This window comes from Bradyrhizobium sp. AUGA SZCCT0158 (assembly GCF_018130065.1).
GTDB lineage: Bacteria > Pseudomonadota > Alphaproteobacteria > Rhizobiales > Xanthobacteraceae > Bradyrhizobium.
In genome coordinates this window covers 55,639-112,742 of record NZ_JAFCME010000008.1, presented here as the reverse complement: position 1 = coordinate 112,742, position 57,104 = coordinate 55,639, and the positions used below count along the sequence as shown (strand labels likewise).

The 57,104-nt window shown below is 62.4% G+C and carries 52 protein-coding genes (2 of these 52 only partly in view); 38 read left to right on the top strand and 14 right to left on the bottom strand.

Annotation, left to right across the window (positions count from 1 at the left end; all coding sequences use genetic code 11):
* The 4 genes from JQ574_RS13620 to JQ574_RS13605 form a co-directional block, all read left to right on the top strand.
* On the top strand, window positions 1-273 hold the 3' portion of the coding sequence (locus JQ574_RS13620; protein WP_312014629.1) for an FAD-dependent oxidoreductase. The gene continues 975 nt to the left of window position 1, outside the view; the window shows 273 of its 1,248 coding nt (coding positions 976-1,248); its start codon lies off the left edge, out of view; the stop codon is at window positions 271-273.
* Between the two features lie 214 nt (window positions 274-487).
* Window positions 488-760: a SemiSWEET family sugar transporter gene (locus JQ574_RS13615; RefSeq protein ID WP_212209179.1), complete on the top strand. Its 273-nt coding sequence runs from the start codon at window positions 488-490 to the stop codon at window positions 758-760.
* Window positions 761-995: 235 nt separating this feature from the next.
* Window positions 996-3,131, top strand: coding sequence for a catalase (locus JQ574_RS13610; protein ID WP_212383597.1), 2,136 nt, complete (start codon window positions 996-998; stop codon window positions 3,129-3,131).
* A 166-nt stretch (window positions 3,132-3,297) separates the two neighbouring features.
* Window positions 3,298-3,756, top strand: coding sequence for an FKBP-type peptidyl-prolyl cis-trans isomerase (locus JQ574_RS13605; RefSeq protein ID WP_212209181.1), 459 nt, complete (start codon window positions 3,298-3,300; stop codon window positions 3,754-3,756).
* Window positions 3,757-3,977: 221 nt separating this feature from the next.
* Here the strand turns inward: JQ574_RS13605 and JQ574_RS13600 are convergent, their stop codons facing one another.
* Window positions 3,978-4,193, bottom strand: coding sequence for a CsbD family protein (locus JQ574_RS13600; protein WP_212209182.1), 216 nt, complete (start codon window positions 4,191-4,193; stop codon window positions 3,978-3,980).
* A 132-nt stretch (window positions 4,194-4,325) separates the two neighbouring features.
* Between JQ574_RS13600 and JQ574_RS13595 the strand changes: the two genes are divergently transcribed.
* Entirely contained in the window at window positions 4,326-4,871 is a 546-nt protein-coding gene (locus tag JQ574_RS13595) for a cupin domain-containing protein (RefSeq protein WP_212209183.1), read from the top strand.
* Between the two features lie 208 nt (window positions 4,872-5,079).
* On the top strand, window positions 5,080-5,511 hold the full coding sequence (locus JQ574_RS13590) for a VOC family protein (RefSeq protein WP_212209184.1): 432 nt from the start codon (window positions 5,080-5,082) through the stop codon (window positions 5,509-5,511).
* Between the two features lie 113 nt (window positions 5,512-5,624).
* Here JQ574_RS13590 and JQ574_RS13585 read toward each other — a convergent pair whose 3' ends face one another.
* Together JQ574_RS13585 and JQ574_RS13580 are read right to left on the bottom strand one after the other, a co-directional pair.
* Window positions 5,625-6,737: a hypothetical protein gene (locus tag JQ574_RS13585; protein ID WP_249119319.1), complete on the bottom strand. Its 1,113-nt coding sequence runs from the start codon at window positions 6,735-6,737 to the stop codon at window positions 5,625-5,627.
* Window positions 6,737-7,447: a FecR domain-containing protein gene (locus JQ574_RS13580; protein WP_212209185.1), complete on the bottom strand. Its 711-nt coding sequence runs from the start codon at window positions 7,445-7,447 to the stop codon at window positions 6,737-6,739. Before JQ574_RS13580 ends, JQ574_RS13585 begins: the two co-directional genes overlap by 1 nt.
* A 284-nt stretch (window positions 7,448-7,731) precedes the next feature.
* Between JQ574_RS13580 and JQ574_RS13575 the strand changes: the two genes are divergently transcribed.
* Window positions 7,732-8,940: a phospholipid carrier-dependent glycosyltransferase gene (locus tag JQ574_RS13575; protein WP_409363403.1), complete on the top strand. Its 1,209-nt coding sequence runs from the start codon at window positions 7,732-7,734 to the stop codon at window positions 8,938-8,940.
* A gap of 251 nt (window positions 8,941-9,191) precedes the next feature.
* On the opposite strand, the gene JQ574_RS13570 is transcribed toward JQ574_RS13575, so the two are convergent.
* On the bottom strand, window positions 9,192-9,821 hold the full coding sequence (locus JQ574_RS13570; RefSeq protein ID WP_212209187.1) for an OmpA family protein: 630 nt from the start codon (window positions 9,819-9,821) through the stop codon (window positions 9,192-9,194).
* A 506-nt stretch (window positions 9,822-10,327) separates the two neighbouring features.
* Between JQ574_RS13570 and JQ574_RS13565 the strand changes: the two genes are divergently transcribed.
* The 7 genes from JQ574_RS13565 to JQ574_RS13535 all read left to right on the top strand — a co-directional run bounded on the left by JQ574_RS13565 (window position 10,328) and on the right by JQ574_RS13535 (window position 19,710).
* Window positions 10,328-10,558 carry a hypothetical protein gene (locus JQ574_RS13565; protein ID WP_212209189.1) on the top strand — a complete coding sequence of 77 codons (231 nt, stop codon included), beginning with the start codon at window positions 10,328-10,330 and terminating at the stop codon, window positions 10,556-10,558.
* 57 nt (window positions 10,559-10,615) lie between these two features.
* Entirely contained in the window at window positions 10,616-11,785 is a 1,170-nt protein-coding gene (locus tag JQ574_RS13560) for a winged helix-turn-helix domain-containing protein (protein WP_212383596.1), read from the top strand.
* Window positions 11,786-12,158: 373 nt separating this feature from the next.
* Window positions 12,159-13,265, top strand: coding sequence for an efflux RND transporter periplasmic adaptor subunit (locus JQ574_RS13555; RefSeq protein ID WP_212209191.1), 1,107 nt, complete (start codon window positions 12,159-12,161; stop codon window positions 13,263-13,265).
* A gap of 38 nt (window positions 13,266-13,303) precedes the next feature.
* The gene (locus JQ574_RS13550; RefSeq protein ID WP_212209192.1) at window positions 13,304-16,456 is read left to right on the top strand and encodes an efflux RND transporter permease subunit; all 3,153 of its coding nucleotides are present in this window, start codon (window positions 13,304-13,306) and stop codon (window positions 16,454-16,456) included.
* 18 nt (window positions 16,457-16,474) lie between these two features.
* The gene (locus tag JQ574_RS13545) at window positions 16,475-17,083 is read left to right on the top strand and encodes a TetR/AcrR family transcriptional regulator (protein ID WP_212209288.1); all 609 of its coding nucleotides are present in this window, start codon (window positions 16,475-16,477) and stop codon (window positions 17,081-17,083) included.
* 115 nt (window positions 17,084-17,198) lie between these two features.
* On the top strand, window positions 17,199-17,831 hold the full coding sequence (locus JQ574_RS13540; RefSeq protein WP_212209193.1) for a flavin reductase family protein: 633 nt from the start codon (window positions 17,199-17,201) through the stop codon (window positions 17,829-17,831).
* An 892-nt stretch (window positions 17,832-18,723) separates the two neighbouring features.
* Entirely contained in the window at window positions 18,724-19,710 is a 987-nt protein-coding gene (locus JQ574_RS13535; RefSeq protein WP_212209194.1) for an ABC transporter substrate-binding protein, read from the top strand.
* Between the two features lie 59 nt (window positions 19,711-19,769).
* On the opposite strand, the gene JQ574_RS13530 is transcribed toward JQ574_RS13535, so the two are convergent.
* On the bottom strand, window positions 19,770-19,925 hold the full coding sequence (locus JQ574_RS13530) for a hypothetical protein (RefSeq protein WP_212209195.1): 156 nt from the start codon (window positions 19,923-19,925) through the stop codon (window positions 19,770-19,772).
* Between the two features lie 1,087 nt (window positions 19,926-21,012).
* Here JQ574_RS13530 and JQ574_RS13525 point away from each other — a divergent pair.
* Genes JQ574_RS13525 through JQ574_RS13510 form a run of 4 tightly spaced genes read left to right on the top strand, consistent with a single transcriptional unit; the run spans window position 21,013 to window position 27,081 of the window.
* Window positions 21,013-23,280, top strand: coding sequence for an acyl-CoA dehydrogenase (locus tag JQ574_RS13525; protein WP_212209196.1), 2,268 nt, complete (start codon window positions 21,013-21,015; stop codon window positions 23,278-23,280).
* Complete coding sequence (locus tag JQ574_RS13520; RefSeq protein WP_212209197.1) at window positions 23,280-24,563, top strand: acetyl-CoA C-acetyltransferase; 1,284 nt, start codon at window positions 23,280-23,282, stop codon at window positions 24,561-24,563. The genes JQ574_RS13525 and JQ574_RS13520 overlap by 1 nt, the downstream gene beginning before the upstream one ends.
* A gap of 2 nt (window positions 24,564-24,565) precedes the next feature.
* A complete protein-coding gene (locus JQ574_RS13515) occupies window positions 24,566-26,659 on the top strand; it encodes a 3-hydroxyacyl-CoA dehydrogenase NAD-binding domain-containing protein (RefSeq protein WP_212209198.1) in 2,094 nt (697 codons plus the stop codon).
* A complete protein-coding gene (locus JQ574_RS13510; RefSeq protein WP_212209199.1) occupies window positions 26,656-27,081 on the top strand; it encodes an acyl-CoA thioesterase in 426 nt (141 codons plus the stop codon). Before JQ574_RS13515 ends, JQ574_RS13510 begins: the two co-directional genes overlap by 4 nt.
* 3 nt (window positions 27,082-27,084) lie before the next feature.
* Here the strand turns inward: JQ574_RS13510 and JQ574_RS13505 are convergent, their stop codons facing one another.
* Entirely contained in the window at window positions 27,085-27,519 is a 435-nt protein-coding gene (locus JQ574_RS13505) for a BA14K family protein (protein ID WP_212209200.1), read from the bottom strand.
* Window positions 27,520-27,748: 229 nt separating this feature from the next.
* On the opposite strand from JQ574_RS13505, the gene JQ574_RS13500 reads away from it, so the two are divergent.
* Window positions 27,749-27,955, top strand: coding sequence for a hypothetical protein (locus tag JQ574_RS13500; RefSeq protein ID WP_212383619.1), 207 nt, complete (start codon window positions 27,749-27,751; stop codon window positions 27,953-27,955).
* 234 nt (window positions 27,956-28,189) lie between these two features.
* Window positions 28,190-30,919 (top strand): bifunctional diguanylate cyclase/phosphodiesterase, encoded by a 2,730-nt coding sequence (locus JQ574_RS13495; RefSeq protein WP_212209202.1) that lies wholly within the window; start codon window positions 28,190-28,192, stop codon window positions 30,917-30,919.
* Between the two features lie 48 nt (window positions 30,920-30,967).
* On the opposite strand, the gene JQ574_RS13490 is transcribed toward JQ574_RS13495, so the two are convergent.
* Window positions 30,968-32,110: a hypothetical protein gene (locus JQ574_RS13490; RefSeq protein WP_212209203.1), complete on the bottom strand. Its 1,143-nt coding sequence runs from the start codon at window positions 32,108-32,110 to the stop codon at window positions 30,968-30,970.
* Between the two features lie 239 nt (window positions 32,111-32,349).
* On the opposite strand from JQ574_RS13490, the gene JQ574_RS13485 reads away from it, so the two are divergent.
* Complete coding sequence (locus tag JQ574_RS13485) at window positions 32,350-33,180, top strand: DeoR/GlpR family DNA-binding transcription regulator (RefSeq protein WP_212209204.1); 831 nt, start codon at window positions 32,350-32,352, stop codon at window positions 33,178-33,180.
* Between the two features lie 173 nt (window positions 33,181-33,353).
* A complete protein-coding gene (locus tag JQ574_RS13480) occupies window positions 33,354-33,737 on the top strand; it encodes a RidA family protein (RefSeq protein ID WP_212209205.1) in 384 nt (127 codons plus the stop codon).
* A 7-nt stretch (window positions 33,738-33,744) separates the two neighbouring features.
* Here JQ574_RS13480 and JQ574_RS13475 read toward each other — a convergent pair whose 3' ends face one another.
* Window positions 33,745-34,344: an ABATE domain-containing protein gene (locus JQ574_RS13475; RefSeq protein WP_212209206.1), complete on the bottom strand. Its 600-nt coding sequence runs from the start codon at window positions 34,342-34,344 to the stop codon at window positions 33,745-33,747.
* Window positions 34,345-34,426: 82 nt separating this feature from the next.
* Between JQ574_RS13475 and JQ574_RS13470 the strand changes: the two genes are divergently transcribed.
* On the top strand, window positions 34,427-35,341 hold the full coding sequence (locus JQ574_RS13470) for a DMT family transporter (protein WP_212209207.1): 915 nt from the start codon (window positions 34,427-34,429) through the stop codon (window positions 35,339-35,341).
* 94 nt (window positions 35,342-35,435) lie between these two features.
* On the opposite strand, the gene JQ574_RS13465 is transcribed toward JQ574_RS13470, so the two are convergent.
* Window positions 35,436-36,143, bottom strand: coding sequence for a glutathione S-transferase family protein (locus JQ574_RS13465; RefSeq protein ID WP_212209208.1), 708 nt, complete (start codon window positions 36,141-36,143; stop codon window positions 35,436-35,438).
* 102 nt (window positions 36,144-36,245) lie between these two features.
* On the opposite strand from JQ574_RS13465, the gene JQ574_RS13460 reads away from it, so the two are divergent.
* The 8 genes from JQ574_RS13460 to JQ574_RS13425 all read left to right on the top strand — a co-directional run bounded on the left by JQ574_RS13460 (window position 36,246) and on the right by JQ574_RS13425 (window position 44,478).
* A complete protein-coding gene (locus tag JQ574_RS13460; RefSeq protein ID WP_212209209.1) occupies window positions 36,246-36,563 on the top strand; it encodes a helix-turn-helix domain-containing protein in 318 nt (105 codons plus the stop codon).
* Window positions 36,564-36,781: 218 nt separating this feature from the next.
* On the top strand, window positions 36,782-38,323 hold the full coding sequence (gene glpD / locus JQ574_RS13455; RefSeq protein WP_212209210.1) for a glycerol-3-phosphate dehydrogenase: 1,542 nt from the start codon (window positions 36,782-36,784) through the stop codon (window positions 38,321-38,323).
* A complete protein-coding gene (locus JQ574_RS13450; RefSeq protein WP_212209211.1) occupies window positions 38,320-39,405 on the top strand; it encodes an ABC transporter ATP-binding protein in 1,086 nt (361 codons plus the stop codon). Before glpD ends, JQ574_RS13450 begins: the two co-directional genes overlap by 4 nt.
* A 12-nt stretch (window positions 39,406-39,417) precedes the next feature.
* Window positions 39,418-40,503, top strand: a complete 1,086-nt coding sequence (locus JQ574_RS13445; protein ID WP_212209212.1) for an ABC transporter ATP-binding protein — start codon at window positions 39,418-39,420, stop codon at window positions 40,501-40,503.
* Window positions 40,503-41,405 carry a carbohydrate ABC transporter permease gene (locus JQ574_RS13440; RefSeq protein ID WP_212209213.1) on the top strand — a complete coding sequence of 301 codons (903 nt, stop codon included), beginning with the start codon at window positions 40,503-40,505 and terminating at the stop codon, window positions 41,403-41,405. The genes JQ574_RS13445 and JQ574_RS13440 overlap by 1 nt, the downstream gene beginning before the upstream one ends.
* Window positions 41,405-42,211 (top strand): carbohydrate ABC transporter permease, encoded by an 807-nt coding sequence (locus JQ574_RS13435; protein WP_212209289.1) that lies wholly within the window; start codon window positions 41,405-41,407, stop codon window positions 42,209-42,211. Before JQ574_RS13440 ends, JQ574_RS13435 begins: the two co-directional genes overlap by 1 nt.
* A 69-nt stretch (window positions 42,212-42,280) precedes the next feature.
* A complete protein-coding gene (locus JQ574_RS13430; RefSeq protein WP_212209214.1) occupies window positions 42,281-42,607 on the top strand; it encodes a DUF2160 domain-containing protein in 327 nt (108 codons plus the stop codon).
* 74 nt (window positions 42,608-42,681) lie between these two features.
* On the top strand, window positions 42,682-44,478 hold the full coding sequence (locus JQ574_RS13425; protein ID WP_211997756.1) for an ABC transporter substrate-binding protein: 1,797 nt from the start codon (window positions 42,682-42,684) through the stop codon (window positions 44,476-44,478).
* 163 nt (window positions 44,479-44,641) lie between these two features.
* Here the strand turns inward: JQ574_RS13425 and JQ574_RS13420 are convergent, their stop codons facing one another.
* The 4 genes from JQ574_RS13420 to JQ574_RS13405 all read right to left on the bottom strand — a co-directional run bounded on the left by JQ574_RS13420 (window position 44,642) and on the right by JQ574_RS13405 (window position 48,946).
* On the bottom strand, window positions 44,642-45,742 hold the full coding sequence (locus tag JQ574_RS13420) for an alkene reductase (RefSeq protein ID WP_212209215.1): 1,101 nt from the start codon (window positions 45,740-45,742) through the stop codon (window positions 44,642-44,644).
* A gap of 98 nt (window positions 45,743-45,840) precedes the next feature.
* The gene (locus JQ574_RS13415; protein ID WP_212209216.1) at window positions 45,841-46,701 is read right to left on the bottom strand and encodes an SDR family NAD(P)-dependent oxidoreductase; all 861 of its coding nucleotides are present in this window, start codon (window positions 46,699-46,701) and stop codon (window positions 45,841-45,843) included.
* A gap of 97 nt (window positions 46,702-46,798) precedes the next feature.
* Entirely contained in the window at window positions 46,799-47,302 is a 504-nt protein-coding gene (locus JQ574_RS13410; protein WP_212209217.1) for a DUF1993 family protein, read from the bottom strand.
* A 264-nt stretch (window positions 47,303-47,566) separates the two neighbouring features.
* The gene (locus JQ574_RS13405; RefSeq protein WP_212209218.1) at window positions 47,567-48,946 is read right to left on the bottom strand and encodes a lytic murein transglycosylase; all 1,380 of its coding nucleotides are present in this window, start codon (window positions 48,944-48,946) and stop codon (window positions 47,567-47,569) included.
* A gap of 283 nt (window positions 48,947-49,229) precedes the next feature.
* Between JQ574_RS13405 and JQ574_RS13400 the strand changes: the two genes are divergently transcribed.
* The 4 genes from JQ574_RS13400 (at window position 49,230) to JQ574_RS13385 (ending at window position 54,058) form a co-directional block, all read left to right on the top strand.
* The gene (locus JQ574_RS13400; protein WP_212209219.1) at window positions 49,230-50,099 is read left to right on the top strand and encodes a xanthine dehydrogenase family protein subunit M; all 870 of its coding nucleotides are present in this window, start codon (window positions 49,230-49,232) and stop codon (window positions 50,097-50,099) included.
* Window positions 50,100-50,104: 5 nt separating this feature from the next.
* On the top strand, window positions 50,105-50,581 hold the full coding sequence (locus JQ574_RS13395; RefSeq protein ID WP_192738509.1) for a (2Fe-2S)-binding protein: 477 nt from the start codon (window positions 50,105-50,107) through the stop codon (window positions 50,579-50,581).
* A 17-nt stretch (window positions 50,582-50,598) separates the two neighbouring features.
* A complete protein-coding gene (locus JQ574_RS13390) occupies window positions 50,599-52,863 on the top strand; it encodes a xanthine dehydrogenase family protein molybdopterin-binding subunit (protein WP_212209220.1) in 2,265 nt (754 codons plus the stop codon).
* 409 nt (window positions 52,864-53,272) lie between these two features.
* Window positions 53,273-54,058 (top strand): 2-keto-4-pentenoate hydratase, encoded by a 786-nt coding sequence (locus JQ574_RS13385; RefSeq protein ID WP_212209221.1) that lies wholly within the window; start codon window positions 53,273-53,275, stop codon window positions 54,056-54,058.
* A 63-nt stretch (window positions 54,059-54,121) separates the two neighbouring features.
* Here the strand turns inward: JQ574_RS13385 and JQ574_RS13380 are convergent, their stop codons facing one another.
* Window positions 54,122-55,228, bottom strand: a complete 1,107-nt coding sequence (locus JQ574_RS13380; protein WP_212209222.1) for an acyltransferase — start codon at window positions 55,226-55,228, stop codon at window positions 54,122-54,124.
* Window positions 55,229-55,751: 523 nt separating this feature from the next.
* Between JQ574_RS13380 and JQ574_RS13375 the strand changes: the two genes are divergently transcribed.
* From JQ574_RS13375 to murC, 3 genes are all read left to right on the top strand, one after another.
* Window positions 55,752-56,177, top strand: a complete 426-nt coding sequence (locus JQ574_RS13375) for a hypothetical protein (RefSeq protein ID WP_212209223.1) — start codon at window positions 55,752-55,754, stop codon at window positions 56,175-56,177.
* Between the two features lie 119 nt (window positions 56,178-56,296).
* Entirely contained in the window at window positions 56,297-56,440 is a 144-nt protein-coding gene (locus JQ574_RS13370) for a hypothetical protein (protein WP_212209224.1), read from the top strand.
* A gap of 101 nt (window positions 56,441-56,541) precedes the next feature.
* A protein-coding gene (murC, locus tag JQ574_RS13365) for a UDP-N-acetylmuramate--L-alanine ligase (RefSeq protein WP_283813717.1) crosses the window boundary here: on the top strand, window positions 56,542-57,104 show its 5' end (the start). The gene runs 853 nt beyond the window's last position; the window shows 563 of its 1,416 coding nt (coding positions 1-563); its start codon is at window positions 56,542-56,544; its stop codon lies beyond the right edge, outside the window.

The following is a 57,104-nucleotide window of genomic DNA, read 5'->3' as shown; positions in this document are numbered from 1 at the left end:
ATTCTCGCACAAAAGCTTGCGGCGCTATGGCCGATCGCGAACACCGAAATCGAATTCCGCTGGTCCGGCACGTTCGACACCACGCGCGACGGCCTGCCGCTGATCGGCCCGGTGCCGGGGCAAAAGGGCGTCTTTGCCGCGTACGGCTATGGCGGCAACGGAATCACGTTCAGCTATCTCGCCGCGCATTTGATCGGCGATTTGATCGCGGGCGCGACCTCGCCGTTGCTGCGCGATTTCGCGCTGGACCGGGATGGCGGACTGATCGGCTGAAGGATTGCATTGTCGGAACCCCTCTCTTCGCCACGCGTTGTCCAGTCATCAATGCATGGAGGCCGACATGGGTTTCGGTAAAGGCGCGCTTCTCTGGTTGATCGGAATTCCGCTTCCGATCATTCTACTTCTCGCACTATTCATGAATCGTTAGAGATCTGGGGCCCCGCAGTGAGGCTCCGGATCCACCCCATTCACTTAAGGCGCGATCGAAATGATCCAGGACTTCGCTCCGTGGATCGGAGCCTGCGCCGCCGCTCTTACTTCCCTGTCGTATATTCCGCAGGTGCAGAAGGCGTGGCCGCGCGGATCGACCGCCGATCTTTCGCTAACCATGCTGGTCGTTCTGACGTCGGGTCTGGTGTGCTGGATCGCTTACGGATTGCTGAAAGGCGACTGGGTCATTGTCGCTGCTAACGGCGTCGGCGCTGCCCTTTCGGCGAGCGTGCTCGCCTTCAAGCTCCGCGACATGAGGTCTGAAACCTAGCTCGTCCCATTTGTGAATCGCCGACAGGAACATTTGACCGTCCTGAAATGTTTAACGCGCCTCGGTTTCAAAATGTTCAATCGGGAGATGCAAATGGGGTTGTCTTCAAAAGACATCAAGACCCTGGACGATCTGTTGCTGCACGGCTTGCAGTCGCGCTCTGCATGGGTGTCGGCGTGCAACGCGCCGAGCTGATCCTCAAAACCTGGTGCCGTTGTCTTAACAAGGAAAATTCATGGCCAAATCTTCCAGTTCCGCCGCCAACGGCAAAGCCATATCCGCCCGATCGGTAACGATTCACGATCAGAAACCCAGTCGCGGCGAGGGCGGCGAACTGCATCAGGTCGCGACAGGTGATGTGCCGGTGCTGACCACCGCCCAGGGCGGCCCGGTGTCGGACGATCAGAACTCGCTCAAGATCGGCCCCCGCGGACCAACGCTGCTCGAAGACTTCCATTTCCGCGAGAAGATCTTCCACTTCGACCACGAGCGCATTCCGGAGCGGGTGGTTCATGCCCGCGGCTACGGCGCACACGGCTTCTTCGAGAACTACAAGCCGCTTTCGAAATACACCCGTGCCGACCTGTTTCAGCGCGGCGGCGAGCGAACGCCGGCCTTTGTGCGGTTCTCGACAGTGGCGGGCGCAAAGGGCTCGTTCGATCTGGCGCGCGATGTGCGCGGGTTTGCCGTCAAGCTCTATACGCAGGAAGGCAATTGGGACATCGTCGGCAACAACATTCCGGTGTTCTTCATCCAGGACGCGATCAAGTTTCCGGACCTCGTTCATGCGGTGAAGGAAGAGCCGGACTGCGCGTTTCCACAGGCCCAATCCGCCCACGACAATTTCTGGGATTTCATCAGTCTCACCCCCGAAAGCATGCACATGATCATGTGGGTGATGTCGGACCGGGCCATTCCGCGCTCGTTCCGCTTCATGGAAGGGTTCGGCGTTCATACATTCCGCCTCGTCAATGCGAAGCAGGAGTCGACGTTCGTCAAATTCCACTGGAAGCCCAAGCTCGGCCTACAGTCGGTGTTGTGGAACGAGGCCGTGAAGATCAACGGCGCCGATCCGGATTTCCATCGCCGCGACCTTTGGTCCGCGATACAGGCCGGAAATTTTCCGGAATGGGAACTGCAGTTTCAGCTGTTCGATCAGGCCTTCGCGGACCGTTTCGAGTTCGATGTGCTGGATCCTACCAAGATCATTCCGGAAGAAATGCTGCCGCCGGTCCCGGTCGGCCGTCTGGTGCTGGACCGGATGCCGGATAATTTCTTTGCCGAGACCGAACAGGTTGCGTTCATGACCCAGAACGTGCCGCCCGGCGTCGACTTCTCCAACGATCCGCTGCTGCAGGGGCGCAATTTTTCGTACCTCGATACCCAGTTGAAGCGGCTGGGCAGCCCGAACTTTACCCATATTCCGATCAACGCGCCGAAATGTCCGTTCGCTCATTTCCAGCAGGATGGTCATATGGCGATGCGCAACCCGGTCGGGCGCGTCAACTATCAGCCGAACTCGTTCGGCGAAGGCCCGCGCGAATCCCCGCAGCGCGGCTTCGTGCCGTTTGCGGACGTGGAGCAGGGCGCCAAACGCCGCCTGCGCGCGGAGAGCTTCGCCGATCATTACAGCCAGGCGCGGCAGTTCCTGATCAGCCAAACCCGCGGCGAGCAGCATCATATCGCGGCGGCGCTGACCTTCGAACTCAGCAAGGTGAAAACATCAGCTATTCGCGAACGGATGGTGTCGCATTTGCTCAACATCGACGAGACGCTGGCGGGCAGGGTCGGCACAGGGCTCGGGCTGAAAGCGATGCCCAAACCGGCCGCTGCGGCAATGCCGACGCGGCAGGACCTCGATCCGTCGTCGAAACTGAGCATCGTCGAGAACGGGCCGCAACGGTTCGAAGGCCGCAAGCTCGGTATTCTCGTCACCGACGGCACCGATGCTGCGTTGCTGAAAGCGTTGCAGAAGGCGCTCACCAAGGAAGGCGCCACGTTCGAAATCATCGCCCCGAGGGTGGGAGCAGCCAAGGCCGGCGACGGGAGCTGGATCGAGGCTGATCAGATGATCGATGGCGGTCCCTCGGTATTGTACGATGCGGTTGCACTGCTGCCGGCGGCTTCCGCAATGGACGATCTGCTGCAGGAATCCACCGCGCGGGATTTCGTCGCCGATGCGTTCGCTCATTGCAAGTTCATCGGTCACGTGGAAGCGGCAACACCGCTGTTTGCGAAAGCCGGGATCGGAAAGGCCGACATCGACGAAGGCTTTATTGCTCTGGCTTCGCCAAAGGACGTGGCAGGCTTTGTCGGCAAGCTGGGTCAATTGCGGGTTTGGGGCCGGGAGCCCGGCGTCAAGATGAAATAGCAGGGCGATAGCGAAGCTGTCCGATCGGGTTGCAGAAGTTGCGGAAAAGCGCTGATGGACCACACCGGAATGGCGTCGATTCCGTGGGTATTTCCCGCGCCGACGGGGTGACAACATCAGGTCCGTTGCGCTAGACACGTTCCGACTTATCGAGAAAGGTAACTAGATGCGATCTTCCCGGCGCACGATCATCCAGACTGCGTTCACAGCCGTCGCGGCTGCCGTTACTTTACCTCTCGTTCCCACAATCGCATCGGCCCAGACCGCAGGAAAACCCATGACCACAGCTTCAGGTTTGCAGATCATCGACAGCACGGTCGGCACCGGCGCGTCGCCGAAACCCGGCCAGACCTGCGTCATGCACTACACCGGCTGGCTCTATGAAAATGGCCAGAAGGGCAAGAAGTTCGACTCTTCGGTCGACCGCAACGAGCCGTTCGATTTTCCGATCGGCCAGGGCCGCGTCATCAAGGGTTGGGACGAGGGTGTCGCCTCGATGAAGGTCGGCGGCAAGCGCACGCTGATCATTCCGCCCGCGCTGGGCTATGGCGCGCGCGGCGCCGGCGGCGTCATCCCGCCCAACGCCACGCTGATGTTCGATGTCGAATTGCTGGCGGTGAAGTAACCGCTGCTCGCTTCAAACGTTGTCCATCCGGCCGTGATGGGCAAGCGGTGCTAAGCCTGAACCTCTCCGTCATGCCCGGCCTTGTGCCGGGCATCCACGTCTTTCTTTCTCACGCGGACAGAAAGTAAGTCGTGGATGGCCGGGACAAGCCCGGCCATGACGATAACAACAAAAGACCGGCCCCAAAGAGCCGGTCTTTCAGTTTCACGCAATCAGCGCGATCAGAGATTCTTGTTTGCCGCGTTGGCGGCCTTGTCGAGGGCTTCCTTGGCAGCTTCCTTGGTGTCGCCCATCGCCTTCTGGCCCTTGCCTTTGACTTCCTGGATCACGCCTTCGCCCTGCAGTTGCTCAGAACCGGTGGCTTCGCCGATGCCCTGCTTGGCCTTGCCGATGGCTTCGTTGGCGGTGCCTTTAAGCTTGTCTGCCGTGCTACCCATGGAACATTCCTTCTGATGTTTGTGCTTCGATAAGGCAACGCACCAATGCGCCAGCGGTTCCTCTAAACGCTGGTTTCTGTTCACGTTTTTATGTACGCTTGGCCACCGAACGATTTTACGGAAAGCAGCGCGATGTCAGGTTCTCACGACCATCCACACGATCACTCGCACGATCATTCTCACGGCGATCACTCGCACAGCCACGACGCCGATCGCTGGAAGCATGATGGCGTCCGAGTCATTCCCGGCAATCAGCTCGATCCCAACGTGCCGTCGACCGCGGGCATGGACCGCAAGGCCGCGATCAATTTCGCCCGCGTCGGCGCGCAGAAATTATGGGCGGGCACCGTGACGATCCGCCCCGACGCCAAGACCGGCGCGCATCATCACGGCCATCTCGAAAGCATCATCTATGTCGTGAAGGGCAAGGCGCGGATGCGCTGGGGCGAGCAGCTGCAATTCACTGCCGAAGCCGGGCCCGGCGATTTCATCTTTGTGCCGCCCTATGTGCCGCACCAGGAGATCAACGCCAGCCGCGACGAGGTGCTGGAATGCGTGCTGGTGCGCAGCGACGGCGAAGCGGTCGCGATCAACCTCGACATCGAGCCGATCGAAAAGCCGGAGACCGTACTGTGGGTCGACCCGGTGCACCGGGACCCTGCGGAGAAGAAATCGTAACTTCTCCCCTCGCGATAACGGTCGAATTTGTCATGCCCGGCCTCGCGCCGGGCATTTCGTATTGGGGTATGCCGAAGCTGGTTTGCCGAAGTCCTGCCAAGCCCCCTCATGACACCGAAAATCGGGCCGAAAAAAAATCCAGGACCGATGTCGGATCGGCCCCCGGGCATTCGTCCTCTCTCCGAACCCCTCGAAAAGGAGCCCATTCATGGCCAAAATGATCTTCGTCAACCTGCCGGTCAGCGACCTTGCCCGCGCCACTGCGTTCTACCAGGCGATCGGCGCCGTGAAGAACGAGCAGTTCTGCGACGACACGGCGTCCTGCATGGTGTTTTCCGACACCATCCACGCGATGCTGCTGACCCATGAGAAGTTCATGCAGTTCTCGCCGAAGAAGATCGCGGACGCCAAGACTTCCTGCGAGGTGCTGATCTGCGTCTCCGCCGACAGCCGGGCGGAAGTCGACGATGTCGTCGGCAAGGCCGAGAGGGCGGGCGGCGGCGTCGATCCCTGCCCGAAGCAGGATTACGGCTTCATGTACGGCCGCAGCTTTGAGGATCCCGACGGCCATATCTGGGAAGTGATGTGGATGGATGTCGCGGCCGCGAATGCAGCGCAACCGGCTGCGGCCAACGCCTAGGGCGGGGGATGCGAAGGGTGGGCAAAGGCGCAACTGCGCCGTGCCCACCATCTATCCCAGTCACAAATGTAAATCGTGGGCAGGCTTGCGCTTTGCCCACCCTACGTTGTCAGCTAATACGTGATCCGCAGCCCGACGCCGCCATGCAGTGTGTTGCCGACAGGTTGCGGGCCGGCGGTGCCGTTGGCGAAGAGGTCGGCGATCCAGCCTTTGCTGATGCGGAAGCCGAGGCGGCCGCCATATTCGAACCAGCCCTGGTTTCCGATCGTCGGCACCACGGTGCCGTTGCCGGTCACGGTGGCGACGATGCCGGATTGCGTGCCGAACGATTGCACGAAGCCGCCATTGATATTGGCCTCGACATTGTTGCCGAACAGATGCGTCCACTGGCCGCCGATCTTGACCAGGTTGGTCTTGTCGGTGCCGCCTGATATCGAGGCGTCGAACGGATTGAACGCGGCGGCGGGATCGGTATAGCCCTTCACGCGCTGCCACAACTGCCAGACCTCGACGGAGGCGGCGACCTCGTCGCGCGGCGACAGCCGGCTGATCCAGCCCGCGCGGCCATAGACGCCGTAATTGTCGCCGGTGGTGTGGCTGTCCAGCGATACCGCCCCTACGCTCGTCGCATAGGTGCGGCGATAGCGGATCTTCTCATAGGGCGTCAGGATGGCGCCGATGTCGAAGAACGGCCGCGACGATCCCCAGTCGGCGAAATCATAGCGCAGCGCGAACGCGCCGATCGGGGCCGCCGTGACGCTGTAGCCGCCTTCGCTGTAATGGGTGTAGGCGATGCCGGCCAGCAGCGACAGATTGGCGGTCAGGTTCTTGCGGCCGTGAATGCCGGCCGAGAACGACCCCGCCGAACCGAAGGCGCTGACGCAATCGCCGCAATTGACCTGCTCGTTGATGCCGAGCAGCACGGTGCCGAGCACGCGGTTGGTGATCATCTGGTTGAAGCGCTGCTTGGCCAGGTCGTTGATCGATCCCGCGCTGGAATCCGCGCCGGTTGGGCTCGGCGTTGGTGTCGGCGTTGGCGACGCAATGGGAGTCGGCGACGGCGAGGGCGTTGGTGTCGGTGAATATGTGGGGGTTGGTGTTGGTGACGGCGAATACGTTGGTGACGGTGACTGCGCCGACGCGGGCGCGATCAGCATTGGCGTCAGCAAAACCCCCGCGGTCAACGCGGCCGATACAATGAAGCCCTTGATGCGGTTTGCCATCATCAGCGTCCGCACAACATACCGCCGTCATCGACCGGCGGCGTCACCGTCGGCGAGGCGTTGGCATATTGCGTCGCGCTGCAAAGCCCCGCCGCCGCGCTGCAGGTCTTGGCGAAGGTCCATGGCGGGTTGTTGGTCTTCTTGATGGATGTCTTGCCGCCGCTCAGGGTAATGACGGCGGTATCGCCGGGACTGGTGAGCTGGACGCATTCGAAGCTGACGGTGCAGACCGAGGCCTGGCCTTCCCGCAAGTTGACGACGGTCTGGCCGCGCTGCGACAGGATGTCGAGCGTGGTGCCGCGGACGCCGATGGTCGCGAGCGGCGTCGTGATCTTGTAGGCGGCTTTTTCCGAATTACCGGTGACGAAGCGGAACGCGCCGGAGGTCAGGCGGATCGCGACGTCGCGATAATGGGTTTCATCGTCGAACACGGTGCGGTCGAGCTTGAGCGACGCGCTCGGCCCGAGCGAAAGGTTGGTGCTGTCGGACATCACCAGCCGCGCGGCGCTGTCGAGGCCGGTGCGCACGATTTCGTCGCGCAGTAATCCGTCGCCGACATTGAGCTGGCTGGTTGCCGATCCCTTAACACGGAGAACTTGATTCTTGACGACGGCGGCTTCACCGACGCGCGTTTGTGCTGAAAGCGGACTTGCCGCCAGCACCGCGATTGCACCAAGCACAAAAAGAAAAACAGAGTAGTTACGCGATTTCATTTCAAAGCCGATCGATTATCCCGATATCGTACCGGATCGCGCACGCAAATGATGTGGTAGAATTATCACAGGCGGCGCGCTACTAGCCCGGTGGTTAGTGCTGCCGGATTCCAATCGCGTTCAATGCGATGGACATAAAAATCTGTACCGCCCACACTGAATTTTGCCGCAATTTCATTTGGTTCGTGAAGACAGTGCCAGAATCACCAACTTCTATTCCCAATCAGACGATTGCGCGCACCGCTATCATCGCGGGTACCCTGTTTTTTTTCGCGCATTTCGCGATGCTGATCGGCATCACCACGCCCGAAAAGTTCTACTTCGACGAAGTGCATTACGTGCCGGCGGCGCGGCAGATGCTTCTTCCCGTGATGCCGCAGCCGATGCTCAACCCGATGCATCCGCCGCTGGCCAAGCAATTCATCGCGCTGTCGATCCACACCTTCGGCGACGTGCCGCTGGGCTGGCGCTATCCGGCGGTGCTGTCCGGCGCACTCGCCATCGTCGCGGTCTATCTGTGCGGCCTCGCATTGTTTGCGGCGCAAGGGCCGGCCATCGCCGCGAGCCTGCTCGCCTTTTTCAATCAGATGCTGTTCGTGCAATCGCGGATCGCGATGCTGGATATTTTCGCACTGACTTTCAGCCTGTTCGCCATCGCCGCGTTCATGTACGGCTTCCGGCAGCAGCGGCCGCATTTGTGGTTCGCATTGACCGGGCTATGCTCCGGTTTTGCGATCGGCTGTAAATGGAGCGGGCTGTTCGTGCTCGCGGTCTGCGTGGTCATCGTGGCGGTGATCCGCCTGTTGCAAAGCTGGCGTACGCAATTTGCCGACGGCAATGAAGATGACTGGTACCGGCCCGACCTGTGGCCCGATTTCAAGGCCTGGCATCTCGCGGCGTGCTTCCTGCTGATGCCGGCGCTGGCCTATCTCTCGACCTTCGTCCCGCTCTACGGCCTGTCGGTCCCTGATATCATCGAGGCGCAACGGCGGATCTTCAGCGACAACACGACGACCGCGATCGCGGGCCACACCTACATGAGTTCGTGGCCGTCCTGGCCGTTCCTGGTGCGCCCGGTCTGGTATCTGTTCGACAAGGTCGGCGACGACAGGATCTCGGCCGTGGTCTTTCTCGGCAATCCCCTGATCCTGTGGCCGGCGCTGATCGCGCTATTGGTTTGCCTGCGTGACTGGATCGTGACGCGGCGAGCGGATGCGTTTCTGGTGCTGGCTTTCTATGTCGGCCCGTATCTCGCCTGGGCGTTGCTGCCGCGAACGCTCGGCTTCATCTACTATTATCTGCCGGCCGCGACCACCGCGAGCTTCGTGCTGGTCTACGCGCTCCGCCGCGGCGGCACGCCACGCTGGCTGCTATGGGGCTTTGTCGCGGTCGGAGCGGCGGGCTTCGCCGCGATGCTGCCGATCTCGGCCGCGTTCGTGGAAACATCGATGGCGACGTTCAACCGCCTGATGATTTTCCAGAACTGGATATAGAGCGGGATAGGCTTGGGTTGAAGCGAGCCCGCTCGCACTTTCTCGCGTCATCCCCGGGATGAACGCAATTGCGTTCACCCGTAGGCGCGCTCTTGCGCGCCTCGAAGGATGAGAAGCGCCCGCGGCCCATCCTTCGAGGCTCGCCCAGCGGTGCAAGTGCACCGCAAGGCTCGCACCTCAGGATGACGTGTGCGGATGAGGCAAACGAAATCCGCCTGCCGTTTCCGGCAGGCGGATCAAATCGCATCACGTCACTTCGACGCGGTCTTGGTATCCATGTTGACGACCTGGACGCGGCGGTTGACCGGGTCCATCGGCGCGTTCGGATCCTTCGGCTTGGTCTCGCCGTAGCCGACGGTCACGAGGTCGGAGGCGTTGAGGCCGTATTGCTCGGTGAGAAACTTCTTGATCGTATCGGCGCGGCGCTCGGAGAGGTCCTGGTTGTATCCGTCGCTGCCGACCGCGTCGGTATGACCGGCAACCACGAAGGTCGAACCCTTCAGGCTGGCGTCCGAAAGCGCCTTGCCGAGTTCCTGCACCGCCGACATCGAACTCTTGCTGATGTCGGCCGAATTGTAGTCGAAGCGGATTTCGAGATCGATCTTCGGCTTGGTCGCGGCGAGTTCGGCAATTTCCTGGCGCTCGCCGAGCGAGAGCGACCGGGTTTTGCGATTGCGCAGCGTGTCGACGAAGCTGGCTTCCTTGGCCTGGGCGGCGGTGTTGACCTGCGGGCCGAGCGAGAGGCTGCGGGTCGCCGACGTCGGCTTCAGCGCGTTCAGGATCTTGTCTGCCGAGACGGTCTCGCCGGCAAACGCCACGCCCGCCGTCATCGACAGCGCGACGCCGAATGTCAGGATGGAAAATCCATTAGAGCGGGTCATTGTCGTCTTCCTTACTGTTACGCCTGCCATATTGGCTGGTTGGCGGTTTGATGCTGCGAAGATAAGACAGGTTCAAATAGGCTAATGTGATCTAGGTCACGTTGAAAGCGGCCAGTTTCCGTTGATATGGGGTCGCTTCGCTACTCTGTGTGATCTGGATCACTGGTGTTCCCTGCGACGCCTGTAAAGAGCGCTTGCGAGACGCCCGCAATGATCCAAAGCGCGATTACGTTCGTGTTGCAGGTATCAGCGAACCCGCGCCGCTTCCCGGCTTCTTCTTTGCTGTTTGCTGGTCGCAATGCCGTCGCGTCAGCGCCGATCTGCGAACAACAAATCGGCAAGATGGGGACCTAGCAAAATTCTCCACGAGAAAATCCCAAAAGAAATCGAAGAAAAAGTTTGGGCAAGCAAGAGCAGGCGGGCGGGTGTTTCAATCGGTTAAGCGGCAGCGTGAGTATCAAAATTATCGTAACGTTCCACCGGAGCTCACGGGTTCGGCAAGTACGATGCCGACCTTGATCGGCGCGGCGCTGATCGCGGCGGCGATCCTGCTGTCGACGTTCATCAACGCGCTTGGCACCCGCTATACCGCCTTCGAAGGTCCGACCGAAGAGAGCGCGTGGCTGGTCGATCGTCTGACCGGCAGCGTCTACAAATGCCGCGCCCCGGACCATGGCAAGGCGTCCTGCGAGGCGGATATCGCAACCGGTAGCGTCCCGGACCGGCGGAAACGCTGATTTCGCTCCCAGATCCGGGACTTCTCCAATGAGCGAATCCGACTACATTGCCGGGCGATGCCCCGCGCGACAAAACCCCACCCCCTGACCAAGACCGAGGCCCGGCGAATCTGGCTGCGTGCCCAGCGGCTCGATACGCCTGACCCGTTCGGCGAGGGGCCAGCGGCCACTGCCGCCGCGGTGGAACATCTCGGCTATGTGCAGATCGACACCATCAACGTGATCGAGCGCTGCCACCACCACATTCTCTTCAGCCGCATTCCCAATTATCGCCGCGCGGACCTGCGGCAGGCCCAGAGCGTCGACAAGAGCGTGTTCGAATACTGGACCCATGCGCTGTCCTATGTGCCGTCGAAAGATTTTCGCTTCTTCGTGCCGGGCATGAAGCTGCACAAGCGCGAGGGCCATAAATGGTTCGCGTCCGTCAGTCCCGCCGACACCCGCAAGGTGATGCGGCTGCTCAAACGCGATGGCGCACTGACCATCCGCGACATCGAGGACGACGTGCTGACCGAGAAGGAGCATCTGTGGGCGAGCCGCAAGCCGTCCAAACGCGCGCTGCAGCTGGCGTTCTATACCGGCGCGGTCACGATCTCTGAACGCACCGGCATGCTGAAGACATATGAGCTGATGACGCGGCATTTCGGCTGGGACAGACCGCCGAAGCCGGCATCGAACCTGGAGACGACCTCCTATCTGCTCGACCGCGCCTTGCGCGCGCAGGGACTCGTCAGCCTCGATTCGATCTGCCATCTCGATGCGCCGAACAAGGCCGCGGTCCGCCGCCTGATCGAGGCGCGGGTCCGCCGCAAGGAGATGGTGGCGATAGAACTCGAAGGCGCGGGCAAGCAGGAACATTGGGCGCGGGCAGAGACGCTGGAGCAGCCCGCGGGCGAGGGCGATGGCGGCCTGGTGCATATCCTCTCGCCGTTCGATCCCCTGATCATCCAGCGCAAGCGCACCGAACTGTTCTTCGATTACGGCCATCGTTTCGAGGCCTATGTACCGAAGGAAAAGCGCCTGTTCGGTTATTTCGCGCTGCCGGTCCTGGTCGGCGAAGACATCGTAGCCGCGATCGATCTGAAGACCGACCGCAAGGAAAAGAAATTGCTGATGCAGAAATGGAACTGGGTCGGCAAGGGTGCCGCGAAGGCTCCGCGCAAGGAGCTCAAGCGCCACATCGAGGAAGAGCTGCATCGCTTCGAGCGGTTTCAACTGGCGGAGTAGGGCGCCCGCGCGAAGTAAGCCCGTAGCCCGGATGAGCGCAGCGCAATCCGGGAAACTCTCTGGGTTTGCGAGCGGCCCCGGATTTCGCTGCGCTTCATCCGGGCTACATCTATTTCGTCGCCCCGGCCTTGAGCACAGATGCGCAATTGCGCATCGGGGGGCCCATACGCCGCGGCCATTGTAAGGGGCACGCTGTCACGGCTTTCGCAAAACGGCCATCGGTGGCTATGGGCCCCGGCTCAAGGCCGGGGCGACGGGAGATTTGGCCCCTTAATGACTCATCAACTCACGAATTGGTGTTCAATGACGAATATTGACATTCGTCAGTGAACACTCAATAATCTTCATCAGCATGTAGCCGATGGAGAAACCGATGTTCGCCCGTTCCATTTTTTCCAGCTATTACAGGCTCTTGACCGGAGCGATGCTGGCGTTGGCGGTGTTTTCGTTGACCGGCTGCAATGAAAAGGCGGCTGAAAAGGCCGCTCCCGGGCGTCCGGTTCTGGTCGCCACCGTGCATTATGAGGCGGAAACGCCGGAACGCAGTTTTGTTGGCACCATCAGGCCCCGGATCGAGACCGATATGGGTTTCCGGGTCCCGGGCAAGGTCGCAAAGCGCCTCGTGGAGGTCGGCCAGACCGTTGATGTCGGCCAGCCGCTCGCCACCCTCGATGAAGTTGATCTGAAGCTGCAGGCCGAGCAGTCCGAGGCGGAATATCGCGCCGCGACCGGCGTGCTGGCGCAGGCCTCCGCGTCCGAGCAGCGCGCCAAGGATCTGCGCGCCAAGGGCTGGACCACGGACGCGCAAATGGATCAGAGCCGCGCCGCCGCCGATGAGGCCCGCGCGCGCTTCTATCGTGCCGAGCGTTCGGTCGAACTGACCAAGAACTCTCTTTCTTATGCGACGCTGGTCGCCGATACGCGCGGTGTCGTCACCGCGACCCTCATCGATGCCGGCCAGGTGGTCGCCTCCGGCCAGACCGCGGTTCGTGTCGCGCGCTTTGCCGAAAAGGAAGCCGTGGTCGCGATCCCGGAAACCCTGGTGGGCCGCGCCAAGGATGGTGCCGCCTCCGTCACGCTGTGGTCGGACGCCAACAAGAAATACGTCGCAAAACTGCGCGAGATCGCGCCGACGGCGGATCCGGCAACGCGCACCTATCTGGCAAAGTTCTCGCTGCCCGGCGCCGGCGACAGCGTGTCGCTCGGCATGACCGCAACGTTGACGCTGTCCGACCCCGCCACCGAGAACGTCGCGAAGCTGCCGCTGTCGGCGCTGTACAGCCAGGGCGGCAATCCCTCGCTCTACATCGTGGACGATGCCGGCGCCGTGACGCTGAAGCCGGTCGTCGTGAAATCCTACGAGAGCAATTCCGTCGTCATCACCGGCGGCGTGCCTGAAGGCGCCAAGGTTGTCGCGCTCGGCGTGCAGAAGCTCGATCCGGCCCAGAAGGTGCGGGTCGTCTCGTCGCTGTCGTTCTGATCCGCGGTCGGTAACAACGGAATACGTTGGAGAGTGAGATGAAGCGCTTCAATCTGTCGGGCTGGGCGGTAAGCCATCCGACGCTGATCCTGTTCCTGATGATCGCGCTGGGTGTGGCCGGCTTCTTCTCCTACGAGCGGCTTGGCCGCGCCGAGGATCCGTTCTTCACCGTGAAGGTGGTCAACGTCTCCGCGATCTGGCCGGGCGCCACGGCGCAGGAGATGCAGACCCAGGTCGCCGATCCCATCGAGAAGAAGCTGCAGGAGCTGCCTTACTTCGAGAAGGTGCAGACCTATTCGAAGCCCGCGTTCACCGCGATGCAGGTCACGTTCAAGGATTCGACGCCGCCGGCGCAAGTGCCGTATCTGTTCTATTTGCTACGCAAGAAGCTCGCCGACGTGCAGGGCCAGTTGCCGGCGGGCCTGCTCGGCCCCAACGTCAATGACGAATTCAGCGACGTCGATTCCATCCTCTATATGATGACCGGCGACGGCGCCGATTATGCGCAGCTGAAGAAGGCGGCCGAAGGCATGCGCCAGCGGCTGCTGAAGGTGCCCGGCGTCACCAAGGTCAATCTCTACGGCGCCCAGGACGAGCGCATCTTCGTCGAATTCTCGCACGCCAAGCTGGCGACGATCGGCGTCACACCGCAGGCGCTGTTTGATTCGCTGGCCAAGCAGAACAACGTCACGCCGGCCGGCACGGTGGAAACCTCCTCGCAGCGCGTGCCGCTGCGCGTCACCGGCGCGCTCGACGGCGCCAAGGCGGTCGCCGAGACGCCGGTCGAGAGCAACGGCCGGATTTTCCGCCTGGGCGATATCGCCACCGTCACCCACGGCTTCGTCGATCCGCCGACCTTCAAGGCGCGCCAGGAAGGCAAGCCCGCGCTCGGTATCGGCGTGGTCACCGCCAAGGGCGCCAACATCCTCGAACTCGGCAAGGAAGTCGAGAACGCGACCAATGACTTCATGAAGGCGGTGCCGCAGGGCATCAATGTCGAGCAGATCGCCGACCAGCCCAAGGTGGTCGAGCGCGCCGTCGGCGAGTTCGTGCACTCCTTCGTCGAGGCGCTGGCGATCGTGCTGTTCGTCTCGTTCCTCGCGCTTGGCTGGCGAACCGGCATTGTGGTGGCGATGTCGGTGCCGCTGGTGCTGGCGATCGTCTTCATCGTCATGAACGCGATGTCGATCGATCTGCACCGTATTACATTGGGCGCGCTGATCATCGCGCTCGGCCTGCTCGTCGACGACGCCATCATCGCGGTCGAGATGATGGTGGTGAAGATGGAGCAGGGCTGGGACCGCGTCCGCGCGGCGTCCTTTGCCTGGGAATCTACTGCGTTTCCGATGCTCACGGGGACGCTGGTCACGGCCGCTGGCTTCCTCCCCATCGGCTTTGCCAATTCCGCGGTCGGCGAATATGCCGGCGGCATCTTCTGGATCGTGGCGATTTCGCTGGTGGCGTCCTGGTTCGTCGCCGTGATCTTCACGCCCTATATCGGCGTCAAGCTGCTGCCGAACATCAAGGTCCACCACAACCACGATCCGCACGCGGTCTATGAGACCCGCGTCTATCGCATCCTGCGCAGCATGGTGCAGTGGTGCGTCGACCATCGTATCAAGGTGGTGGTGGCAACCGTCGCCGTGTTCGCGCTCTCGATCGTCGGCTTCGGCAACGTCCAGCAGCAGTTCTTCCCGCTGTCGGAGCGCCCCGAGCTGTTCTTGCAGCTGCGCCTGCCCGAAGGCACCGCCTTCAACGTCACCGAGAAGTCGGTGAAGAAGGCCGAGGCGCTGCTCAAGGACGACAAGGACATCGCGACCTACACCTCCTATGTCGGCCAGGGTTCGCCGCGGTTCTGGCTCGGCCTCAACCCGCAACTGCCGAACGAGGCCTTCGCGGAAATCGTGATCGTCTCCAAGGACGTCGATGCCCGCGAGCGCATCAAGGCGCGGCTGGAGAAGGCGGTCGCCGGCGGCGACCTCTCCGAGGCGCGCGTGCGCATCGACCGCTTCAATTTCGGTCCGCCGGTCGGCTTCCCGGTCCAGTTCCGCGTGATCGGCCCCGACCCCAACAAGGTCCGCGACATCGCCTATCAGGTGCGCGACGTGATGCGGCAGAATCCGAATGCGCTGGAGCCGCAGCTCGACTGGAACGAGCAGTCGCCCTACCTCAAGCTCGTGGTCGATCAGGATCGGGCGCGCGCGCTGGGTCTTACCCCGCAGGACGTCTCGCAGGCGCTCAGCATGCTGATCTCTGGTGCGCCGGTCACGACCATCCGCGACGGCATCGAGAAGGTCGGCGTGGTCGCCCGCGCCGTGCCCTCCGAGCGGCTCGATCTCGGCCATGTCGGCGACCTCACCGTGACGTCACGTAATGGGGTAGCCGTGCCGCTGCAGCAAATTGCAAAGATCGAATACGCCCATGAGGAGCCGATCCTGTGGCGGCGTAACCGCGACATGGCGATCACCGTGCGCACCGACGTCGCCGACGGCGTGCAGGCGCCCGACGTCACCAATCAGATCTGGCCGAAGCTGAGCCAAATCCGCGACAGCCTCGAGCCGGCCTACCGGATCGAGCCGGGCGGCGCGTTCGAGGAATCCGCCAAGGGCAACGCCTCGATCGCCGTGCTGTTTCCGCTGATGGCGCTTGTCATGCTGACGCTGCTGATGATTCAGCTGCAGAGCTTCTCGCGCCTGATCCTGGTGTTCCTGACGGCGCCGCTCGGCATCGTCGGCGCCTCGCTCGGCCTCAACATCGCGGGCCAGCCGTTCGGCTTCGTGGCGCTGCTCGGGCTGATCGCGCTGGCCGGCATGATCATGCGCAACGCGGTCATTCTGGTCGACCAGATCGAGACCGACGTCTCCCATGGCATGACGCGCAAGGAAGCCATCGTCGAAGCCACCGTGCGGCGGGCTCGCCCCGTGATCCTGACGGCGCTGGCCGCCATCCTGGCCATGATTCCGCTGTCGCGTTCGGCCTTCTGGGGACCGATGGCGATCACCATCATGGGCGGTTTGTTCGTTGCAACCTTCCTGACCTTGCTGTACCTGCCGGGCCTCTACGCGCTCTGGTTCCGCAAGAGCCTGGAAGAAAGCGGCCAAACCAAGCAGCCCGATCTTGCGCCGCAACATGCCGCCAAGGAGCTGAGCACGTCTCCACTCGCATTTCCGCTTGCCGACGCGGCGGAATAATTGAACATTGGTTCTGACATGACGCTGATTGCTGAACACATCGAAACTGACACGCGGGAACGGATTCTCGTGGTGGCGGAGCGTCTGTTCCGGCAGATCGGCTACCAGAAGACGACGGTGGCCGACATCGCCAAAGAACTGCGGATGAGCCCGGCCAACGTCTATCGCTTCTTCGATTCGAAGAAGGCGATCCACGAAGGCGTCGCCCGCGCCCTGATGGGCGAGGTCGAGGTCGAGGCGCAGCGGATCGCGGACCGGCCCGGTCCGGCCGCGCCCCGGTTGCGCGAACTGATGAAAACCGTCCACCGCATGAATTCGGAACGCTATGTCGGCGATTCCAAGTTGCACGAGATGGTCGCGATCGCGATGGAGGAGGACTGGGAGGTCTGCAACGCCCATATCATGTTGATCACCCAGACGATGGGCAGCGTGATTGCGCAGGGCGTGGCGACCGGCGAATTCGAGGTCGATGATCTGGAGCAAGCGGCGTTGTGCTGCTGCACCGGTATGATCCGCTTCTTCCACCCGCAAATGATCGCCCAATGCGCCAACAAGCCGGGGCCGACCATCGACCGGATGATCGATTTCATCCTCGCCAGCATGGCTCCGCGCGGCAAGGCGCAATAGCTCCGAGCCCGGGTTGCTTCGGGCGCGCATGCGCCATGCCCACCATTGTTACTTCAATAAAGCTGGTGGGCGCGCTACGCTTTGCCGCCCCTGCGATTGAAGGAAACACCGGAAAATGGACGCCAAGAGCCCCAAAGACCTGCATTTTTACGAACCCGCCAAGGGCCACGGCCTCAAGCACGACCCCTTCAACGCCATCATCGCGCCGCGCCCGATCGGGTGGATTTCGTCGCGCGATACCAATGGCAACGTCAATCTGGCGCCCTACAGCTTCTTCAACGCGTTCTGCTACAAGCCGCCGATCATCGGCTTCTCCTCCACCAACTGGAAGGACAGCGCCGCCAACATCCAGGAGACCAGGGAGTTCGTCTGGAATCTCGCCACCATGGACCTGGCGCAGCAGATGAACGCCACCGCGGCCCACGTCGCCCGCGACGTCAGCGAGTTCAACATCGCCGGCCTCACGGCGGTACCCGGCAAGCTCGTCAACGTGCCCCGCGTCGCCGAAAGTCCGGTCGCGTTCGAATGCCGCCTGACGCAGATCATCCAGTTGCAGGGCGCCAATGGCGACAAGGCGCAGGCCTGGCTGACGCTCGGCGAAGTCGTCGCCGTCCACATCGACAAGGCCATGATCAAGGACGGCGTCTACCAGACCGCGCTGGCCCGCCCGATCGTCCGCGCCGGCCGCAGCGGCGACTATTTCGAGATCAAGCCGGAAAACATGTTCGAGATGATCCGGCCGGATTGATCGTCTCGTCCGGCGCTCACGGGGCCGGGACGAGCGAAGGCCCTGCGCCCAAGTAATACAGCTCCGTCCCGACCCTGCCTTCTAGCGCCATCGCTTGCCTTGTCGTAACGATCGAAGACGTGGCGCACCCGAAGCCAGACCCGCCCTTATCGGGCACTCGTTTTAGCCACGTGCTCCGGCCTATTTGGCTCTAAGCGCTCTGAGTGCCGCAATAGCTTCAGCCGCAGGTTCTCGCGCGTGAGGCTCGCGAGACATCCAGAACCGATATTTGCGCGGCTCGCGGCGTTTGAGGATCGGCCAGGTAAACGCCATCGCGCGGGTGATATTGCCATCAATATCAACGAGCCAAATCCGACCGAGGCTCAACGGTATCGGTGTTTCCTCTATTCGCTTCCATTTGCTGGGACTGGGTTCAACGGCCCTTCGAAATCTCTTGAAAAGCATTGGCTTCCCCTCGTTTTCCCGCGCCTATACTAATAGCCAAAACCCGGCCGTCCAGCGGCGCCTTCGGGAATTACGGTGACGGACCGCGGCCGCTCTACCGGGGCGCAGATCCTACGTGGGTGCTCTCGGCACAGGCGGATTGGGCGGCTCCCGGTAGATAGGCCCGTGCGACCAGTCTACACTGTTAGACCAGCGCCGAACGCCAGCAAAGGTACAGGGTGGATTGAGCACAACGGGTCCGCGCGAAGCGCGGCCCGATGACAGGCTCCGGCGTAATCCGCCGCTTGCGGCTCGAACGTCGATGACCGTGATGTCGAACGATCGTCACCGCCTGCGATTGACGCGTAAAGATTTCGACCAGGATATGCGCTGCGGTAGGCGCTCGAGCCTCTATCGATGGGCCGGATTCAGCGATAAGATGCGCCTGCTTTCTTGGTAAGGAGGCAGCATGGACCGGCGGAAATTTATAGCCTTTGTCGGTGCTGCGGCGTCAGCGTGCCCATTTATGGCATGGGCACAGCAACCATTCCTGCCGGTGATTGGATTTCTGGGCAGCGAATCTCCCGCCGTATCTGAGAGCGCTCTGCGCAGTTTCCGCCGCGGCCTGGGCGAACTCGGCTACACCGAGGGCCAGAACGTACGTGTAGAATATCGTTGGGCTGAGGGTCAGAATAACCGGTTGCCTACCTTGGCCGCCGAGCTGGTCCATCGTGAAGTGAGCGTGATTGTCGCTCCAGCCACAACTCCCGGGGCATTGGCCGCAAAGGCGGCGACATCAACAATTCCAATCGTCATCTTCACAGCCGGCGACCCGGTTGCACTTGGACTAGTTGCAAGCCTGAACAAACCGGGGGGCAACGTAACCGGCACGACTTCGTTAGCTGGCGAACTTGCCCCGAAGCGGTTGGAATTAATGCACGAGTTGATCCCTACGGCGACTGCCATGGCTCTCTTAATTAACCCGACCAATCCTGCCCTTATGGCCTCTACCACGAGAGAGGTCCAAGCTGCGGCCGATATCCTTGGATTACAATTGCACATCCTGAGTGCCGGCACAGAACCTGAGTTCGATGCGGTCTTTGAAAAAATGGCTCAACTTCGGGCAAATGCGCTCGTGATCGCCGTTGATTCATTCTTCACCGGACGAAGGCAGCAACTTGCTACATTGGCGTTGCGCCATCGGGTGCCGGCGATCTATCAGTATCGCGATTTCGCGGAAGCTGGCGGCGTTTTGAGCTACGGTGGAAATCTGACGGAGGGGTTTCGTTTGGTCGGTCTCTATGCCGGCCGTATTCTTAAGGGCGAAAAGCCGGCTGACCTGCCCGTCCAGCAGACCACGAGGGCCGAATTGATAATCAATCTAAAAACCGCAAAGGTGCTAGGCTTGAACATACCGCTGGCGCTGATCGGACGTGCCGACGAGGTGATCGAATAGCCCGTCGGGTGGACTACGCCTGCCGCTCAGCCCTATGAGTTCTTGACCTTCGTGAGTGCTCAGTCGCGTTCGTGGATCTTGGCGCCCGGGTAGACCTGGCGGGCGTACGCAACGACCAGCGAGCGATGCTGTGTCTCCAGGAACGGAGTCCGGATTTGACACGACCCGACGATGAGGTGCCACAAGCCGTTGATCTTCTCGATGATGACGTCCATGGCAGTGCTTCCCTTCCTGCTTGCAGGTTTGTGGTCGTTACTCCGCCCAGCGCTCAGTTCGAACGGCATAGCGCCGTCGAACGACAGCCAATCGCAGAGAAACGGATCGGACCATTGCACAGACGTTCAGCAGGGCCTTACATTCGTTTGGGACGATGATACTTAGGTTTAGGATTGATCACCTGCGCACCCCTTCATCGGTGGTCCGCCGCGCGCGCTCATCATTGCCGCATGGTCTTGCGCTTTTCCGCGACAAATTGACCCGACGGGCAAATCAATTCTGATTTACGTAAATCGTGTCAAGACCTAAATTTCTGTAAATCGAAAATATTTCGCTTTCCTTCGACCCCAAATCACCTGCACATCAATAGCCATCCCGTCCCACTCAGAGGGCGTTGGCCATCGTCACGACGAGGGGCGGGTCGCGGTGGACGTAACAGTTGCGATTGACGGTCGCGGCTGAAGCGTACGGCGAAAGCGTGTGGTCCTGGCGCCCGTAACGGCGTTAAGCCTTAAGGGAGCTAACGCTTCCGAGGGGCGACGGTGGCAATAGAGGCCGTCTCACCGGGGAGAGCGCGTCATAAGCCGTAAAGCCATTGCGCAGGGAATGTCGGATGCTCTCCGCTGCCCTGTATGCTCGTGTGCAGCTTTCTTAGCACAATCGCACACGAGACCGCGGGTGCAGCGCGCATCCGGCATTCCCTGCGCCCTCTGAGTTGAAGGGCGAAGCGATTTGCAAAGCTTCGGGCGCAATGCGTCGCGAGAACGAAGACACACATCCAGTGTCGTCACCCGCGCAGGCGGGTGACCCAGTATCCCAGAGACGTCGATGCTACACCGAGAGGCCGCGGCGTACTGGATCACCCGCCTGCGCGGGTGATGACAGCTAGTATGGGGTGGCAGTGTGGGAGGGATCAAGAAGGCCAGCGGTACACAATCAGACTCCCGGAACTGACACGCCCCACAGCCGTTATCTCCCGCCGCCCGTCCGCGTCAATTTCGCCCTATTTTCAAGGCGAAGTGTTCACCCAAACCCCGCATCATCCGCTAAAATAGCCTTCCGCGCCGCCGATCCATGAGGACCGCCATGAGCTTCCGCCGCGATTTCATCACCAAGCCGATTTTCTCCTGGGCCCGCGGCGTGTTGCCGTCGATGTCCGACACCGAGCGCGCGGCGCTGGAGGCCGGCGACGTCTGGTGGGACGCCGATCTCTTCACCGGCAATCCCGACTGGTCGAAATTGCTTGGCTACGCGCCGGCGACGCTGACGGCCGAAGAAGAAGCCTTCCTGCACGGTCCGGTCGATGAACTCTGCGCGATGCTCGACGACTGGAAGATCAATTGGGAATGGCGCGACCTGCCGCCGGAGGCGTGGGCCTTCATCAAGCGCCACAAATTCTTCGGCATGATCATTCCCAAAGAGTATGGCGGCCTCGGCTTCTCGCCTTATGCGCATTCCGAGGTGGTGCGAAAACTGTCGTCGCGTTCGCTCACCGCCGCCGTCACCGTGATGGTGCCGAACTCGCTTGGGCCCGGCGAACTCTTGATGCGCTTCGGCACAAAAGAACAGCAGCTGCAATGGCTGCCGCGGCTGGCCGATGGCCGCGACATTCCCTGCTTCGGACTGACCAGTCCGGAAGCCGGCTCCGACGCCGCCTCGATGATCGACACGGGCATCATCTGCAAGGGTCAGTTCGAAGACCGCGAAGTGCTGGGGCTGCGCCTCAACTGGCACAAGCGCTATATCACGCTCGGCCCGGTCGCGACGCTGCTCGGCCTCGCCTTCAAGGCCTACGACCCCGATCATCTGGTGAGCTCGCAGGAAGAGCTCGGCATCACCGTGGCGCTGATCCCGACGCATCTTCCGGGCGTCGAAATCGGCAAGCGCCATCTGCCGGCGATGCAGGTGTTCCAGAACGGCCCGAACTGGGGGCGCGATGTCTTTATCCCGATGGATTACATCATCGGCGGCCAGGAGCGGCTCGGCCAGGGCTGGAAAATGCTGATGACGGCGCTCGCCGCCGGCCGCGGCATCTCGCTGCCGTCACTGTCGGCCGCGGGCGCCGCCTATGCCGCGCGCACCTCCGGCGCCTATGCCCGCATCCGCGAACAGTTCGGCATCTCCATCTCAAAATTCGAAGGCATCGAGGAGCCGCTGGCGCGCATCGCCGGCACGGCCTACTTGCTCGACGCCGCGCGGCGGCTGACCTGTGCGGCGCTCAACCAGGGTCATCATCCCGCGGTCATTTCCGGCATCATGAAGCTGCACGCCACCGAACGGATGCGGATCGCGATCGACGACGCCATGGACATCCACGGCGGCAAGGCGGTCATTGACGGCCCGCAGAATTATTTGGGCCATCTCTATCGCTCGGTGCCGGTCGGCATCACCGTCGAGGGCGCCAACATCCTGACCCGTAATCTGATCGTGTTCGGGCAGGGCGCGATCCGCGCCCATCCCTATCTGCTCGACGAGATGAACGCGCTCGGCGAGCAAGACCGCGCCAAGGGGCTGGATGCTTTCGACAAGGCGTTCTGGAGTCACGTCGGCCACAGCTTCAAGACCATGTTCCGCGCCTGGGGTCGAAACTGGACCGGTGGCATGTTCGCGCCGGCGCCGGACGCAGGCGATGCGACCAAATTCTATCGCCAGCTCTCGCGCTACGCGTCGGCGTTCGCGCTCTGCGCCGACATGGCGCTGTTGACCTTGGGCGGCGCGCTCAAGCGCAAGGAAATGCTCTCCGCGCGCTTTGGCGATATCCTCTCCGAGCTCTATCTGCTCTCGGCGGCACTGAAACGCTGGCAGGACGAAGGCCGCCAGCAAGCCGATTTCGCCGCACTGGAATGGTGCATGGCGAGCGGCTTCAAGACCATCGAAAACCGCTTTGCCGAAATCCTCAATAATCTGCCCAATCGCTTCGTCGCAATCATCCTGAAATTCCTGATCCAGCCGTTCGGGGCGCGGGTGGTCGGGCCATCAGACCGGGTCGTCCATCTCTGTGCACAGCTGGTGCTGTCGCCATCGGCGGCGCGTGACCGGCTGACGGCCGATTTGTCACACGTCGATGACGATCGCGGCGTTGCCCGCTTGGAAAAAGCGTTCCTGCTGGTGACGGCCGCAGAGGGCGCCGCGAAGCAACTACACGCCGCGCGGCTGCATGACTGGAAAGAGGCGGTGCAGAAGGGCGTCATCACCCAATCCGAGGGCGAAAAGCTGGCGGCTGCGCATGAAGCTGTTGCAAAAGTGATCGAGGTCGACGATTTTGCGCCGGAGGCGCTGTCGCCGATTTACAGGAAAGCCGCCGACGTGCATCAATTCTTCCAGGAATTGGGTGAGCAGAGGGCGGCGAGCTGATGGCGCGACCGGTTTTTATTGTCGACGGCAGCCGGACGCCGTTCCTGAAAGCGCGCTCCGGCCCCGGGCCCTTCACCCCGGTCGATCTCGCGGTGCAATGCGGCCGGCCGCTATTGGCCCGGCAGCCCTTTGCGCCCACTGCCTTCGATCAGGTGATTTTGGGCTGCGTCAACGTCATTGCCGACGAGATGAACCCGGCGCGGGTCGCAGCGCTGCGGCTCGGCATGGGCGAAAAAATGGTCGCCTTCACCGTGCAGATCAATTGCGGCTCCGGCATGCAGTCGATCGACACGGGCTACCGCTACATCCGCGAGGGCGTCTCCGACCTGATCCTGGCCGGCGGAGCCGAGGCGCTGAGCCACGCGCCGCTGGTGTGGCCGCAACAGGGCGTGCGCTGGTTCGCCGGCCTTGCCGGTGCCCGGGGTATCGGCGCCAGGATCATGGCCGCGCTCAAGGTGCGGCCGTCTTATTTCAAACCGATCATCGGCCTCGAACGCGGGCTGACGGATCCGATCACCGACCTCAACATGGGCCAGACCGCCGAGGTGGTCGGGCATCTCTTCGGCATCACCCGCGCGCAATCCGATGCCTATGCCGCCGAGAGCCACAAGCGGCTCGCCCATGCCCAGAGCCAGGGCTGGCTGAAGGGCGAGGTCGAAACCGCCTTTGCCCGCGACGGCAAATTCTATGACCATGACGACGGCGTGCGGCCGGATTCCACGGCCGAGACATTGGCAAAACTGAAGCCGGTGTTCGAACGGCCCTGGGGCAAGGTCACCGCCGGCAATTCCTCGCAGATCACCGACGGCGCGTCCTGGGTGATCCTCGCTTCCGAGAAAGCCGTTGCCAAGCATGGCCTGACGCCGAAGGCCGTCATCCTCGACAGCCAATGGTCGGCGCTGGATCCCTCGATCATGGGCCTCGGTCCGGTGATGTCGGCGACTGAACTGTTGAAGCGCAACGAGTTGACGCTCGGCGATATCGAAACCTGGGAATTGAACGAGGCCTTTGCGACCCAGGTGCTGGGCTGTCTTGCAGCCTGGAACGACGAAAAGTTCTGCAGGGAGATTCTGGGCCTCGATGGTGCGGCCGGTGCCATCGACCAGACCAAAATGAATGTCGATGGCGGCGCGATCAGCCTCGGCCATCCCGTCGGCTGCAGCGGCAACCGCATCGTGCTGCATCTCGTCAATGCCATGAAGCGGTTGGGTACACGGCGCGGCATCGCCACCGAATGTATCGGCGGCGGGCAGGGCGGCGCGATGCTGATAGAGACGGTGTGATCATGGAATCAAGGATCATGGACGTTCTCGGCGATCGCGTGCTCGAACTCGGGCCGACACCCGATGCGGGCGGGTACAAAAATTTCAAGCTGACCCGCGACTCCGATGGCATCGCCTGGCTGCTGTTCGACCGCGAAGGCGCCAGCGCCAACACGCTGTCGGCTGATTTGATCGAAGAGCTCAACAAGGTGATTGGCGAGCTGGAAAGCGCACGGCCTGCGGGCCTCGTGATCCGCTCTGCGAAAACATCCGGCTTCATCGCCGGCGCTGATGTCAACGCGTTTCGCGGCGCAAGCGATGTGTTGGCCGTCGAGACCGAAATCGGCCGGGCGCATAAGGTGATCGACCGGCTCGAGGCGCTGCGCTTGCCGACGGTCGCCGTGATCCACGGCTTCTGTCTCGGCGGTGGCCTGGAGGTTGCGCTGGCCTGCCAGATGCGGATCGCGATCGATGATGCGCGCTTCGGCTTTCCCGAGGTGATGCTCGGCCTGCATCCCGGTCTCGGCGGCACCGTGCGTTTCACGCAGCTCGTCAATCCGATGCAGTCGATGCCATTGATGCTGACCGGCAAGACCATCGACGCCCGCAAGGCCAAATCGCTGGGTCTGGTCGACGCGGTGACGCAGGAGCGGCACGTCCGCAGCGCGGTGAAGGATGCCGTGTTCGGGCGGCTGAAGCGCGCTGCACCCGGCGTGCTCACCTCGGTCCTGAACTGGGAGCCGGTGCGCAAACTCCTCGCCTCGCGGATGCGCGGCGAGGCGGCCAAGGCGGCACCGCAGGAACATTACCCCGCGCCCTATGCGTTGATCGATCTCTGGGAACGGTACGGCGGTGACAGATACGGCATGCTGCGCGCCGAGCAGTCCTCGTTCGCCAAATTGATGGTGACGCCGACAGCGCAGAACCTGATCCGGGTGTTCTTCCTGCGCGAGCAGATGAAGAAGCTCGCCGGCAGCGGCAACAAGATCAACCACGTTCATGTCATCGGCGCCGGTGCGATGGGCGGCGATATCGCGGCCTGGTGTGCAGGTCAGGATATGCGGGTGACGCTGGCCGACATGAAGCCCGAACCGATCGCCGGCGCGATCAAGCGCGCGTCTGACTTGTTCGGCAAGATCCTGCGCAAGCGCACTAGCGTGCGCGATGCGCTGGATCGATTGATGCCCGACATGGGCGGCGAGGGTGTCCGCAGCGCCGATCTCATCATCGAGGCGGTGCCGGAAAAGCTGGCGCTGAAGCAGAAGGTTTATGCCGGGCTCGAGCCCATCATGAAGCCCGGCGCGATCCTTGCCACCAACACGTCGAGCATACCGTTGCAGGATCTGCGCACCAGTCTGCAAAAGCCGGAGCGGCTGCTCGGCCTGCATTTCTTCAACCCGGTATCACGGTTGCAACTCGTCGAAGTGGTCAGCCACGACGGCACCGATGCGCAACTCCTGAAGGAGGCGCTGGCGTTCGTCGGCGCCATCGACCGCCTGCCGCTGCCGGTCAAGTCTTCGCCGGGCTTCCTCGTCAACCGTGCGCTGACACCCTACATGCTGGAAGCGATGGTGATGCTCGACGAGAAGATCGACAAATCCGTCATCGACGCTGCGGCGAAAAAGTTCGGCATGCCGATGGGCCCGATCGAACTCGCCGACCAGGTTGGTCTCGACATCTGCCTCGACGTCGGCGACATGCTGCGCTCGAAGTTCGGCGACGCCCTGCCGCCGACGCCTGCGTGGCTGCGCGAAAAAGTCGCCAAGGGCGAACTCGGCCGCAAGTCCGGCAAGGGATTTTACGTCTGGAAGGACGGCAAGGCGGACACCTCGTCGGCCGCGCCTTCCACGACGGAGCCATCGGCCGAAATGATCGATCGGTTGATGCTGCCGATGTCGAATGTCTGCGTCGCCTGCCTGCACGAGGGCATCGTCGACAATGCCGATGTGGTCGACGGCGCTGTCATCTTCGGCACCGGTTATGCGCCGTTCCGCGGCGGCCCGCTGAATTATGCCCGTACCCGCGGCGTGGACAATGTGGTCTCGACATTGTGGGCGCTGACCGAAAAATTCGGCGGCAGGTTCACCCCCGATGCCGGCTGGGAGAATTTCAAGTGACCGAGACGCATGCCCCGTTGAGCACCGAAACCGAGCCGCGCGGCGATCTCTGCATCCGCACGCTGGCGATGCCGGCCGACACCAACGCCAACGGCGACATCTTTGGCGGCTGGCTGCTCAGCCAGATGGATATCGGCGGCGGCGTGTTCGCTTCCAAGATTGCGAATTCCCGCACCGTCACGGTTGCAATCGATGCGATGAATTTTCGCAAGGCCGTCTATGTCGGCGACCTCGTCTCGGTGCACGCCAATCTGGTCCGGATCGGCCGGACCTCGATCACGGTCCATCTCGAGGCTTGGTCGCTGCGCCGCGAGGACCGGCAGTCGATCCTGGTGACCGACGGCAATTTTACCTACGTCTCGATCGACGAGCAGGGCCACCCTCAAGCCATCAAGCGTGAGGGGGCTCCAATTTCGACTTGAGTCTTACGGGCAGGGACGCTCGTAGCCGTCACGGCCGATGAACGTGCCGCGGCGCGGATCATAGCTCCGCGAGCGCATGCAGCGCGGCGTATCGTCATAATACTGCTGCGGCGGCGGCGCGACGTATTGCGCTTCCATGCCGCAATAACGCGGCGAAACGGCGACCCAGCCGCCGGGCTGCTCCACATAGCAGCCGTTGTTGTAATAGCGGTAGCCGCCCGGGCGCGGCTCGCCCTGGGATGCAATCGCAGCTCCCGTGCCGGCGCCGATGATGGCGCCTGCCGCCGCACCGCCGCGTCCACCGAGGGCGCCGCCGACGACACCGCCAAGCACGCCACCGACGATCGCGCCGCCGATCGCATCCTGCGCCACGGCCTGCTGGACCGGTGCGCAAATCGCGAGGGCCAGAAGCGTCGTAACCGCCAATTTCGATACCATGTCCGTTCTCCGGCCTGTTTGTCGCAAATCACTGGATTCGCGGGGAACACTGGCGGCGACTTTGTCGCAGGTCAAGCCTGCGGAGGGGCCGTTTTTCCCACGAATCCGTATTGGACCGACCTTGCCGGGCGCTGATTCGCCAGACAATCGTCGATGACGTTTCCGTGTGGGCGCGCCTTCCGGGCTGAGGAACATTTCGGCAGGCGCTCCGTTATTTGCGCGGAATGCCATCGAGGCTGGAAAATATGTCGGATCCTACATTATCGAAGTCGGTTCGCAGACCGCCGGGATCGTCGTGCGTGGCCCCGGCGGGTACCGCTTCTTCGCGGCCTCTCGTCGTTTCGACCAGCTGGAAGGCCAGCTGTTCCGCAATGCCCGCGAAGCCGAGCGCGCGGCGAGGCGTCTTGCCATCGGCGATCTGACGCTGGCCGCGTGAAGCAGCCGTCCGTCGTCGTGGGACGATGATGCTCAGAACGGCTGCAAGGCCGGCGGCATAGATTCGGCATTTCCGGTCCGTATTAGTACCGGCCAGGTTCACCGCCTGACGGACACCGCAGCGCGTTGGAACTGCGCTGATTTCCGACGATTTTAAGCTCACCCTTTACCAAGGTTTTTTACGCGCAATTTCCTTCCCGCAGCTAGCCTTGCCGACAATCGGTATGGCGCCCTGATGAATATTCGCAGGTATCTTCGACGGTGGTTTTACATCGGCAGCGCCGCGACGCCGGCGGGCGGTGCGTTGCTCATCGAGCAGTTCCGCATTCTGACGAGCCAAATTCCCGTCCTCTATGCCGTGCTGATCGTCGAGAGCGTCAGCGTCTCCTATGTCTTGCCGGCCACGCTGCCGCTCTGGTTCCGCTTTGGCGTGCCGGGTGCGCTGCTGCTCGTCAGCGTGATCAGGATGATCTACTGGATCAAGCTGCGGAAGGTGGTGCCGACGGCCGAACAGGCGCTCAAGCATCTGTTCAAGACCCGCATCCTGGCGTCCGCGCTCAACGCCGTCTTCGCGGTCTGGACCCTGGTGCTGTTCGACAACGTCGAGGCGGACTCACGCGCGCCATTGGCGCTGCTGGTCTTTCTGGGGTCGGTCGGAAGCGCCTACTGCCTCGGAAGTTTCCCGAGCGCCGCCCGGCTCACGCTGCTGATTTCGGCGGTCCCGATCTCGCTGCGGTTGCTGATCTCGGGTGAAGCACTGCACGTTTGCATCGGCATCAATCTTTGCATGCTGGTGGTGTTGTTGATCCGGATGATCAACACCAACTACGCCGACCTGGTGAATCTCGTCGCCTCGCGCGCGGACCTCGCCGTCGAAGGCGAACGGGCGCGAAGCGCCGAGCTGGCGGCCCTTACGGAACAAGCCAATGCGCGCGAGATCGCCGACCGTTTCGATTCGGCGCTCAACAACATGTCGCAAGGGCTTTGCTTCTTCGACGGTGCGCAGCGGCTCATTGTGTGTAACCGCCGCTATGTCGACATGTACGATTTGCCGCCGGACAGCGTCAAACCTGGTATCTCGCTCAGAGAGATCGTCCATCTGCGCTTCGAGGCGGGAAGCCATCCCGCGATGACCGAGGAGGAATACCTCGCCTGGCGCGATCAGCTCGTCGTCAGCGCGGAGCAGCACGACTCGGTTGTTGAACTGGCCAATGGTCGCGTTTTCCGGATTTGCCACCGCCCGATGCCGGATCGCGGCTGGGTGGCGACGCACGAAGACATCACCGATCTGAGGCGTCGCGAAGCCTCGTTCCGCCTGTTGTTCGAGGAGAATCCGCTTCCCATGTGGGTGGCCGACGTCAATACGCTTGAGCTTCTGGCCGTCAATGCCGCGACCTGCCGGCACTACGGCTACTCGCGCGAGCAGATGCTGTCGATGAACGTCGAGAATCTGCGTATTCCCGAGGACATCAGGAAGGTTCGCGACGAGTTCCGCCAGCATCAGGGCATGCAGAAGGCGCATGATACCCGCCGTCACGTCACGGCCGATGGAAGAATAATCGAGGTGGCGATCGAGGCGCGTCCGCTGCGCTACAACGGCCGCGATGCCTGCGTTGCGGTGGCGTTCGACATGACCGATCGCAAGCGCGCGGAACAACGGATCCTGCATCTGGCCTGGCATGACGCACTGACGGATCTGCCGAACCGTGCCGCGCTGGATGGTCATTTTTCGAAGGTGCTCGACGCGGCCCGGGAACGCAGCGGAAGCTTCGCGGTCCTATGCATCGATTTTGACCGCTTCAAGCAGATCAACGATCTGTTCGGGCATTCGATGGGCGACGCGGCGCTGCGCGAAGCTTCGCGGCGTCTCCAGATGGCGTCACAGGGCGCCTTCCTGGCGCGGGTCGGCGGGGACGAATTCATCGCGATCACCGAACAGGATCCGCTGCCATCGAGTGCGGAACTGCTCGCCGACCGGCTGCGCGGCGCGCTGGACCTGGATATCGAGATCGACGGCCATTCGTTCGAGCTTGATCTCAGCATCGGGATCGCGGTCTATCCCCGCGACGGCAATGACGCGCGGTCGCTGTTCGCCAACGCAGATGCGGCGCTCTATCGCGCCAAGCACGAAGGCCGCGGGGCGATACGGTTCTTCACCGCCACGATGGATCAGCAGCTGCGCGACCGCCGGGCGCTGGAACACGATCTGAAATCGGCCGTCGCAAACGGCGAGCTCTATCTGGAGTATCAGCCGCAGCGGCATGCCAGGGGCGAGATCATCGGATTTGAAGCGCTGGTGCGCTGGATGCATCCGCAACGCGGCCTGGTTCCGCCCGCGGAGTTCATCCCGATCGCCGAGGAAACCGATCTGATCGTCGAGATCGGGGAGTGGGTCTTGCGGGAGGCGTGCCGCGAAGCCGCGTGCTGGAAGGCGCCGCTGCAGGTCGCCGTCAACGTCTCGGCGATTCAATTCCGCCGCGGCAATCTGCAGCAATTGGTAGGCGATGTCCTGCGCGAAACCGGTATCCCGCCGGCGCGTCTCGAACTCGAAATTACCGAGGGCGTGCTGATCGAGAACGTTGCACGTGCGACGCTGATGCTGAAAGGCCTCAAGAGGCTGGGCGTCAGCATTGCATTGGACGATTTCGGAACCGGATATTCCTCGCTGTCCTATCTGCAAAGCTTCCCGCTCGACCGGATCAAGATCGACCGGTCCTTTATCGCCAGTCTTGGCCGCACCGATCGATCGCTGGCGATCGTTCGCGCCGTCATTGGTCTCGCACACGGGCTTGGACTGCCGGTGCTGGCGGAAGGCGTCGAGACCAATGATCAGCTCAGGACGCTGATATCAGAGGGATGCGATGAAATGCAGGGCTATCTGGTCGGGCGTCCGCGCCGGATCGAAGTTTATGCCAATCTGCTGGGCCGCAGCGATGCAGCCGGCCACATCCGCACTGCGACATAACTCAAAGGCGTCTCGCGGGCCGCGCGGGAAAGAGCGCCGGAGCCGCGTTCAGCTCTGACCGATCAGCCGCTTGCAGAATGCGGCGCTATCGCTGATCGCATCGCGGCCCTTCCAGGCCAGGCCGGACAACAATCCATTGCCGCGCGCGCCGCGCAGTTGCAGGATGTGGCCGACTTCATTGGGAAACCGGCTCACTTCAGTCTCCACATCGGCCACGATGGCGCTCCTGATGTCGCGCAGCCGCGCGCCCCACTCGGAGGCGGCGAGTTCGCGGATGGCGGCCTGCACCGCTGCTTCTGTCTTGTCGATGTCGGCCAGGATGTCGCGCGCGTCGACGACACGGTTTTTCTTCAGGGCAACGCGCAAGGCGATGCGTTTGTCGTCGATCTGGTCAAGCACCATCGAGACGGATATCGCATAGGGCGTCGCTGCGACGTCGGTTGCGCGCCGGCTGCGCGCGGGTTTGGTGGCAAGACGGAGCAACTCGCGGGGCGTCTTGAGACGTCCAGCAACCAGCGCCAGTGCAAACGGCACCGCGGCGGGATCCTTTTTGCGGAATGCATCCAGCAGCGCCGTGACCTTGTCGACCTGCGCGTCGTTGAATTTGGGAATCTTTTCCGGCAAGGCTTTGCCGAATCCTGCCAGCGCCTCGCGTGCGCGCAGCGCGCCCATGATCTTGACGAGGTCGCTATAGACCGACGGCGAAGCCGTGTAGGCCGCAAGCTTGCTGCGTGCGCGCTCCGCGCCATCGGCCGAAGCCAGGTTTCCCTCCAGCGATTTTGCGACCTTGGTCTGGAAGATCGTTGCCGCCTGCTGCGCGTCGCGCGGGCGGTTGGAGGCGATAAACCCCTTCATCTGGTCTTCGTAGTCGCGGGCCATGATTGGCAGCAGATCGCGGTTGATCCATTCCCAGATCGGAACGAGTGAACTCCGCGCAATCCGGCCCGTATTGGCATGCTCCGGTGCACCCGCGACGACCAGCGGCTCCAGCGGCGCGAAGAAATATTTGGACGGCGTTGGGGCCTCGTTCGGTCCGTCCGGGCGCAGTTCGGCCCGCAGCCTGGCCTGCAGGTCTGCGGTGCCCGGCATGTCGACGCCGCACGCCTCCAGCCGCTCCAGCTCGGTGAGCAGGCAGCTGCGCGTCAGCGGGCTCAACCGCTGGAGGAATTCCCAGATTCGATCGACCCGCATCGCAGCGATTTTCCGATATCTGGCCCGTTTTCCGGGCCAGCGACGGCAATGCAATCACAAAACCGTTAAGAACGGCAAAATCGCACCGGTAAAATGCGGCTGGCGCAATCCCAATGGGCTTATGATGCCTCTCGCACGCCATTTAAACAGATGGTTAACCATGATGTTCGGGCGCGCCGCGTTGACCGGAACCACAAACCACCGCACGATAAGAAACGTTTTCCCCTGAGGTGCCACCCGTGGCCGGACTGTCCAACCGCCAGACTGAAATTCTCAACATCGCCCGCGCCTTTGGCCGGGTGATGGTGGAGGATCTCGCCAAGCGTTTCGAGGTTTCGGCTCAGACCATCCGCAAGGACCTCAACGATCTCTGCGACCAGCGCTCGCTGACGCGGATCCATGGCGGCGCCATCATCGCCTCCGGCGTCGAGAACCTCGCCTATGAAGCGCGCCGCTTCGTCGCCGCCGAGGAGAAGCGGGCAATCGGCATTGCCGCCGCCTCGCGGATTCCGAACGGCTGCTCGCTGTTCATCAATATCGGCACCACGACCGAAGAAGTCGCCAGCGCGCTGACCTCGCATGAGGACCTGCTCGTCATCACCAACAACCTCAACGTCGCGATGCTGCTGTATCGCCATCCGCGCATCGAGGTGATCGTGGCGGGCGGGGCGGTGCGCCGCGCCGACGGCGCGGTGATCGGTTCGACCGCGATCAGCCTGATCGGCCAGTTCAAGGTCGACTACGCCATCATCGGCGCCTCCGCGATCGACGAGGAGGGAGCGCTGCTGGATTTCGACTACCGCGAAGTGCAGGCCGCGCAGGCGATCATCGCGAACGCGCGCAGCGTGATGCTGGTCGCCGACTCGACCAAGCTCAGGCGCAGCGCGCCGGTGCGCATCGCCCATCTCAGCCAGATCCAGACCTTCGTGACCGACGCCGCGCTTCCCGCCGGCCTCGCCAACATCTGCCATACCCGCGGCATCGAGGTGGTCGAGGCGATGGACAAGCCGGCGCCCGATATCGATGAGCCGGTGGCAGAGACGGCATTGACGGTCACGCGGCTGCGCTAGACGCGGAAAGTACTAACCTTCACTTCGTTCCAGCATGAAAAGGCCCCGGCATCGTCCGGGGCTTTCACGACAATTCTGACTTGGAATAGAAAATCTAATCCAGCAGTGCAGGAAAAATGGTTTGTGCTGGATCGACCGGTGCACGAGGTTCTCTCAGGAAAAAGGAGAACCGAATGCAAATCCGACGCATCAATTCCGAAGCGGCCCTCGTGCCGACGACTGGTTATAGCCAGGCGCTTGAGGTCGCCGGTCACACCAGAATGCTTTTTGTGAGCGGCCAAATCCCGGTCGCGGCTGACGGTACGGTGCCCGAGGGCTTTGAAGCGCAGTGCAGGCTCGCCTGGAGCAACGTCGAGGCGCAGCTCAAGGCCGCCAGCATGACGCTCGACAATCTGGTCATGCACCGGACCTACCTCGCGGATCGGCGTTACACCATGATCAATCGCGCGGTGCGAAGCGAGGTCCTTGGCAGCCGGGAAACAGCGCTGACCGTCGTCATCGCCAGAATCTTCGACGAGGCATGGCTGCTCGAAATCGAGGCCGTCGCCGCGGGTTGAAGCCTTTCTAGTGCGTCGCGCAGCGCCATCGCCGCTGCTTTTCGCGATTGCCGCAACCGATCATGCTGCACCATTGCCGGCGCTGACCCTTGCTGGTGTCGAGGTAATAGACGTCGCAGTCCGAGGCTCCGCATTTGCGGATCCTCTTGCGCTTCTCGTCAACGAGCAGACGCTCGATCGCGAGCGCACAGGCATGCAGTGGGATTTCACGCGCCAGCGCAGGTGACCAGCGGCGGTCGGCCAACCCAAGTGAGGGCGATGCGACCAGCATCCGGGCCGCATGTGCCGCCTGGATCGCAGCAGACAGCGCGTCCAGATCGGACTGCCGCGCCGGCCGCCGCATATGTGCGGCAGCGAGGACATCATGGAGGTGCTCACGGAGCTTGCGCGCGCGTTTCGCAATATGCGAGCCGCCGTTTCCGAGCTGGTGCAGGCGTGCGGCGGTCCGATCGTCGATAAGGCCAGCCAGCGCAGCGAACCGTGTCAGGTCACGATACGTTGCCAGGTTCTCGATTGGCGCGGCTGAGGGCCGCTCGTCCAGGGTGTTCACGAGATCCAGCGCCGGGTGGCCGCCGCTCCATTCGAACGGATTGGCGCGGCCGCTCATCCTGCTTGCCTCATGTTGCGCTCCATCATAACCTGTAAAATATCTCAAAGGGGTTATGAGTCCATTGCGATCGGAGGCGATGATGACCGATATCACCGTCGGTGGCCCCACTGCCGCGCAGTATCTCCGCGGCGCCCTCTACGGCCTCGCCGCTGTCAGCATCTGGTCCGGATGGATCGTGGTGGCTCGCCTCGGACTGCAGACCAGCCTCACGCCGTGGGACATCGCCGCGCTTCGTTTTGGCGTGGCCGGTTTGCTTCTGCTGCCCTACCTGATGCGCAAGGGATTCGCGTTCGAGCGGCTCGGCTGGATCGGGCTGGCGGCGATCGTGATCGGAGGCGGCGCTCCGGTCCTGCTGGCGAATGCCGGCCTGCTGTTCGCTCCTGCCGCGCATGCGGGCGCGCTGTTTCCCGGCGTCATGCCGCTGGCGGTGGCGCTTCTTGCCGCAGCCATCCTGCATGAGCCGTTCACCGATGCGAAAAAACTTGGCTTCGTGCTGATCCTGCTCGGCGTCGTCGCCATCGCCTGGGGCGCCGGCGGCGCAGTCGACTCCGGGCAGGCGATCGGGCACGCGCTGTTTCTCGGTTCTGCCGTGGCATGGGCCTGCTACACGGTCGCGATGCGTCACGCGCGGCTCGATGGCCTGCATGCGGCTGCTATCGCCGCCGTCGGCGCCTTGCTTCTCTACATTCCCGTCTATTTAGCCGTGGAAGGTGCCAGTCTCTCCAAGGTCCCATGGGACGATCTGGCGCTTCAAGCGATCGTGCAGGGGCTTCTTACGGCGATCATTTCACTGGTTTTCTATGGACGGGCGGTCAACCTCCTCGGTGCCTCCAGCGGCGCCGCATTCGCCGCGCTGTGTCCCGCGATGACGGCCGTCATGGCAATTCCAATTCTGGGTGAGTGGCCGACGGCAATGGACTGGATTGCCATATCAGGCATTTCCGTCGGCGTTTACGTCGTGAGCGGAGGTCCGCTGCCAGGTCGGTGGAACTGACTTGGTCATTGCGAAATGGTCGAGGCGATGGACAAGCCGGCCCCGATAGCGATGAGCCGGTGGCGGAGAGGGCCTCGACCGTCACGCGGATGCGCTAGCTGGCGCCGAAGCGCTTGATGATTTTCTCCAGTGGGATTTGCCCGAGGCAGGCGCCCGAACCGGCGGGCGTTTCGCCGTCCTCGATGGCCTGGGCGTAACGCACGTCCGCATCCGCTTCGATCCGGTGGCGCAACGCGGCCAGCCTGGGATAGGCAGCACCGTCGATGGCCTGATGGAATTCCGCCCAGCGCGCCACGCCGATCAGCGTGGTATCCGCCAGCGTCAGGCGATCGCCGACGAGAAAGTCGGTGTCGCCGATCATCGCTTCCAGCTGATCGTGACGTTTGGCTACGGCCTGGCGGCCGAAGTCGCGCAAGGTCGCCAGCAGCGCGGGTTCGGCAGAAGCCATCTCGAACGCCGCCCACAGCGGGGTGAAGGCGGCGGTGAAGCCGGTATTCACGAAGGCCGTCAGCTGGTGCATGCGGTCGGCTTCGGGTGAGTGCGGGTCGAAGCTGATGCGGCGTTCGATGTCGCGGGCCTCAAGCCAGGCGGCGATGGCCATCGTCTCGGTCAGCAAGCGGCCTTCGCCGGTGATGAGCACGGGCGTTTCCTGACGGCCGTTGATGCGGGCATAGCTGTCGTTCTTCATGTCGGCGAGCATGTCGACGCGGCAGAGGTGGTAAGGTTGGCCGACGCGTTCAAAGGCAGCGACGAGCCCCATCGAGCTTCCCGCCGGGAAGCCGTAAAGCAGAATCGGTTCCATCGTTTTCTTTCCGTGATTGGAGGTGTGCTGCGCAGCGCACTGGTACATAGGCGATGGCGGCCCCATGTAAATTACGCACTATTCTGTAACCAGGTCCGGCTCATGAAAGATTCTGTCTCACGCTGCCCCATCGAAGAGACCATGCGGGTGCTCAGCGGGCGCTGGCCCACGCTGCTGCTCTATTATCTCAAGGATGGCACCAAAAGGTTCAGCGATCTCAGGCGCGACAATCCGACGGTGTCGCACCGAATGCTGGCGCTGGAGCTGCGTAAGTTGCAGGACGCCGGGATCGTGCGGCGCACCGCCCACGATGGCTACCCGCTCCGCGTCGACTACGATCTCACCGCGGCCGGTCTCGAACTGGTGCCGCTGATCGATGCCTTGGGGGCCTGGTGGGAGGCACGGAGGACGACGGCCTAGGCCGGGCATTACGAGTTTCGCTACGAAGCGCTGTCTTCTTCATCGGCTGCATTTTGAGTGAGGCTCTGGCGGGCCGCCCTTGCGTTCGTCTCGAACGATGAAGTTGGGCAAAACGCCCCAGTTCCCGTTTTCATCTTGCTTTCGTTTTTCTTTGTGATTAACTCCGATCCGAAAGTTAAATCGCCGAAGTGAAGAGGCGATTGCCGGGGAAGCGTCTGTTGGATCGGATATTCGACCTCGCCATTATCGGAGGCGGCATCAACGGCTGCGGCATCGCGCGCGATGCGGTGGGCCGGGGCAATTCCGTTTTCCTTTGTGAAATGAATGACTTGGCGAGTGGGACGTCGTCCTGGTCAACCAAGCTGGTGCATGGCGGGCTGCGCTATCTCGAATATTACGAGTTTCGTTTGGTGCGCGAGGCGCTGATCGAACGCGAAATCCTCTGGCAGATCGCGCCTCACATCATCCGCCCGCTGCGTTTCGTTTTGCCGCACCATTCGGGGTTGCGGCCGGCATGGCTGCTGAGGCTAGGGTTGTTCCTGTACGACCACATCGGCGGCCGTCATCTGCTGCCGCCGACACGTTCGGTGGATCTTGCTCGCGACGAGGTGGGAAAACCCTTGATCGCCAACCGCTACAGCAAAGGTTTTGAGTACTCCGACTGTTTTGTCGATGACGCGCGCCTGGTCGTGCTCACGGCGCGGGACGCGGCCGATCGCGGCGCCGAGATCCGCACGCGCGCGCGGGCGGTCGAGATTAGGCAGGTCGATGGCGTCTGGCACGTCACGGTCGAGGATACGCAAAGCGGCACACGCACCACGATCCAGGCGCGTGCGCTGGTCAATGCCGGCGGGCCCTGGGTCGAACAGGTGCTGTCGTCGGGATCGGGCGTCAATGCGCGCGCAAAGGTTCGCCTGGTGCAGGGCTCGCACATCGTGGTGCGCAAGCTCTACGACCACGACCGCGCCTATATTTTCCAGAACGCCGACGGCCGCATCATCTTCGTCATTCCCTATCAGGACGATTTCACGCTGATCGGCACCACCGATCGCGATTACGACGGCGACCCGGCCAAGGTGAAAGCCTCCACCGAAGAGATCGCCTATCTCTGTGCCTCCGCCAGCGAGTATCTGGCAAAGCCGGTGAAGCCGGAGGACGTGGTCTGGACCTATTCGGGCGTGCGTCCGCTCTATGACGACGGCGCCAGCGAAGCCAAAGCTGCGACCCGCGATTACGTGTTCGAGCTCGATACGCCCGGCGGCGCGCCGCTGCTGTCGATCTATGGCGGCAAGATCACGACTTATCGGCGGCTGGCCGAAGAAGCGCTGGAACGGCTGGCGCCCTATTTACGCAGTTCAAAGAAAGAAGGCTGGACCGGCAAGGCCGCGCTGCCCGGCGGCGACATGGATGTTTCCGCAATCGCGGCGCTGACGGCGGAACTGACGCGGGACTATCCGTTCCTCATTCCCGCACATGCCAAGCGGTTGGCGCATGCCTATGGCACCCGCGCCAGCAAGGTGCTTGGCAACGCGAAATCGGCGGCCGATCTCGGCCAGTCCTTTGGCGCGACCTTGACGGAGAGCGAAGTCAGGTACCTGATGTCGGCCGAATGGGCCTGCACCGCCGAAGACGTCGCGTGGCGCCGCTCCAAGCTCGGATTGCGGCTGTCCGCGGGCGAAATCGCCGTCCTCGATGAATGGATGGCCGCCCATCGCGCGTCCGGTGAACGCCCCCTGCGTGAAGCGGGAGGACGGACATGAGCGTCACGCTCGAACACGTCACGCGAACCGTCGACGGCATTGCGACTATCCGCGATGTGTCGTTGACGCTTGAGCGCGGCACGCTGAGCGTACTGCTCGGGCCGACGCTTTCCGGCAAGACCTCGATCATGCGGCTGCTCGCCGGGCTCGACAAGCCGGGATCAGGCCGGGTGCTGGTCGACGGCAACGATGTCACCGGCTTCGACGTGCGCAAGCGTTCGGTCGCGATGGTCTATCAGCAGTTCATCAATTATCCCTCGCTGACGGTCTATGAGAACATCGCCTCGCCGTTGCGGGTGCAGGGCAAGCCGCGCGCGGAAATCGAAAAGCGCGTGCAGGAGGCGTCGCGCCTCCTGAAGCTCGAGCCGTATCTGCACCGCACGCCGCTGCAACTCTCCGGCGGCCAGCAGCAACGCACTGCGATTGCACGCGCGCTGGTCAAGGGCGCGGATCTGGTGCTGCTCGACGAGCCGCTCGCCAATCTCGATTACAAGCTGCGCGAGGAGTTGCGCACCGAATTGCCGCGCATCTTCGAGGCATCGGGCGCGATCTTCGTCTATGCGACTACCGAACCCTCCGAAGCCCTGCTGCTCGGCGGCCGCACCGTCTGCATGTGGGAAGGCCAGGTGCTGCAGGCCGGCGACACCCCGAAGGTCTACCGGCATCCCGATACGCTGCGTGTGGCGCAGGTGTTCTCTGATCCGCCGCTCAACATCGTCCACATCGAAAAGAAGAGCGGCACGGTGCAATATGCCGGCGGCATCAAGGCGCCGGCCAGCGGGCTTTATGCCTCGCTTGCCGATGGGCCCTATCGGGTCGGCTTCCGCGCCCATCAGCTTGAAGTCGCCAATGGCATCGCCGGCCGCCACGCGTTTCAGGCCACCGTCACCGTGACGGAGATCACCGGTTCGGAAAGCTTCGTGCATCTTAGCCGCGACGCGTCGAACTGGGTCGCGGTGCTGCAGGGCGTCCATGAGTTCGAGCCGGGCCACGTGCTCGACGCCGTGCTCGATCCCGACAATCTTTTCGTGTTTGACGCTGCCGACCGCCTGGTCGCGGCGCCGAAACAAGACAACGCGTGAGGGAGATGCCGTATGGCCCGCATTGACCTCGTCGATCTCGCACATTCCTACGGCGGCAATGACGCCGCGCCCGAATCATTTGCGCTGAAGCCGGTGACGATGACCTGGCGGCAGGGCGGCGCCTATGCGCTGCTCGGGCCATCCGGCTGCGGCAAGACCACGCTGCTCAACCTGATTTCCGGGATCGTGACGCCGTCGCGCGGCCAGATACTGTTCGACGGCGCCGATATCACACCGCTGTCAACCCAGAAGCGCAATATCGCGCAGGTGTTCCAGTTTCCGGTGATCTACGACACCATGACGGTCGGGCAGAACCTCGCATTCCCCTTGAAGAACCGCGGCGTCCCGAAAGCCGAAATCGACGCGCGCGTGAAGCAGATCGCCGATCTGCTCGACCTCACGCCGCATCTCGATCGCAAGGCAACGCGGCTGACCGCCGATGCCAAGCAGAAGATCTCGCTCGGCCGCGGCCTGGTGCGATCAGACGTTGCCGCGATCCTGTTCGACGAGCCGCTGACGGTGATCGATCCCGAATTGAAGTGGCAGTTGCGCTCCAAACTCAAGGCGCTGCATCGCGACCTCGATCTCACGATGATCTACGTCACCCATGACCAGACCGAGGCGCTGACCTTTGCCGATACGGTGGTCGTGATGCATGACGGCAGGGTGGTGCAGAGCGGCACGCCGGCCGAGCTGTTCGACAAGCCCGCGCATACCTTCGTCGGCTACTTCATCGGCTCGCCCGGCATGAACATCGTGCCGGCCGAGGTGAGGGGCCGCGAGGCCCGGATCAGCGGCCATCCGATCGCGCTGAACCGCAGCTATGACAAGCTGCCGCCGGGCGCGAAGATCGAAGTCGGCGTGCGTCCGGAATTCGTCGACGTCGCGGCACCCGCGCCGGGATTGCTGTCCGCCAATATCGATCGCATCGACGATCTCGGCCGTGTCCGCTTCGCGCGCGTGCGGATCGGCGACGCCAAGTTCGCCGCGCGCGTGCCGCCGGGGTTTTCGGTCTCCGGCGAAACCGCCGGACTGGTTTTCAATCCGTCGCATGTTCACGTCTATGCCGACAGCCGTCTGGTAGAGGGGACAGCCTGATGGACAAGACGATCAACCAAAAAGCCTGGTTCCTGGTGCTGCCGGTGTTTCTGGTGGTCGCATTCTCCGCGATCCTGCCGCTGATGACGGTGGTGAACTATTCGATGCAGGACACCTTCGGCAACAACCAGTTCTTCTGGAACGGCGTCGGCTGGTTCAAGGAACTGCTCGATCCATCGACCGATCTCGGTGGACGGTTCCTGGCCTCGCTCGGCCGCAATCTGCTGTTCTCGGTCATCATTCTTGCGATCGAGGTGCCGCTCGGGATCGTGGTCGCGCTGTCGATGCCGCGCGACGGCTGGAGCGTCGCCGCCTGCCTCGTGATCCTGGCGCTGCCGCTATTGATTCCGTGGAATGTGGTCGGCACCATCTGGCAGATATTCGGACGGCCCGACATCGGCCTGCTCGGCTACACGCTGAACAGCCTCGGCATCAACTACAACTACGTCTCCAACGAGTTCGACGCCTGGGCCACCGTCATCGTGATGGATGTCTGGCACTGGACCAGCCTGGTCGCACTGTTGTGCTACGCCGGACTGAAGTCGATCCCCGACGCCTATTACCAGGCGGCGCAGATCGACGGCGCCTCGCGCTGGGCGGTGTTCACGGCGATCCAGTTGCCGAAGATGAATCGCGTACTGCTGATCGCGGTGCTGCTTCGCTTCATGGACAGTTTCATGATCTACACCGAGCCGTTCGTGGTGACCGGCGGCGGTCCCGGCAACTCGACCACCTTCGTCTCGATCGAACTGGTCAAGATCGCGCTCGGCCAATTCGACCTCGGCAAGGCCGCCGCACTCTCGCTGGTCTACAACCTCATCATCCTGATCGTGTGCTGGGTGTTCTATACCGTGATGACAAACGCCGGGGCCGAGCGCCCGGTCAAACAGGGAGCTGAATGATGCATTCGATTCCCGGACGCCGCGTCATCCTCATCACCTTCCTGATCTTCCTGCTGTTGCCGATCTACTGGCTCGTCAACATGAGCTTCAAGACCAATGCCGAGATCGTCTCCACCATGACGCTGTGGCCGCATCAGCCGACGCTGGAAAACTACAGGCGCATCTTCACCGACGAGAGCTGGTATTCCGGCTACATCAACTCGCTGACCTATGTCCTGATCAACACCGTGATCTCGATCGCGGTGGCGCTGCCGGCGGCCTACGGCTTTTCGCGCTATCGCTTTCTCGGCGACAAGCACCTGTTCTTCTGGCTGCTGTCGAACCGGATGGCGCCGGCGGCGGTCTATGCGCTGCCGTTCTTCAATCTCTATTCGGCGATCAATCTGTTCGATACGCCGTGGGCGGTGGCGCTGGCGCATTGCATCTTCAACGTCCCGCTCGCGGTCTGGATCCTCGAAGGTTTTGTCTCGGGCGTGCCACGCGAGATCGATGAGACGGCGTTCCTCGACGGTTATTCGTTCCCGCGCTTCTTCATCAAGATCCTGGTGCCCTTGATCGCGAGCGGCATCGGCGTCGCGGCGTTCTTCTGCTTCATGTTCTCCTGGGTCGAACTGCTGCTGGCGCGCACGCTGACGTCGGTGAACGCAAAACCGATCTCTGCGATCATGACCCGAACGGTCTCGGCCGCCGGCATGGATTGGGGCCTGTTGGCGGCGGCCGGTGTGCTCACCATCATCCCCGGCGCCCTGGTGATCTGGTTCGTCCGCAACTACATCGCGCGCGGCTTCGCGCTCGGGCGGGTTTAGCGCATGATCCCGAAAAGTGGACACCGGTTTTCGGACAAGATCATGCGCAGGCATGAGGATTAACGCGCCATGGAACACATCGCATGGATGGCCTGGACGCTCCCGACCGCGATCTTCTTCGTGCTGCTGTCGCTGACGCTGGGCGTCATGACCTGGCTTGCGGCGGCGTATCCCGAGGCCGAGCGCGTCGGCGTGTTGCAGATTCCGACAACGCGCGGCGACCGGCTGTTCATCTCGCTGGTACTCGCCGCGGTCATCCACCTGTTGTGGATCGCCTTCGTCGGCACCGATGCGATCGCGACGCTGCCGATCGGAGAGGGCGTTGAGATATCGAGCCTGTGGCTCGCTACCGTGATTTCGCTTGTTTCGGCCGTGGTGGTTTTCCGCACCGTCTGATGAAGCGAAAAAAGACAGATCCGGGATCAACCCGGGCCTGAAAATTGTTTGTCACTGCAACCGGAGGACTCAACATGCGACGTTTTAGAGGAAGGAACGGCCCATTGACCAAGGAGAGCTTTCTGACGATGACCAGCGCGGCTGCGCTGATCGCGGCTTCCGTGACGATCGCCGCACCTGCTCGCGCGGACGATGCGGTCAATCAGCGCTGGATCGACAGCGAATTCCAACCCTCGACGCTGTCGAAGGCCGACCAGCTGAAGGAACTGCAGTGGTTTGAAAAGGCCGCCCAGCCCTTCAAGGGGATGGAAATCAACGTGGTGTCGGAAACCATCACCACGCATGAATATGAATCCAAGACCCTGGCGAAGGCCTTCACCGAGATCACCGGCATCAAGCTCAAACACGATTTGATCCAGGAAGGTGACGTGGTCGAGAAGCTGCAGACCCAGATGCAGTCCGGCAAGAACGTCTATGACGGCTGGATCAACGACTCGGACCTGATCGGCACCCACTTCCGCTACAACCAGACGGTCGTGCTGTCGGATTACATGACCGGCGAAGGCAAGGACGTCACCAATCCCAATCTCGACGTCAACGACTTCATCGGAAAATCCTTCACCACGGGACCGGACGGCAAGCTCTATCAGCTGCCCGTCCAGCAGTTCGCGAACCTCTATTGGTTCCGCTACGACTGGTTCTCCAATCCCGACTACAAGGCCAAGTTCAAGGCCAAATATGGCTACGATCTCGGCGTTCCCGTGAACTGGTCGGCCTATGAAGACATCGCAGAGTTCTTCACCAACGACATCAAGGAGATCAACGGCACCAAGGTCTATGGTCACATGGACTACGGCAAGAAGGATCCCTCGCTCGGCTGGCGGTTCACCGATGCCTGGCTGTCGATGGCCGGCAACGGCGACAAGGGCATCCCGAACGGCAAGCCGGTCGACGAATGGGGCATCCGCATGGAAGGCTGCCGTCCGGTCGGTTCATCCGTCGAGCGCGGCGGTGACACCAACGGTCCGGCGGCGGTCTATTCGATCGCCAAATATCTCGACTGGATGAAGAAGTATGCCCCGCCGCAGGCGCAAGGCATGACCTTCGGCGAAGCCGGACCGGTACCGGCGCAAGGCAACATCGCCCAGCAGATCTTCTGGTACACCGCTTTCACCGCCGACATGGTGAAGCCCGGTATTGCCGTCGTGAACGCCGACGGTTCGCCGAAGTGGCGTATGGCGCCGTCGCCGCACGGCTCGTACTGGAAGGAAGGCATGAAGCTCGGCTACCAGGACGCCGGCTCGGCGACGCTCCTGAAGTCGACCCCGGCGGACCGCCGCAAGGCGGCCTGGCTCTATCTGCAGTTCATCACCTCCAAGACGGTGAGCCTGAAGAAGAGCCATGTCGGTCTCACGTTCATTCGTGAATCCGACATCTGGGACAAGTCGTTCACCGAGCGTGCGCCGAAGCTCGGCGGCCTGATCGAGTTCTACCGATCGCCCGCGCGCGTGCAGTGGACCCCGACCGGCAACAACGTGCCTGATTATCCGAAGCTCGCGCAATTGTGGTGGCAGAACATCGGCGATGCGTCGTCCGGTGCGAAGACGCCGCAAGCCGCGATGGACGCCCTGGCGGCAGCCCAGGACTCCGTGCTCGAGCGTCTGGAGAAATCCAACGTGCAGGGCGCCTGCGGACCGAAGCTGAACAAGAAGGAGACCGCCGAATTCTGGTTCGCCAAGTCGGAGAAGGACGGCAACGTCGCTCCGCAGCGCAAGCTGGCGAACGAGAAGCCGAAGGGCGAAACCGTCGACTACGACACGCTGGTGAAGTCGTGGCCGGCAACACCGCCGAAGCGGGCAGAAGCCAAGTAAGCCTCGCGATTACGAGTGATGCAAAAACTGAAGGCCGGGAGCGATCCCGGCCTTTCTTCTTGTCATTGCGAGCGTAGCGAAGCAATCCATAGTGCGGCATAACGGATAGATGGATTGCTTCGTCGCTGCGCTCCTCGCAATGACGGTGGAGAGAGTTGCGTTCCTACTCCGCCGCCTGCTTCGCGCCGAGCGTCGGATAGTCCGTATACCCCTTGGCGCCACCGCCGTAGAACGTCGCCTTGTCGAACGCGTTCAGCGGTGCACCCTTCTTCAGCCGCTCGACCAGGTCGGGGTTGGAGATGAACGGTTTTCCAAATGCGATCAGGTCGGCCGCGTTGGCATCGAGTTGCTTTGTCGCCAGATCGAAATCGTAACCGTTGTTGGCGACATAGGCCTGCTTGAAGCGCTTGCGCAACGAGCCGTAGTCGAACGGCGCGATGTCGCGCGGGCCGCCGGTCGCGCCCTCGACCACATGGATGTAGGTCAGCTTTAGCGCATTGAGCCCATCCACGATGTGGTCGAACAGCGGCTGCGGGTTTGAATCTGACACATCATTGGCGGGCGTCACCGGCGAAATGCGGATGCCCGTCCGCTCCGGGCCGGCGACCGCGGCCACCGCCTTCGATACTTCCAGCATCAGTTTGGCGCGGTTCTCGATTGAACCACCATAGGCATCGGTACGCTTGTTGGTGCCGTCTTTGGCGAACTGGTCGAGCAGGTAGCCGTTGGCGCCGTGGATTTCGATGCCGTCGAAACCGGCGGCGAGCGCATTCTCGGTGCCGCGCTTGAAGTCTTCGATGATCCCTGGAATTTCCGACAGCTCGAGCTCGCGCGGCTCGGAGATCTCGGTGAAGGTGCCGTTGACAAAAGTCTTGCCCTTGGCGCGGATCGCGGACGGAGCCACCGGCTTGCCGCCGCCGGGCTGCAATGAATCGTGCGAGATGCGGCCGACATGCCAGATCTGAATGAAGATGCGCCCGCCGTTTTCGTGCACGCGGTCGGTGACCTTGCGCCAGCCCGCAACCTGCTCCTTGGAATAAATGCCGGGCGTGTCCTGATAGCCCTGGCCCTGCTGCGAGATCTGGCTGGCCTCGGTGATCAGCAATCCCGCGGAAGCGCGCTGGCCGTAATAGTCGATGGCAAGCTCGCTCGGCACAAAGCTGCCAGGCACTGCGCGGTTGCGGGTCAGCGGCGCCATGACGAGGCGGTTCGGCAGCGTGATTCCGCCAAGCTTGTAGGGCTCGAATAGTTTGGTCTGGCTCATGAAGAAATTTCCGATGGATGGATGATAGGGGAGAGTTGGGCATTACGGCGGATTGCGCAATGCCCAAAGGTACTCGGAAGCCATTCGGTTGCTGCAGGCTAGGTCCGCACAATCCCCGCCATATGGCCGGCGTCGAGGAACAGGGTGTGGGCGTTGACGTAGGATGATTCATTCGAAATCAGGAACAGCGCACCATAGGCGACCTCCCAGCCGGTGCCCTGGCGGCCAAACGGCACTGTGAGCGCACGATCGGTCCGCCTGCGGCTGGCGTCGCGGCCCATCGGGGAATCGATAAAGCCGGGCGCGATCACATTGCAGCGAATGCCCTTTTCCTCGCCGGCCCGCGCGATGGCGCGGCCGAGCGCGATCTGCGCGGCCTTGGAGGATTCATAGGCCGGGTTGCGGCCATTGGCGCGCTGGCTCGCCATCGACGAGGTCAGCGTGATCGCGCCGCCCGGCGACATCATTTCGAGCGCCGCTTGCGCGAACAGCATGTGGCTGCGCACGTTGACGGCATAATCCTTGTCCCAGGCTTCCGCCGTCATCTTCGGCAGCGACAGCCCGCAGGAAATGCCGACATTCAGCGCGAGCCCGTCGAGGCCACCGAGTTGTTTGGCGCAGCGCGCGATCGCCGGCCCGATCGCTGATGCATCGGAGACGTCGACCACGTCGGTAAACGCCCTGCCGCCTTCGCTGGTGATCTGCTTGACCGTGTCATCGGCGGCTTCCTTGTTGATGTCGATGCACGCCACATGCGCACCCTCGCGCGCGAACAATACCGACATCGCGCGGCCGTTACCAATCGGCGGCTCCTCGTCGACGATGTTGCGCTGGCCGGCCCCGACCACGATGATGCGGCGGCCTTCCAGCCGGCCACGACCCGGAGCGAGGCCCAGCGTTTCGGCGTGAAGCGAAGCGGCGGGATCGAGTTGCTTTGGTGCTTGCGTGGTGATGGACATCGGCGGTCTCCCTTCAGCATTTTGTTCTTGCTGAAGGGAGCACTACCACGGCATGGCCGGTGACGCTAAGGCGTCCGGTCTTGCCAGGCGAAACAGATCACTTCGCGCCCATGTAATCTCGCTTGCCGACCTCGACGCCATTGTGGCGCAGGATGCCGTGGGCGATGGCGGCATGGAAGTAGAATTGCGGAAGCGAGAAGTTCGAGATGAATTGCTGGCCCTTCAGCGTCATGGTCTTGTCCGGCCCCATCGGAAAGGTGACGTCTTTGGTGTCGGCGCCCTCGAACTGCTCTGATTTGAACGACTTGACGTAGTCGATGGTTTTCGCGAGCCGCTGGCGCAATTCTTCAAAGGTCTTTTCGGTATCGGGTGTCGACGGCACTTCGCTGTGGGTGACGCGGGCGCAGCCCCTGACCGCAAAATCGGTGGCGAGCTGAATCTGCTTGGAGAGCGGCAGCATGTCCGGATAAAGCCGCGAGCCGAGCAACACGTCGGGCTGGATCTTCTTCGCCTCGCAATGCGCTTCTGCCTTGGTGAGCAAGCCGGAGAGGCTGCCGAGAATTTGCAGATAGGCCGGAACGGTGGCGTCGTAAAAGGACATGTGATGCTCTTTTCGTTGTGTGGAATTTTATGGCATGCAGAGACTGCGTGCTGCAGGTGGGGCGGGGGAGAGGGAATTACAACGCCGGGAAGGGGTGAGATGTAGTCAAATATTTCCGGCTGGCGTCGGACGCGCCAGCTGCAGGATGCATCGACCCTCATCCTGAGGAGCGGCCTCTTGGCCGCGTCTCGAAGGATGCAGGCCCGTCTGTGGCCTCATGGTTCGAGACGGCGCAAGGGCGCCTCCTCACCATGAGGAGGGGCGCTATCTCACCTGCGGCATCGCCGCCGCCGCCGGCTCCGCACGCGGCCCGCGCATCCGCGCCAGTAACTCCGCGGTCGGCCAGGAATCCGCCGGCAGCCCGTACTTGATCTGCATCGTCTTCACGGCGGTGCGGCTGAGCTGTCCCATGATGCCGTCGACCTTGCCGACATTGAAACCGGCGCGCACCAGGAGGTGCTGCAATTCCTTGAGCTCGTTGAGCGGCAGTTGCGCCACCGGCGCGGCTGGCTGGCGCATCGGCGCCGCGCCCGCGATGCGGGTCGCGAGATAACCGGCGGTGGTCGAATAGATCAGCGAGTTGTTCCATTCGGTGTAGGCGGCGAAATTCGCGTAGGCCAGGAACGCCGGTCCGTTGCGGCCCATCGGCAACAGCATCGACGCCGGCAGATCGTCGTTCGGCAATGGCTTGCCGTCGGCAAAGGTGACGCCGAGCTGCGCCCATTTCGAGCGCGGCAGCTTGATGGTGAGGTCGGCCTGGTCCCAAGGAAAACTTGAAGCGAGATTCTGTGGCGCGCGCACTTCCTGCAACCACGGTTCGCCGCGCCGCCACTTCAATCCATTGGCGATGTAGTTCGCGGTCGAGCCGATCACGTCGGGCGCGCTGTGCAGCAGATCGCGATGGCCGTCGCCGTCGTAGTCGACCGCATAGTTGAAATAATGCGTCGGCAGAAATTGCGTCTGCCCGAGTTCGCCGGCCCACGATCCGATCATTTCGCTTGCCGTGAGGTCGCCGCGATCGATGATCTTGAGCGCGGCGATGGTCTCCTTCTGGAACATCTCCGAGCGGCGGCAGTCATACGCCAGCGACACCAGCGAGGGGAGCGTATGCAGCTTGCCGAGCTCGGCGCCGAAACTGCTCTCCAGTCCCCAGAACGCGGCGATCACGGCCGGCGGCACGCCATATTCCTTCTCGGCGCGATTGAACGCTGCCTGATGCATCCGGATTCGCGCCTGCGCGTTTTTCGCCGCGCCGTCGGATGCCCTGTTCCGCGAAAACTCGGTGAACACCTGCCCGAACACGCGCTGGCCGCGGTCGCGATTGACGATGCTCTGGTCGTAGGTGAGGTAGGGTGCGGCTTCCGCCATCGCGCGCTGCGAGACGCCTTCCGCCACCGCCTTCTGCTTGAGCTCAGTGAGGAAGCGATCGAAACTCATGCCGTTGTGGCACGCCGCACCGCCCCGCGGGGCCGAGGCTACAGGCCGTGCGGCCGGCTGCTGGCCCGGCACCGCATCGGGCCTGGGCTGAGGCGCAACGGCGGGTCTGACGGGAGCCGGGGCTGGTTGGGACAATGCGGCAGAGGAAACGGCGAGGGCTGCAAAAATTGTGACCGCAACGTGAATTCTGATCGAAAGGGTCGGCATCAAGTTCACCGGCTCGCGTGGGAGGGACTGCAATTTGTACAGCCTGTGGGCCGCATCAGTGCAAGCGTAATCCGCCGCCACGTCCACCAATCCCCGGCCAACCGGCGCAAGCCGGCGTCCGACGATGTGAGAACAAGCCCGCTTCCTGCATAGGAGCCTGCCGCCAGAACCGCAGCCCGGAGGCTGTTCCAACCCGCATCGCCCGTGTAGGCTACCGCAACTGCCGGCCACATAGGCCGACGTCCAAATGGGGCGGGCAGAAAAGGGGAGATGACGGACAACCATGACGGAACTCCGATATTTGGCGCCCAATTCGCTTGATGAAGCGATCAAGGCGTTCGCCGCGGCCGGAAGTGCAGGGCGCATCCTGGCCGGCGGTACCGATCTTCTGGTGCAAATGCGTGCCGGCGTCGTGAAGCCGGGCCTGATCGTCGACATCAAGAAAATCGCCGAGATGACGGAAATCGAGCAAACCGCCGATGGCGGGTTTCGCGTCGGCGCCGCCGTTTCCGGCATGGCGCTGCATGACCATGTCAGTTTCGGCAAGGTCTGGCCCGGCGTGCTGGAGGCCGTCAACCTGATCGGCTCCAAACAAGTCCAGGGGCGGGCGTCCGCCGGCGGCAATCTCTGCAACGGCTCGCCGGCCGGCGACAGCGTGCCGGCCATGGTCGCGGCCGGTGCCATCGTCACGGTGCAAGGGCCGGATGGCAGCCGCGAAATGCCGGTGGAACAGGTGCCGGCGGGCCCCGGCCGCACCAATTTCAAGCCCGGTGAAATCCTCGTCAGCTTCACGCTGCCGCCGCGTTCCAAAGGCTCGAGCGACGCGTATCTGCGCATGATCCCGCGCACTGAAATGGACATCGCCGTGGTCGGCCTCGGCGTCAGCCTGACGCTGAAGGACGGCGTCTGCACCGCCGCCCGCGTCGGCCTCGGGGCTGTCGCGCCGACCGTGCTGCTGGTTGAAGCGGCCGCCAAAGCCCTGATCGGCAGCAAGCTCGACGACGCCGCGCTCAATGCGGCCGCCGCCGCCTGTTCCGCCGCCTGCCGTCCGATCGACGACAAGCGCGGCACGATCGCTTATCGCACCAAAGTGGCCGGTGTGCTGCTCAAGCGCACCACCGCGATTGCCGCTCAACGCGCCAAAGGGAATTAAGCTTCATGGCCAAGGTCCACGTCACCACCACCATCAACGGCGAACCGTCAGAGTTTCTCTGCGAGCCCAACGACACCATGCTCGATGCGCTGCGCGGGCCGCTCGGGCTCACCGGCTCCAAGGAGGGCTGTGCCTCCGGCGACTGCGGCGCCTGCAGCATCACGGTCGATGACAACCTCATCTGTTCCTGCCTGATGCTCGCGGTGGAATCCGAGGGCCACGAACTGCGCACCATCGAGGGCATGGCGCAGGGCGAAAAGCTGCATCCGCTGCAGCAGAAGTTTCTGGAGATGGCCGCGCTTCAGTGCGGCATCTGCACCTCGGGCATGCTGGTGGCATCGGACGCGCTGCTGAAGCGGAATCCGAAGCCGAGCGAGGAAGAGGTTCGCTTCTGGCTCGCCGGCAATCTCTGCCGGTGCACCGGTTATGACAAGATCGTTCGCGCTGTCATGGACACCGCGGCCGAAATGCGCGCCCAATAACAGCCGGAGCCAGCACCATGACCGTCGTTACCAACAACAAGTGGATCGGCCAGCGCACCATTCGTCCAGACGGTATGGACAAGGTGACCGGCCGCGCGCAGTTCGCCGCCGACACCAATATGCCCGGCATGATCTGGGGCAAAGTGTTGCGCAGCCCGCACGCGCATGCACGCATCAAATCGATCAACACGGCGAAGGCCGAAGCGCTGCCCGGCGTCAAGGCTGTCGTCACCGCGCGCGACATCGTCGATTTCCCGATAGAGAAGGGCGCCGTCATGCTCGGCATCCAGGACATGCGCTGGATGTGCCGCAACGTGATGGCGCGCGAAAAGGCGCTGTTTCCCGGACACCCCATTGCGGCCGTTGCCGCGACCACCGAAGCGATTGCAGCGGAAGCCTGCAAGCTGATCGAGGTCGACTACGAAGTGCTGCCTTTCGTGATCGAGATCGAGGACGCGATCAAATCCGACGCGCCGATCCTGCACGAGTTCAACAAGTTCGAGGGCAAGCCCTCCAACATCGCCGGCCGGCTCGAGCACAAGAAGGGTGATATCGCCGACGGCTTCAAGAAGGCCGACATCGTCATCGAGCGCAGCTTCACAACGCGCCCGGTGCATCAGGGCTATATCGAGCCGCATGCCTGCCTGATCAGCGTCGCGCCCGACGGCAAGACCACGATCTGGAGCTCCAGCCAGGGGCAGTTCATGGTCCGCGCGATGACGGCCCATCTCACCGGCATCCCGCAGAGCGACATCCGCGCCATCCCCGCCGAGATCGGCGGCGGTTTTGGTGGCAAGACCATCGTCTATCTCGAGCCGCTGGCGACGCTGCTGGCGAAAAAGTCCGGCCGCCCGGTGAAGATGGTGATGACGCGCGAGGAAGTGATGCGCGCGACCGGGCCCACGTCAGGCTCGAAGAGCACGGTGAAGATCGGCGCCACCAAGGACGGCAAGATCGTCGCTGCGCACGGCACCTTCTATTTGCAGGCAGGGGCGCTGCCGGGCTCGCCGATCCGCGGCGCGGCCGGCTGCAGTTTTACGCCCTACGACATCCCGAACCTGTTGTCGGAAGGCTATGACGTCTGCTCCAACCGTTCGAAAGTGGCGGCCTATCGCGCGCCGGGCGCGCCGATCGGCGCCTATGCGGTGGAATGCGTGCTCGACGAGGTCGCCGAGGCGCTGAAGATGGACCCGCTCGACTTCCGCCTTAAGAACGCCGCCAAGGAAGGAACGAAAGCCGCGCACGGCCCGACCTTCCCGCGCATCGGGTACATCGAGACGGTGGAAGCGGCAAAGGCGTCGGATCACTACAAGGCGCCGCTCGGAAAACTTCAAGGACGCGGCGTCGCTTCCGGCTTCTGGTTCAACGCCGGCGGTGAATCCTCCGCGCAGGTCAACATCACCGAGGACGGCAACGTCGTCGTCACCACGGGCCATCCCGATATCGGCGGCTCGCGCGCCGGCATCGCCAACATCTGCGCCGAACTGCTCGGCATCGACTATCGCCGCGTCTCCGTCATCATCGGCGATACCCAGACCATCGGCTTCTCGAACCTCACCGGCGGCAGCCGCGTGCTGTTCGCTTCCTCGATCGTGGTGACGCAGTCGACCGAACAGATCATCAAGACCTTGCGCGAACGCGCCGCAAAAATCTGGGAGATCGATCCCGAGGCGGTGAAGTGGGAAGACGGCGCGGCGCATCCGGTGAGCCCGAATGCCGGCCAGTTCCCGCCGCTGACGCTAAAAGATCTCGCCGAGAAAGCGCCCGCGATGGGCGGCCCGATCGGCGCCGGCGTGCAGCTCAACACCACGGGCGCGGATGGCGGCTTCGGCACGCATATCTGCGACGTCGAAGTCGACGTCGATCTCGGTATCGCGCGCGTGACCCGCTACACCGCCGTGCAGGATGTCGGCCGCGCCATCCATCCCGGCTATGTCGAGGGCCAGCTGCAGGGCGGCGTCGCGCAAGGCATCGGCTGGGCGCTGAACGAGGAATACATCTACACCAGGGACGGCAAGGTCGATAACCCCGGCTTCCTCGACTATCGCATGCCTGTGTGTTCGGACCTGCCGATGATCGACTGCATCATGGTCGAGGTGCCGAACCCGAAACACCCGCAAGGCGTCAAGGGCGTCGGCGAAGTGCCGCTGGTCCCCGTGATGGCCGCGGTGGCGAATGCGATCTACAACGCGCTCGGCAAACGCTTCTACGCCTTGCCGATGTCGCCGCCGAAGGTGCTGGAAGTGATCGACGCGCCGGAGACACGGCAGGCGGCGGAGTGAGGCGACCGACTGCGTAGGGTGGGTGGAGCGACTTGTTCGCCGTAGCTCAAAGAGCGAAGGCGGAAGCGATACCCACCACTTGTTCCGACAAAAGAAAGATGGTGGGTTACGCTTCGCTTACCCACCATATTTCTTGACCCGCCATTTGCACCATCCATGCTGAGACAGCAGGCGTAGCCCGGATGAGCGAAAGCGACATCCGGGTCTTCTTTCCAATCCCGCATGTCGCTGCCCTCATGCGGGCTACAAGATATCTGCGTAGGGTGGGTGGAGCGACTTGTCCGCCGTAGCTCAAAGAGCGAAGGCGGAAGCGATACCCACCAGTTGTTTCGACGAAAGAAGATGGTGGGTTACACTTCGCTAACCCACCCTACGAACTACGCGAAAAACAACAAAGGGGAGACCAGCCATGGAAGACGCCTCCGCCCGGCGCGCGGCGCAATCGCTGCTTGCGGCACATAAGGCCAGCGTGCAATTCACCTCGCTCGCTCCGCCGGACAAACCCGCCACGATCTCGGACGCCTACGACATTCAGGACAGCTATGTCGCGCTGCTCCGCGGTGAGCACGGCGACGCCGTGGGCTACAAGGTCGGGCTGACGTCGGCAACGATGCAGAAGTTCTGCGGGATCGACCACCCCATCGCCGGCGTAGTGCTCGCAAGCCGCGTGCATCGATCCGGCGCGACGATCCGTCGTGCGGATTTCGGGCGGCTCGGCCTCGAATTCGAAATTGCCGTTCGCATCAAATCCGATGTGCCGGTCACGGCTGCGCCGGTGACCGCTGAAATGATCGCGCCGCATGTCGGCGGTGTCTGCGCAGCCATCGAAATCGTGGATGACCGCAACGCCGATTACGGCAATCTCGATGTGCTTTCGCTGGTATCGGATAATTCCTGGAATGGCGGCATCGTGCTGTCGGACTTCGCGGCGAAATTGCCCGACCTGGGGCCGGTGATGGGACGTGCCACAAAGGATGGCGTTGATATCGGCGAGGGCCAAGGCCGCGACATCCTCGGCCATCCCTTCAACTCCGTGGCCTGGCTTGCCACGCAGCTCAATTCGCGGGGGGCGTGGCTGAAAGCCGGTCAGGTGGTGATGACCGGCAGCGTCATGAAGACCGTGTTTCCGGATAGCGATGCCAGCTATCGTTTCAGTCTCGAGGGCATCGGCATCGTCGACGTGCAGGTGCGTTAGGGCGGCGAACGCCTGCGGTCGATCCTGGCAAAGGTAATGTCGTCGCGCGCGACCACCTGCTCGCTACGTCGTCGTGGCGACAACTGCGGTCTGTGGCACCTGCTCGCCGCCCACGGATGCGGGCTTGGTCGCGTCGTTGCGCTGATGTCCTCCGAGACTGCGGCGATAGCGTTGCAGTGGCCGTTCAACAGCCAGGTAGCTGACCGTAGCCATGGCGATCGAAAAACCGAGGACGATCGGACCAGTCAGGTACCAGGGAAACAACTCCCTGAGGTAGATGGCTGCCGGATAATGCCACAGATACATGCCGTAAGAGATGAGGCCGATGCCAACCAGCGGTGGTGCAGACAACACCAGACTGACCCTCGATTCTTTTGTCGAAGCCGAGATCAGCAAGCCTGAGGCGGCGATATGGGCAACATTGGTCATGATCACCAACGACCAGGGCGCGCGCCAAAAACCGATCGCGAGGCAGACGGTGAGTGCAGCCCACGCGACGACGCCCGCGACATTGGCTGCTCTTTCCGAGATCAGGTCCTTGTGCCGGAGGGCTGTCGCCAGCAGCGCGCCGCAAATCAGGCCATCGATCCGCGTATCAAAGCGATAATACGTCGCGTCCCATCCCTGGGTTTCATAGATGTATATGCGCCATGCGCTGGCGAGCAAATAGAGGCCGAAGAGAACGACCAGACGCCCGCGAGGCCCGATGCGCGCCAGCAGCAGAACTGCGAGCGGCCAGATCAGATAAAAGTGCTCTTCGACCGAGAGCGACCATGTGTGAATCAGCACTTTCGGATTGTGCCAGAAGGCCTGCGAATAGTCGGTCAGATAAAATGCCACCAGCGCGGCGTCGCGCACGTGCGACATGAGGTCGAGTTGCGGCCAGAACAGGGGGGCAATCAGCAGATACGCCGCCAGAAACAGCAGCAGAGGCGGGGTGAGACGGAGCAACCGGCGCAGATAGAATCTCCACAGGTCGATCCGTCCCGTCGCGCCGACTTCGTCCACGAGAAGCCGCGTAATCAGAAAGCCGCTCAGAACGAAAAACAGATCGACGCCAAAATAACCCTGGTCGAATACCGTAACGTCGCAGTGATCTGCGATGACCAGGAGCACTGCGACCGCCCGCAATCCATCCAATGCTGGATTGTATGGAAACGGCAGCGCCAACAGAGCCCCCTTGTGCGGCGCAGCCGCGACGGTCGTTGTTACTGAACCGCCGCAGCCATGGGTTCTTTCCGGGACCCTGGCAGTTCGATAGGGGAAAATACTGAGGAAAGTTTACGCACTCCTTAATTTCACAACCTAAACTTGCTAACGTCCTTTCGCCGGGCCCGTTATGTATTGCACGCTACAGCGCTATGGCCGGCGGTCGATCCTGCGGTGATATCGTCACGCGTGACGGTTGTGTTGTCCAGGAAGGGAAGCCGCGGCATTTGCGAAGGCTTCTGTTAACGGTAACTCACGTGAACATCTGAAGCGACCGAAAGGCCGTGCGTCGGACCGGCGATCGCCTTCTCGCGCGCGGATCGGCATGTTCATTCAGCCTGCAAATCAGTTCATGCTCGCGATTACAATTTTCGCCTCGCGTTTTTTGGATCATTAACTACGAGGCGACGCCTCTGTAGCGGTTCGATGCGCCAACCCTTAGTTGGTACCGATTGTTAGTTCTCCTCATGCGAGAGTTTTTTTCATGCGCAGAGACGGCCAGTATGCGGTTTGGTTCAAGACCTCGCGTGGCGAAGGCACCGGCATCGTGCACCTTGCAAATGGCATCATATCGGGCGGCGACAGCTTCTTCACCTATAGCGGCTCCTACCAGGTCGATAACGACCATTTCACCGCGGCGTTGACGACCACGCGGCATGCCGCAGGTCCGCCCACGCTGTTCGGCCTCGACGTGGTCGACGTAGAACTTGCGGGGAGATTCAAGGGCAGGCTGGCGTCGTGCTCGGGAACGGCCAAACAGGCGCCGGGCCTGCCGTTCGAGGCCACGCTGATCCCCCGCGAAGAACAGTCGCCCGAACCCGATCGTAGCCGCGCAGGAAAATTGCCCGATGGCTCCGATGCCAGGCGCCCGGTCCGCCATCCCGTTGTGCGTGGATTATCCAGGGGCTGATCGCGCCCGAGTGGAATTGGAATTATTTAAGGCGGCCTCCGGGCGCGCGCGAAACGGCGCGCCGCAGAAACGCGCCAATTTCGCAGGAGAACGGAATGGCACCCAGGGAGATTTTGCCCATGTCTGAAGTGATACCGTTCCCACCCAAGCCCCAGCCGAAATCGATCGCGGAAGAAACCGCTGAATTCCTGCAACTGCTGGAGCGGATCAGGTCTTCGTCGGATAAGGTCGAGACAGAGGAATTGCAGACAACAGAGGAATAGGCGGACGGGCCCCCAGATTCTTGATTTGACGCGTTTTCTTGAAGCGAACCGGTATCCACTTCGCTGAAAAACGCTTTAATATCGCCGAATCAGGGGGACAGATGAATTTCTCGAAAGCGCATTTCATTGGCATTGCTGGAAAGGGCATGAGCGCAACCGCGCTGCTGCTCCGGCAGATGGGCGTGCAGATCAGCGGCTCCGACGAAGGCTTTTACCCGCCGGTCAGCGACTATCTCAGGAACGAGAAGATCCCGTTTGCCGCGGGATACCGCAAAGAGAACATTCCTGACGATGCCGATGTCATCGTGATCGGCAAGAACGCAAAGCTTCAGCCTGACAGCAATGAAGAAGTTCGCGCGGCAATGGACAGCGGAAAGCTGGTGCGATCGTTTGCGGATTTGCTGCACGACATGACCGCCGGTTCCGAGACGATCGTGGCCGCGGGAAGCTACGGCAAATCGACCTGCTCTGCGCTGCTGGCGTGGTGCCTGAAGGTCTCGAGCAGGGACCCAAGCTATTTTATCGGCGAGATCACCAATGGGTTCGAGCGGCACGCGCACCGCGGGCAGGGCCCGACCTTCGTTCTCGAAGGCGACGAATACCCGGCCTCGAATTGGGACAACAGATCGAAATTCCTTCGCTACAACGCAAAAAACGTCCTGCT

Coding starts and splice junctions, on each gene's coding strand:
- JQ574_RS13440 (WP_212209213.1), top strand. CDS start 40,503: ATGGACAAGACGATCAACCAAAAAGCCTGGTTCCTGGTGCTGCCGGTG.
- JQ574_RS13585 (WP_249119319.1), bottom strand. CDS start 6,737: ATGATGGCAAACCGCATCAAGGGCTTCATTGTATCGGCCGCGTTGACC.
- JQ574_RS13520 (WP_212209197.1), top strand. CDS start 23,280: ATGGCGCGACCGGTTTTTATTGTCGACGGCAGCCGGACGCCGTTCCTG.
- JQ574_RS13525 (WP_212209196.1), top strand. CDS start 21,013: ATGAGCTTCCGCCGCGATTTCATCACCAAGCCGATTTTCTCCTGGGCC.
- JQ574_RS13600 (WP_212209182.1), bottom strand. CDS start 4,193: ATGGGTAGCACGGCAGACAAGCTTAAAGGCACCGCCAACGAAGCCATC.
- JQ574_RS13470 (WP_212209207.1), top strand. CDS start 34,427: ATGACCGATATCACCGTCGGTGGCCCCACTGCCGCGCAGTATCTCCGC.
- JQ574_RS13570 (WP_212209187.1), bottom strand. CDS start 9,821: ATGACCCGCTCTAATGGATTTTCCATCCTGACATTCGGCGTCGCGCTG.
- JQ574_RS13375 (WP_212209223.1), top strand. CDS start 55,752: ATGCGCAGAGACGGCCAGTATGCGGTTTGGTTCAAGACCTCGCGTGGC.
- JQ574_RS13535 (WP_212209194.1), top strand. CDS start 18,724: ATGGACCGGCGGAAATTTATAGCCTTTGTCGGTGCTGCGGCGTCAGCG.
- JQ574_RS13540 (WP_212209193.1), top strand. CDS start 17,199: ATGGACGCCAAGAGCCCCAAAGACCTGCATTTTTACGAACCCGCCAAG.
- JQ574_RS13550 (WP_212209192.1), top strand. CDS start 13,304: ATGAAGCGCTTCAATCTGTCGGGCTGGGCGGTAAGCCATCCGACGCTG.
- JQ574_RS13505 (WP_212209200.1), bottom strand. CDS start 27,519: ATGGTATCGAAATTGGCGGTTACGACGCTTCTGGCCCTCGCGATTTGC.
- JQ574_RS13465 (WP_212209208.1), bottom strand. CDS start 36,143: ATGGAACCGATTCTGCTTTACGGCTTCCCGGCGGGAAGCTCGATGGGG.
- JQ574_RS13560 (WP_212383596.1), top strand. CDS start 10,616: ATGCCCCGCGCGACAAAACCCCACCCCCTGACCAAGACCGAGGCCCGG.
- JQ574_RS13490 (WP_212209203.1), bottom strand. CDS start 32,110: ATGCGGGTCGATCGAATCTGGGAATTCCTCCAGCGGTTGAGCCCGCTG.
- JQ574_RS13580 (WP_212209185.1), bottom strand. CDS start 7,447: ATGAAATCGCGTAACTACTCTGTTTTTCTTTTTGTGCTTGGTGCAATC.
- JQ574_RS13605 (WP_212209181.1), top strand. CDS start 3,298: ATGCGATCTTCCCGGCGCACGATCATCCAGACTGCGTTCACAGCCGTC.
- JQ574_RS13450 (WP_212209211.1), top strand. CDS start 38,320: ATGAGCGTCACGCTCGAACACGTCACGCGAACCGTCGACGGCATTGCG.
- JQ574_RS13590 (WP_212209184.1), top strand. CDS start 5,080: ATGGCCAAAATGATCTTCGTCAACCTGCCGGTCAGCGACCTTGCCCGC.
- JQ574_RS13385 (WP_212209221.1), top strand. CDS start 53,273: ATGGAAGACGCCTCCGCCCGGCGCGCGGCGCAATCGCTGCTTGCGGCA.
- JQ574_RS13595 (WP_212209183.1), top strand. CDS start 4,326: ATGTCAGGTTCTCACGACCATCCACACGATCACTCGCACGATCATTCT.
- JQ574_RS13495 (WP_212209202.1), top strand. CDS start 28,190: ATGAATATTCGCAGGTATCTTCGACGGTGGTTTTACATCGGCAGCGCC.
- JQ574_RS13460 (WP_212209209.1), top strand. CDS start 36,246: ATGAAAGATTCTGTCTCACGCTGCCCCATCGAAGAGACCATGCGGGTG.
- JQ574_RS13390 (WP_212209220.1), top strand. CDS start 50,599: ATGACCGTCGTTACCAACAACAAGTGGATCGGCCAGCGCACCATTCGT.
- JQ574_RS13565 (WP_212209189.1), top strand. CDS start 10,328: ATGCCGACCTTGATCGGCGCGGCGCTGATCGCGGCGGCGATCCTGCTG.
- JQ574_RS13435 (WP_212209289.1), top strand. CDS start 41,405: ATGCATTCGATTCCCGGACGCCGCGTCATCCTCATCACCTTCCTGATC.
- JQ574_RS13420 (WP_212209215.1), bottom strand. CDS start 45,742: ATGAGCCAGACCAAACTATTCGAGCCCTACAAGCTTGGCGGAATCACG.
- JQ574_RS13410 (WP_212209217.1), bottom strand. CDS start 47,302: ATGTCCTTTTACGACGCCACCGTTCCGGCCTATCTGCAAATTCTCGGC.
- JQ574_RS13400 (WP_212209219.1), top strand. CDS start 49,230: ATGACGGAACTCCGATATTTGGCGCCCAATTCGCTTGATGAAGCGATC.
- JQ574_RS13615 (WP_212209179.1), top strand. CDS start 488: ATGATCCAGGACTTCGCTCCGTGGATCGGAGCCTGCGCCGCCGCTCTT.
- JQ574_RS13545 (WP_212209288.1), top strand. CDS start 16,475: ATGACGCTGATTGCTGAACACATCGAAACTGACACGCGGGAACGGATT.
- JQ574_RS13555 (WP_212209191.1), top strand. CDS start 12,159: ATGTTCGCCCGTTCCATTTTTTCCAGCTATTACAGGCTCTTGACCGGA.
- JQ574_RS13515 (WP_212209198.1), top strand. CDS start 24,566: ATGGAATCAAGGATCATGGACGTTCTCGGCGATCGCGTGCTCGAACTC.
- JQ574_RS13610 (WP_212383597.1), top strand. CDS start 996: ATGGCCAAATCTTCCAGTTCCGCCGCCAACGGCAAAGCCATATCCGCC.
- JQ574_RS13530 (WP_212209195.1), bottom strand. CDS start 19,925: ATGGACGTCATCATCGAGAAGATCAACGGCTTGTGGCACCTCATCGTC.
- JQ574_RS13415 (WP_212209216.1), bottom strand. CDS start 46,701: ATGTCCATCACCACGCAAGCACCAAAGCAACTCGATCCCGCCGCTTCG.
- JQ574_RS13445 (WP_212209212.1), top strand. CDS start 39,418: ATGGCCCGCATTGACCTCGTCGATCTCGCACATTCCTACGGCGGCAAT.
- JQ574_RS13370 (WP_212209224.1), top strand. CDS start 56,297: ATGTCTGAAGTGATACCGTTCCCACCCAAGCCCCAGCCGAAATCGATC.
- JQ574_RS13425 (WP_211997756.1), top strand. CDS start 42,682: ATGCGACGTTTTAGAGGAAGGAACGGCCCATTGACCAAGGAGAGCTTT.
- JQ574_RS13480 (WP_212209205.1), top strand. CDS start 33,354: ATGCAAATCCGACGCATCAATTCCGAAGCGGCCCTCGTGCCGACGACT.
- JQ574_RS13405 (WP_212209218.1), bottom strand. CDS start 48,946: ATGCCGACCCTTTCGATCAGAATTCACGTTGCGGTCACAATTTTTGCA.
- JQ574_RS13395 (WP_192738509.1), top strand. CDS start 50,105: ATGGCCAAGGTCCACGTCACCACCACCATCAACGGCGAACCGTCAGAG.
- JQ574_RS13430 (WP_212209214.1), top strand. CDS start 42,281: ATGGAACACATCGCATGGATGGCCTGGACGCTCCCGACCGCGATCTTC.
- JQ574_RS13475 (WP_212209206.1), bottom strand. CDS start 34,344: ATGAGCGGCCGCGCCAATCCGTTCGAATGGAGCGGCGGCCACCCGGCG.
- JQ574_RS13575 (WP_409363403.1), top strand. CDS start 7,732: ATGCTGATCGGCATCACCACGCCCGAAAAGTTCTACTTCGACGAAGTG.